55 protein-coding genes, 1 tRNA gene and 1 pseudogene (1 of these 57 only partly in view) are annotated in these 55,158 nt (G+C 69.4%); 29 read left to right on the forward strand and 28 right to left on the reverse strand.

Features of this window, described 5'->3' with window-relative positions; all coding sequences use genetic code 11:
- The 8 genes and pseudogenes from ACLBX9_RS08405 to ACLBX9_RS08440 all read right to left on the reverse strand — a co-directional run.
- A pseudogene (locus ACLBX9_RS08405) lies at nt 1–770 on the reverse strand (IS3 family transposase); the annotation flags it as partial.
- A 264-nt stretch (nt 771–1,034) separates the two neighbouring features.
- On the reverse strand, nt 1,035–2,417 hold the full coding sequence (locus ACLBX9_RS08410) for an FGGY-family carbohydrate kinase (protein ID WP_447718611.1): 1,383 nt from the start codon (nt 2,415–2,417) through the stop codon (nt 1,035–1,037).
- A 20-nt stretch (nt 2,418–2,437) separates the two neighbouring features.
- Nucleotides 2,438–2,779 (reverse strand): L-rhamnose mutarotase, encoded by a 342-nt coding sequence (locus ACLBX9_RS08415; RefSeq protein WP_447718612.1) that lies wholly within the window; start codon nt 2,777–2,779, stop codon nt 2,438–2,440.
- Nucleotides 2,776–3,783, reverse strand: coding sequence for an ABC transporter permease (locus tag ACLBX9_RS08420; RefSeq protein ID WP_447718613.1), 1,008 nt, complete (start codon nt 3,781–3,783; stop codon nt 2,776–2,778). Before ACLBX9_RS08420 ends, ACLBX9_RS08415 begins: the two co-directional genes overlap by 4 nt.
- A gap of 4 nt (nt 3,784–3,787) precedes the next feature.
- Nucleotides 3,788–4,771, reverse strand: a complete 984-nt coding sequence (locus ACLBX9_RS08425; RefSeq protein WP_447718659.1) for an ABC transporter permease — start codon at nt 4,769–4,771, stop codon at nt 3,788–3,790.
- Between the two features lie 140 nt (nt 4,772–4,911).
- Nucleotides 4,912–6,474: a sugar ABC transporter ATP-binding protein gene (locus ACLBX9_RS08430; RefSeq protein WP_447718614.1), complete on the reverse strand. Its 1,563-nt coding sequence runs from the start codon at nt 6,472–6,474 to the stop codon at nt 4,912–4,914.
- A 258-nt stretch (nt 6,475–6,732) separates the two neighbouring features.
- Nucleotides 6,733–7,725 (reverse strand): rhamnose ABC transporter substrate-binding protein, encoded by a 993-nt coding sequence (gene rhaS / locus ACLBX9_RS08435; protein ID WP_447718615.1) that lies wholly within the window; start codon nt 7,723–7,725, stop codon nt 6,733–6,735.
- 58 nt (nt 7,726–7,783) lie between these two features.
- Nucleotides 7,784–8,605, reverse strand: a complete 822-nt coding sequence (locus ACLBX9_RS08440) for a DeoR/GlpR family DNA-binding transcription regulator (protein ID WP_447718616.1) — start codon at nt 8,603–8,605, stop codon at nt 7,784–7,786.
- Nucleotides 8,606–8,814: 209 nt separating this feature from the next.
- Between ACLBX9_RS08440 and ACLBX9_RS08445 the strand changes: the two genes are divergently transcribed.
- Both ACLBX9_RS08445 and rhaI read left to right on the forward strand, forming a co-directional pair.
- Nucleotides 8,815–10,914: a bifunctional rhamnulose-1-phosphate aldolase/short-chain dehydrogenase gene (locus ACLBX9_RS08445; RefSeq protein ID WP_447718617.1), complete on the forward strand. Its 2,100-nt coding sequence runs from the start codon at nt 8,815–8,817 to the stop codon at nt 10,912–10,914.
- A gap of 19 nt (nt 10,915–10,933) precedes the next feature.
- On the forward strand, nt 10,934–12,226 hold the full coding sequence (gene rhaI / locus ACLBX9_RS08450; RefSeq protein ID WP_447718618.1) for an L-rhamnose catabolism isomerase: 1,293 nt from the start codon (nt 10,934–10,936) through the stop codon (nt 12,224–12,226).
- 748 nt (nt 12,227–12,974) lie between these two features.
- Here the strand turns inward: rhaI and ACLBX9_RS08455 are convergent.
- On the reverse strand, nt 12,975–13,232 hold the full coding sequence (locus ACLBX9_RS08455) for a hypothetical protein (RefSeq protein ID WP_447718619.1): 258 nt from the start codon (nt 13,230–13,232) through the stop codon (nt 12,975–12,977).
- A 95-nt stretch (nt 13,233–13,327) separates the two neighbouring features.
- Between ACLBX9_RS08455 and ACLBX9_RS08460 the strand changes: the two genes are divergently transcribed.
- Nucleotides 13,328–13,888: an AraC-like ligand-binding domain-containing protein gene (locus ACLBX9_RS08460; RefSeq protein ID WP_447718620.1), complete on the forward strand. Its 561-nt coding sequence runs from the start codon at nt 13,328–13,330 to the stop codon at nt 13,886–13,888.
- Nucleotides 13,889–13,914: 26 nt separating this feature from the next.
- On the opposite strand, the gene ACLBX9_RS08465 is transcribed toward ACLBX9_RS08460, so the two are convergent.
- Together ACLBX9_RS08465 and ACLBX9_RS08470 are read right to left on the reverse strand one after the other, a co-directional pair.
- A tRNA-Ser gene (locus ACLBX9_RS08465) sits at nt 13,915–14,004 on the reverse strand.
- A 70-nt stretch (nt 14,005–14,074) separates the two neighbouring features.
- Nucleotides 14,075–14,482, reverse strand: a complete 408-nt coding sequence (locus tag ACLBX9_RS08470) for a tyrosine-type recombinase/integrase (protein ID WP_447718621.1) — start codon at nt 14,480–14,482, stop codon at nt 14,075–14,077.
- A 99-nt stretch (nt 14,483–14,581) separates the two neighbouring features.
- On the opposite strand from ACLBX9_RS08470, the gene ACLBX9_RS08475 reads away from it, so the two are divergent.
- The 3 genes from ACLBX9_RS08475 to ACLBX9_RS08485 all read left to right on the forward strand — a co-directional run bounded on the left by ACLBX9_RS08475 (nt 14,582) and on the right by ACLBX9_RS08485 (nt 16,470).
- Nucleotides 14,582–15,166, forward strand: coding sequence for a hypothetical protein (locus tag ACLBX9_RS08475; protein WP_447718622.1), 585 nt, complete (start codon nt 14,582–14,584; stop codon nt 15,164–15,166).
- Nucleotides 15,167–15,349: 183 nt separating this feature from the next.
- On the forward strand, nt 15,350–15,844 hold the full coding sequence (locus ACLBX9_RS08480) for an AAA family ATPase (protein ID WP_051072191.1): 495 nt from the start codon (nt 15,350–15,352) through the stop codon (nt 15,842–15,844).
- Nucleotides 15,742–16,470, forward strand: coding sequence for an AAA family ATPase (locus ACLBX9_RS08485; protein WP_010684135.1), 729 nt, complete (start codon nt 15,742–15,744; stop codon nt 16,468–16,470). Before ACLBX9_RS08480 ends, ACLBX9_RS08485 begins: the two co-directional genes overlap by 103 nt.
- A gap of 445 nt (nt 16,471–16,915) precedes the next feature.
- Here ACLBX9_RS08485 and ACLBX9_RS08490 read toward each other — a convergent pair whose 3' ends face one another.
- From ACLBX9_RS08490 to ACLBX9_RS08500, 3 genes are all read right to left on the reverse strand, one after another.
- Complete coding sequence (locus ACLBX9_RS08490; RefSeq protein WP_447718623.1) at nt 16,916–17,158, reverse strand: hypothetical protein; 243 nt, start codon at nt 17,156–17,158, stop codon at nt 16,916–16,918.
- A 124-nt stretch (nt 17,159–17,282) separates the two neighbouring features.
- Nucleotides 17,283–17,528, reverse strand: coding sequence for a hypothetical protein (locus tag ACLBX9_RS08495; protein ID WP_010684133.1), 246 nt, complete (start codon nt 17,526–17,528; stop codon nt 17,283–17,285).
- 327 nt (nt 17,529–17,855) lie between these two features.
- Nucleotides 17,856–18,095, reverse strand: coding sequence for a hypothetical protein (locus tag ACLBX9_RS08500; RefSeq protein ID WP_447718624.1), 240 nt, complete (start codon nt 18,093–18,095; stop codon nt 17,856–17,858).
- Nucleotides 18,096–18,367: 272 nt separating this feature from the next.
- Between ACLBX9_RS08500 and ACLBX9_RS08505 the strand changes: the two genes are divergently transcribed.
- The 3 genes from ACLBX9_RS08505 to ACLBX9_RS08515 all read left to right on the forward strand — a co-directional run bounded on the left by ACLBX9_RS08505 (nt 18,368) and on the right by ACLBX9_RS08515 (nt 20,494).
- A complete protein-coding gene (locus ACLBX9_RS08505) occupies nt 18,368–18,586 on the forward strand; it encodes a ribbon-helix-helix protein, CopG family (RefSeq protein ID WP_447718625.1) in 219 nt (72 codons plus the stop codon).
- Between the two features lie 126 nt (nt 18,587–18,712).
- Nucleotides 18,713–19,483 carry a hypothetical protein gene (locus ACLBX9_RS08510; protein WP_447718626.1) on the forward strand — a complete coding sequence of 257 codons (771 nt, stop codon included), beginning with the start codon at nt 18,713–18,715 and terminating at the stop codon, nt 19,481–19,483.
- 207 nt (nt 19,484–19,690) lie between these two features.
- Complete coding sequence (locus ACLBX9_RS08515) at nt 19,691–20,494, forward strand: lytic transglycosylase domain-containing protein (RefSeq protein WP_447718627.1); 804 nt, start codon at nt 19,691–19,693, stop codon at nt 20,492–20,494.
- A 1,090-nt stretch (nt 20,495–21,584) separates the two neighbouring features.
- Here ACLBX9_RS08515 and ACLBX9_RS08520 read toward each other — a convergent pair.
- A complete protein-coding gene (locus tag ACLBX9_RS08520; RefSeq protein WP_447718628.1) occupies nt 21,585–22,034 on the reverse strand; it encodes a hypothetical protein in 450 nt (149 codons plus the stop codon).
- A gap of 577 nt (nt 22,035–22,611) precedes the next feature.
- Here ACLBX9_RS08520 and ACLBX9_RS08525 point away from each other — a divergent pair.
- On the forward strand, nt 22,612–22,833 hold the full coding sequence (locus ACLBX9_RS08525; RefSeq protein WP_447718629.1) for a hypothetical protein: 222 nt from the start codon (nt 22,612–22,614) through the stop codon (nt 22,831–22,833).
- A 1,085-nt stretch (nt 22,834–23,918) separates the two neighbouring features.
- Here ACLBX9_RS08525 and ACLBX9_RS08530 read toward each other — a convergent pair.
- The 3 genes from ACLBX9_RS08530 to ACLBX9_RS08540 form a co-directional block, all read right to left on the reverse strand.
- Nucleotides 23,919–25,037 (reverse strand): ATP-dependent DNA helicase, encoded by a 1,119-nt coding sequence (locus tag ACLBX9_RS08530; protein ID WP_447718630.1) that lies wholly within the window; start codon nt 25,035–25,037, stop codon nt 23,919–23,921.
- Nucleotides 25,034–25,966, reverse strand: coding sequence for an oxygen-dependent coproporphyrinogen oxidase (gene hemF / locus ACLBX9_RS08535; RefSeq protein WP_447718631.1), 933 nt, complete (start codon nt 25,964–25,966; stop codon nt 25,034–25,036). Before hemF ends, ACLBX9_RS08530 begins: the two co-directional genes overlap by 4 nt.
- An 80-nt stretch (nt 25,967–26,046) precedes the next feature.
- Nucleotides 26,047–26,460, reverse strand: a complete 414-nt coding sequence (locus ACLBX9_RS08540; protein WP_010681879.1) for a PaaI family thioesterase — start codon at nt 26,458–26,460, stop codon at nt 26,047–26,049.
- A gap of 468 nt (nt 26,461–26,928) precedes the next feature.
- On the opposite strand from ACLBX9_RS08540, the gene ACLBX9_RS08545 reads away from it, so the two are divergent.
- Nucleotides 26,929–27,444, forward strand: coding sequence for a MucR family transcriptional regulator (locus tag ACLBX9_RS08545; RefSeq protein WP_010681880.1), 516 nt, complete (start codon nt 26,929–26,931; stop codon nt 27,442–27,444).
- A 61-nt stretch (nt 27,445–27,505) separates the two neighbouring features.
- Here ACLBX9_RS08545 and ACLBX9_RS08550 read toward each other — a convergent pair whose 3' ends face one another.
- Nucleotides 27,506–27,703, reverse strand: a complete 198-nt coding sequence (locus ACLBX9_RS08550) for a hypothetical protein (protein ID WP_447718632.1) — start codon at nt 27,701–27,703, stop codon at nt 27,506–27,508.
- 225 nt (nt 27,704–27,928) lie between these two features.
- On the opposite strand from ACLBX9_RS08550, the gene ACLBX9_RS08555 reads away from it, so the two are divergent.
- From ACLBX9_RS08555 to ACLBX9_RS08570, 4 genes are all read left to right on the forward strand, one after another.
- Nucleotides 27,929–28,456 carry a hypothetical protein gene (locus tag ACLBX9_RS08555; RefSeq protein WP_447718633.1) on the forward strand — a complete coding sequence of 176 codons (528 nt, stop codon included), beginning with the start codon at nt 27,929–27,931 and terminating at the stop codon, nt 28,454–28,456.
- A gap of 58 nt (nt 28,457–28,514) precedes the next feature.
- Complete coding sequence (locus ACLBX9_RS08560) at nt 28,515–28,976, forward strand: GNAT family N-acetyltransferase (RefSeq protein WP_010681883.1); 462 nt, start codon at nt 28,515–28,517, stop codon at nt 28,974–28,976.
- A gap of 84 nt (nt 28,977–29,060) precedes the next feature.
- Entirely contained in the window at nt 29,061–29,417 is a 357-nt protein-coding gene (locus ACLBX9_RS08565; RefSeq protein WP_010681884.1) for a hypothetical protein, read from the forward strand.
- Between the two features lie 367 nt (nt 29,418–29,784).
- The gene (locus tag ACLBX9_RS08570; protein WP_447718634.1) at nt 29,785–30,915 is read left to right on the forward strand and encodes a DUF2336 domain-containing protein; all 1,131 of its coding nucleotides are present in this window, start codon (nt 29,785–29,787) and stop codon (nt 30,913–30,915) included.
- A 7-nt stretch (nt 30,916–30,922) separates the two neighbouring features.
- On the opposite strand, the gene ACLBX9_RS08575 is transcribed toward ACLBX9_RS08570, so the two are convergent.
- The gene (locus ACLBX9_RS08575) at nt 30,923–31,237 is read right to left on the reverse strand and encodes a hypothetical protein (protein WP_447718635.1); all 315 of its coding nucleotides are present in this window, start codon (nt 31,235–31,237) and stop codon (nt 30,923–30,925) included.
- Nucleotides 31,238–31,487: 250 nt separating this feature from the next.
- Between ACLBX9_RS08575 and ACLBX9_RS08580 the strand changes: the two genes are divergently transcribed.
- Together ACLBX9_RS08580 and ACLBX9_RS08585 are read left to right on the forward strand one after the other, a co-directional pair.
- Nucleotides 31,488–33,380: a PAS domain-containing sensor histidine kinase gene (locus ACLBX9_RS08580; RefSeq protein ID WP_447718636.1), complete on the forward strand. Its 1,893-nt coding sequence runs from the start codon at nt 31,488–31,490 to the stop codon at nt 33,378–33,380.
- 26 nt (nt 33,381–33,406) lie between these two features.
- Nucleotides 33,407–34,120 carry a peptidoglycan-binding protein gene (locus tag ACLBX9_RS08585; protein WP_447718637.1) on the forward strand — a complete coding sequence of 238 codons (714 nt, stop codon included), beginning with the start codon at nt 33,407–33,409 and terminating at the stop codon, nt 34,118–34,120.
- A gap of 381 nt (nt 34,121–34,501) precedes the next feature.
- Here ACLBX9_RS08585 and ACLBX9_RS08590 read toward each other — a convergent pair whose 3' ends face one another.
- Nucleotides 34,502–34,792: a hypothetical protein gene (locus ACLBX9_RS08590; protein ID WP_010681889.1), complete on the reverse strand. Its 291-nt coding sequence runs from the start codon at nt 34,790–34,792 to the stop codon at nt 34,502–34,504.
- Nucleotides 34,793–35,095: 303 nt separating this feature from the next.
- On the opposite strand from ACLBX9_RS08590, the gene ACLBX9_RS08595 reads away from it, so the two are divergent.
- On the forward strand, nt 35,096–35,434 hold the full coding sequence (locus tag ACLBX9_RS08595) for a DUF1491 family protein (RefSeq protein ID WP_010681890.1): 339 nt from the start codon (nt 35,096–35,098) through the stop codon (nt 35,432–35,434).
- A 348-nt stretch (nt 35,435–35,782) separates the two neighbouring features.
- Here the strand turns inward: ACLBX9_RS08595 and ACLBX9_RS08600 are convergent, their stop codons facing one another.
- The 5 genes from ACLBX9_RS08600 to ACLBX9_RS08620 all read right to left on the reverse strand — a co-directional run bounded on the left by ACLBX9_RS08600 (nt 35,783) and on the right by ACLBX9_RS08620 (nt 41,180).
- A complete protein-coding gene (locus ACLBX9_RS08600) occupies nt 35,783–36,832 on the reverse strand; it encodes a ketopantoate reductase family protein (protein ID WP_447718638.1) in 1,050 nt (349 codons plus the stop codon).
- Between the two features lie 182 nt (nt 36,833–37,014).
- On the reverse strand, nt 37,015–37,998 hold the full coding sequence (gene dgcA / locus ACLBX9_RS08605; RefSeq protein ID WP_447718639.1) for an N-acetyl-D-Glu racemase DgcA: 984 nt from the start codon (nt 37,996–37,998) through the stop codon (nt 37,015–37,017).
- 1 nt (nt 37,999) lies between these two features.
- Nucleotides 38,000–39,013: an N-acetyltransferase DgcN gene (gene dgcN, locus ACLBX9_RS08610; protein WP_447718640.1), complete on the reverse strand. Its 1,014-nt coding sequence runs from the start codon at nt 39,011–39,013 to the stop codon at nt 38,000–38,002.
- Nucleotides 39,014–39,210: 197 nt separating this feature from the next.
- Nucleotides 39,211–39,762, reverse strand: a complete 552-nt coding sequence (locus ACLBX9_RS08615; protein WP_447718641.1) for a GNAT family N-acetyltransferase — start codon at nt 39,760–39,762, stop codon at nt 39,211–39,213.
- Nucleotides 39,763–40,013: 251 nt separating this feature from the next.
- Nucleotides 40,014–41,180 (reverse strand): type III PLP-dependent enzyme, encoded by a 1,167-nt coding sequence (locus ACLBX9_RS08620; protein ID WP_447718642.1) that lies wholly within the window; start codon nt 41,178–41,180, stop codon nt 40,014–40,016.
- 717 nt (nt 41,181–41,897) lie between these two features.
- Between ACLBX9_RS08620 and ACLBX9_RS08625 the strand changes: the two genes are divergently transcribed.
- From ACLBX9_RS08625 to ACLBX9_RS08660, 8 genes are all read left to right on the forward strand, one after another.
- Nucleotides 41,898–42,413 (forward strand): GNAT family N-acetyltransferase, encoded by a 516-nt coding sequence (locus ACLBX9_RS08625; protein ID WP_010681896.1) that lies wholly within the window; start codon nt 41,898–41,900, stop codon nt 42,411–42,413.
- 100 nt (nt 42,414–42,513) lie between these two features.
- Nucleotides 42,514–43,956, forward strand: coding sequence for a lipopolysaccharide biosynthesis protein (locus ACLBX9_RS08630; RefSeq protein WP_447718643.1), 1,443 nt, complete (start codon nt 42,514–42,516; stop codon nt 43,954–43,956).
- A gap of 204 nt (nt 43,957–44,160) precedes the next feature.
- A complete protein-coding gene (gene hydA, locus ACLBX9_RS08635; protein ID WP_447718644.1) occupies nt 44,161–45,588 on the forward strand; it encodes a dihydropyrimidinase in 1,428 nt (475 codons plus the stop codon).
- Between the two features lie 49 nt (nt 45,589–45,637).
- Entirely contained in the window at nt 45,638–46,633 is a 996-nt protein-coding gene (locus ACLBX9_RS08640; protein WP_447718645.1) for an ABC transporter ATP-binding protein, read from the forward strand.
- 16 nt (nt 46,634–46,649) lie between these two features.
- Nucleotides 46,650–47,906: an ABC transporter substrate-binding protein gene (locus ACLBX9_RS08645; protein WP_010681900.1), complete on the forward strand. Its 1,257-nt coding sequence runs from the start codon at nt 46,650–46,652 to the stop codon at nt 47,904–47,906.
- A 73-nt stretch (nt 47,907–47,979) separates the two neighbouring features.
- The gene (locus tag ACLBX9_RS08650; RefSeq protein WP_010681901.1) at nt 47,980–48,912 is read left to right on the forward strand and encodes an ABC transporter permease; all 933 of its coding nucleotides are present in this window, start codon (nt 47,980–47,982) and stop codon (nt 48,910–48,912) included.
- A gap of 1 nt (nt 48,913) precedes the next feature.
- Complete coding sequence (locus ACLBX9_RS08655; protein ID WP_447718646.1) at nt 48,914–49,807, forward strand: ABC transporter permease; 894 nt, start codon at nt 48,914–48,916, stop codon at nt 49,805–49,807.
- A gap of 208 nt (nt 49,808–50,015) precedes the next feature.
- Entirely contained in the window at nt 50,016–50,708 is a 693-nt protein-coding gene (locus ACLBX9_RS08660; protein ID WP_010681903.1) for a 50S ribosomal protein L25/general stress protein Ctc, read from the forward strand.
- Nucleotides 50,709–50,926: 218 nt separating this feature from the next.
- Here ACLBX9_RS08660 and pdxH read toward each other — a convergent pair whose 3' ends face one another.
- On the reverse strand, nt 50,927–51,568 hold the full coding sequence (gene pdxH, locus ACLBX9_RS08665; RefSeq protein WP_447718647.1) for a pyridoxamine 5'-phosphate oxidase: 642 nt from the start codon (nt 51,566–51,568) through the stop codon (nt 50,927–50,929).
- Between the two features lie 92 nt (nt 51,569–51,660).
- Between pdxH and ACLBX9_RS08670 the strand changes: the two genes are divergently transcribed.
- On the forward strand, nt 51,661–52,152 hold the full coding sequence (locus ACLBX9_RS08670; RefSeq protein WP_447718648.1) for an RT0821/Lpp0805 family surface protein: 492 nt from the start codon (nt 51,661–51,663) through the stop codon (nt 52,150–52,152).
- Between the two features lie 92 nt (nt 52,153–52,244).
- On the opposite strand, the gene ACLBX9_RS08675 is transcribed toward ACLBX9_RS08670, so the two are convergent.
- Nucleotides 52,245–52,538: a hypothetical protein gene (locus ACLBX9_RS08675; RefSeq protein ID WP_010681906.1), complete on the reverse strand. Its 294-nt coding sequence runs from the start codon at nt 52,536–52,538 to the stop codon at nt 52,245–52,247.
- A gap of 339 nt (nt 52,539–52,877) precedes the next feature.
- Between ACLBX9_RS08675 and ACLBX9_RS08680 the strand changes: the two genes are divergently transcribed.
- Together ACLBX9_RS08680 and ACLBX9_RS08685 are read left to right on the forward strand one after the other, a co-directional pair.
- The gene (locus tag ACLBX9_RS08680) at nt 52,878–54,479 is read left to right on the forward strand and encodes a glucosamine inositolphosphorylceramide transferase family protein (RefSeq protein WP_010681907.1); all 1,602 of its coding nucleotides are present in this window, start codon (nt 52,878–52,880) and stop codon (nt 54,477–54,479) included.
- Nucleotides 54,480–54,728: 249 nt separating this feature from the next.
- Nucleotides 54,729–55,158, forward strand: the beginning of a protein-coding gene (locus tag ACLBX9_RS08685) for a monovalent cation:proton antiporter-2 (CPA2) family protein (protein WP_010681908.1). Its footprint extends 1,544 nt past the window's final position; 430 of the gene's 1,974 nt are visible here — the first part of the coding sequence; it begins with the start codon at nt 54,729–54,731; the stop codon falls past the right edge of the window.

Genomic DNA, 55,158 nt, shown 5'->3' on the forward strand with positions numbered 1-55,158 from the left:
GATGATCCGGTCGAGTTCGCGCGCGACCCGCTGTCCAGACAGCGACGTGTCGACCACCAGGGCCAGACACTCCCGCGTGCAGTCATCGACCACGACGAGGATGCGGAAGCGGCGCCCGTCGTCGAGCGTGTCGGAGACGAAGTCGAGGCTCCAGCGCTGGTTCGGCTCCTGCGGCACCGCGGCCGGCGCTCGCGTGCCCAGTGCTCGCTTGCGACCCCCGCGCTTGCGCACCGACAGCCGTTCCTCTCGGTAGAGCCGGAAGAGCTTCTTGTGGTTGAGCGTGAGGCCCTCCCGCCGCAGCAGAATGAGCAGGCGTCGGTAGCCGAACCGGCGGCGCTCGCCGGCCAGGCCGCGCAGGCGTACCCGCACGGCCGCGTCGTCGTCACGGGTCGAGGCGTAGCGGTACGTCTTCGGCTCCAGGCCGATCAGCCTGCAGGCGCGACGCTGCGAATAGCCCTTCTCCTCGATGGCCCAGCTCACGGCTATTCTCCGTGCGCCGGGCGTCAGAAGTTTTCTCCCAGCGCCTCACGCAGCGTCGCTACGTCGAGCATCGCCTCGGCCAGCAGCTTCTTGAGCTTGCGGTTCTCTTCGTCGAGCGCCTTGAGGCGGCGCGCGTCCGAGACCTCCATGCCGCCGAAGCGCGAACGCCACGTGTAGAACCTCGCATCGCTGATGCCGTGGCGGCGGCAGATCTCAGTGACCAGCAGCCCAGCCTGCTGCTCCTTCAGGATGCCGATGATCTGCTCATCGCTGAACCGGCTCTTCTTCATCGTCCGTCTCATTGACGGACCCTAGCTTCAGAACGAGGGCAGACCAGGGGGCAAGGTCACGTGCTGCACCAGTATGCTGCACAAATTCTGCTTGTCGACCTTGCGGTTGCTCTCCATATCAAATGGCAGTCTGACTTGACATGTATACAAGGGCGCGCTCCGGGCGGGGTGGCGGGCGATGTCGGCGCCGTCATTGCTGTCCTGAAAGCCGTGGCCAGCGAGGTCGGTGTCCGGTTCCGGGAGCGGCGGTCGTGGCGATCGGGCTCACCGCGAGCGGAGGGCTACCTCGTGCCGCCATCGCGCCGCATAGCTGTCGAAAACATCGCCTAGGGGCGGCCCGTACTCGGCCGACTCCGAGTGCTGCGCGGCGCCCGTGGCGGCCGTCGTAAATAGCCGTGCGGCACCGCCGCTCGTCCCGGTCCGGTGCGAGGATGGGTAGACCGCCCGGCCGGTGAGCCGCGCCAGCGCCGCGCCGTAGAGCCCGTTGCGGGCGAACGGACCCTCTACGAAGATCGGTCCGTCCGCGCCGAGGCAGTCGAGGCAGGTCGCGGTCATCAAGGCGGCGTAGAGGCTGGCGACGGCCGTGCGCTCGGCGGGCGTCAGGCCGTCCGGGTCATGCGACCACGCGCCGACCACCGCCGGAAATGGCCCGCTGCCGCCGGCGAAGCCTGGAAGCGCCTTGACCCTGCGCGCCAGGACCGAGGCAAGCGTGTCCGGATCCGGCTCGACCGCCGGGCCACCGGTCAGGTGGTCGAATTCCCGGCCGCCCATGAAGCGCGCCGCCGGCACGGGCCGGCCGTAGGCATCGACATTCGCCAGCATGTCGCGCCCGGCATCGAGCCGGTCGAGCGCGCCGCCGACCGCGAAGGCGATGATCCAAGTCCCAGTCGACAGGATCGTGCGCGGCTCCGCGCTCCCATGGATGTAGGGCAGCAGGGATGCGTTGGAATCGTGTAGACCGCAGGCGACTGGCACCGCGCGGCCGAGGCCGACCCGGTCGGCGATGTCGGGGTGCACGCTGCCGAGCACGTCGAAGGCGGAGCGCACCGGCGCCATCAGGCGGCCCCAGCCCATCCGGTCTACCAAGCTGGAGAAGCGCTGCTCTCCGGGCACCCAAAGGTCGGTGTGGCAGCCGAGCGAGGTGGGCTCGGTGGCGGCGACACCGGTGAGGCGCCACGCCCAGTATTGCGGATAGGTGACGAAGGCGGTCGCGCGGGCGAAGGCCTCGGAAAAACACCGCATCTGCCAGAACAGCTGCGCCCCCAGATTCAGCCCCCCAGGCAGCCGCGGCGAAGAGCTCTCCGCGAAATCCGGACGGACCCGGGCATACTCCGCGTCGAGGGCGTCGGGGCCGTCATACTCGTAGTCGAGCACCGGCAGGACGAGCCCGTCCGGCCCGATCAGCGCGCCGGTGGCGCCGTGCGTAGTGATCGAGACGGCGTCGATCCCGATCGAGGCCGTCGCGTCGGCGAGGGCATCGACCAGGAAGGCCTCGATCATCGCGACATCGGCGTGCGGATAGGGGCCGTCGCGCCGGATCGTGTTCGGCACCGTCCGGACCCAGATCTCGTCGCGCGTCGCGGCATCGACCAGAACCAGCTTGACGTTGGTCTTGCCGACATCGAGCACCGCGATCCTGCGCGGCACGGGCGTCGTCGGGGCGGATGTCATGGCAGGTGGAACAGCGTGCGCAGCGGCAGGACCACCGGCGCGTCCGATGGCTCGGTCTCCATGAGGTCCGCCATGTGGGCCCACCAGCGGCGCATCACCGGGTGGTCCGGCAGGGCATCCAGGCCGTGGTCGCGCCGCCGCCACAGGACGGCGAAGAGCAGGTTCGTTCCCGGCTCCAGATGGATCGAGTAATCGGCCACCCCGGCCCGGCGCAGCAGGTCCGCCAGCTCTGGCCAGAGCGCGTCGTGGCGTTCGCGATAGGCGGCCTCGCAGCCCGGCCGGAGCCGCATCGCGAAGGCGTGTTTTTCGTAAGCCTCTGGGTCGAACGGGCCGATCATGATTGCCTCCGCGCGGCGAGGACGCGGCCGGCCAGAATCGGCAGCGCGATGGTGCCGATCAGCATCGCGCCGATGACGATCGACATGATGATGCCCGGCACGTTGAGCAGCCCGAGTCCGTAGGTGACGAGGCCGAGTACGAGGGCCGCGAGCACCACGCCGGGGATCGTGCCCGACCCGCCCTCGATGCTGACCCCGCCCAGCACCACGATGGTCACCACGTCGAGCTCCCAGCCCAGCGCGATCGACGGCCGGGTCGAGCCGAGCCGGCTGGTCAGCATCACGGCGGCCAGCCCTGCCGCGAGCCCGGTGAGGAAAAACAGGATCAGCCGGATCCGCTCGACCGGAAGGCCCGAGAAGCGCGCCGCGAAGGCGTTGTTGCCGATCGCCCGCACCGCCCGTCCGAACACGGTCCGGTGCAGCACCAGCCCGGCCAAGGCTGCCAGCCCGAGGAAGCAGGCGAACTCGAAGGACAGGGCCTGCCAGACATAGCCCTGGCCGAACCAGCCGAAGGCGGCCGGGTAATCCTTCAGCACCCCGTCGCCCAGCGCGAGATAGCTCAGGCCCCGGTAGAGGCTCATCGTGCCGATCGTCGCCATGATCGAGGGCAGGCCGAGCCGGGCGATCAGCACCCCGTTGACCAGCCCGCAGGCCCCGCCGACGCCGAGCCCCACCGCCACCAGGGCCGGCGTGCCGAAGCCCATGGAAGCGGCTTCGCCCATGGCGGTGGAGGCGAGCGCGATTGTGCCGCCCACCGACAGGTCGATCTCCCCGGCCATCACCACGAAGGCGAGGGCGAGGGCGATGATCGCCTTCTCGGTGAAGTTGAACGTGGCGTCCGACAGGTTCCAGATGTCGAGGAAGTACGGCGAGGCCAGCGCGTTGGCGAAAAAAATCGCGGCGGCGAGCGCCAGGAGCAGCGTCTCCCAGCGGATGGCGGCGCGCCCGATCGGCCCCAGGCGGCGGTCCGGGATGACCCGGGCGGTGGTCTGTTGCAGCGCCATGGCCTCACTCCGCCGCTCGCGGGCCGACCGGCCGCAGGATGATGCGGCCGCGACGGCGCTCGGCGCGCGTGTTCAGGGCCGCCGCCGCGATGATGATCGTCCCGGAGATCGCCATCTGGGCGAAGGGCGAGACGTTCACCACCGGCAGCGCGTTCTTGATCGTGCCGAGGAACAGGCTGCCCAGGACGGCGCCCGCCACCGAGCCGATCCCGCCCGCGATCGACACCCCGCCGATGACGCAGGCCGCGATCACGTCGAGCTCGAAGCCCGAGGCCAGGTCGACATAGGCGACGGCATAGCGGGCGACCCACAGGTAGCCGCACAGCCCCGACAGGAGGCCGGAGAAGCAGAAGGCGAGGAAGCGCGAGCGGCCCGGGTCGATGCCGGCATAGGCTGCGGCGGTCGGGTTGCCGCCGACCGCGAACCAGCCCCGGCCCGCCGCCGTGCAGCCGAGGACGAGCGAGGCCGCCACGACGACGACGAGCGCCGTCCAGCTCAGCACCGGCACCCCGAGCCATTCGGTCCGGGGCAGCGCCAGGAAGGCCGGCGAGAACTGGAAGCTGTTGATCCAGGCGCCGCCCGACAGGACGAAGGCGAGGCCGCGATAGATGGTCAGCGTCCCGAGGGTCACCACGATCGGCGGCATCCCGAGCCGCCACACGAGCAGCCCGTTGAAGGCGCCGAGCAGCAGGCCCAGCACCGGGGCCGCCAGGATGGTCAGTCCGAGCGGCAGGCCGTGATGGGCGTCGATCAGCGCCACCGCCATGCCGGTGAGCGCCACGTTAGCGGCGACCGACAGGTCGACCGAGCGGGTCAGCAGCACGGCGGCTTGGCCGAGCGCCATGATGATCAGGATGGCGCTGTCGTTGAACACGCCGCCGAGGCTCGACACGGTGACGAAGGCCGGGAACCGGAGCGCGATCGCGGCCAGCAGCAGCGCGAGGGCGGCGGCGAGCAGCGTCTCGCGGCGCAGGACGAGGCCGCGCAGGTCGAAATCGTCGGCAAGACCGGGTTTCTTAGAGCCGGGCCCGATCGCGTTGCCATCAGGCCCAGCTCTAAGCTCTTGTTTTGATGCGTTCTCTTGAGCCGAACCGGTGTCCACTTCGTCGGAGAACGCTCTGGGCGCGCTCATGGCCGGTCGCTCCGGGCTTGCGTGTTGCCGGTGGCGGCCGCCACCAGGGTCTCGGCGGTGAGGTTTTCGCGCGCGAACAGGCCCGCCATCCGGCCCTCGCGCACGACCATCACGCGGTCGGCCATGCCGAGGATCTCCGGCAGCTCGGACGAGACCATCAGCACGGCGAGCCCCTGGCCGGCCAACTCGCTCATGAAGGCGTGGACCGCCGCCTTCGAGCCGATGTCGATGCCCTTGGTCGGCTCGTCGAGGATGACGACCTTCGGCCCGGCCGCGAGCCACTTGCCGATCACCACCTTCTGCTGGTTGCCGCCCGACAGGGTGCCGACAGGCTGCGCCAGCGAGGCGGCGCGCAGGTCCAGGCGCTCCGCATAATGACGGGCGAGTCGGAACTCCTCGGCCGACCGGATGAAGCCGTGCCGCGAGACGGCGCCGAGGCAGGCCAGGGTCACGTTCTCGAAGACCGGCATCGCCAGCACGGCGCCGTGGCGCCCGCGCTCCTCCGGGACATAGACGATGCCGGCGCGCACCGCGTCCGCCGGGGAGCGGATCGCCACCGTGCGGCCCTCGACCGCGATCGTGCCGGCCGAGGGCGCGGTGGCGCCGAACAGGGCCTGGCACAGCTCGGAGCGGCCGGCGCCGACGAGGCCGTAGAGCCCCAGGATCTCGCCGCGGCGCAGGGCGAAGCTGATGGCGTCGAACTCGGTCGGGTGGCACAGGCCCGACACTTCTAGGACCGGCTCGCCGAGGGCCGCGGGGACCTTGGGGAAGACCTGATCGACGCTGCGGCCGACCATCAGGCGTACGAGGTCGTCATGCGTGGCCTCGGCCATGCGGCCGGCCCCGACCGAGCGGCCGTCGCGGAACACCGTGTAGTCGTCGGCGATCCGATACAGCTCCTCGAACTTGTGGCTGATGAACAGGATCGCCTTGCCCTGGCCCTTCAGGCGCTCGATCACGCGGGCGAGGTCGTCCACCTCCTTGTGGGACAGAGCCGCGGTCGGCTCGTCCATGATGACGATCTCGCTGTCGATCGATAGGGCGCGGGCGATGGCCACGAGGTGCCGCTGGGCGATCGACAGGTCCCGCAGCCGGGTCCAGGGCCGGATCGGCGCGTCGAGCCCGTAGAGCAAAGCGGTCGCCCGGGCTCGCATGGCCGACCAGTCCACGAAGCCCAACCGGGTCTTCGGGGCGTGGCCGAGATAGATGTTCTCCGCCACCGTGAGTTCGTCGAACAGCACGGTCTCCTGGTGGATGGCGGTGATCCGGGCGGCCTGCGCGTCCTGGGGCGCGGCGAAGCTGACCGGCTGGCCGCCGACCCGGATCTCGCCCGCATCGGGGCGGTGGATGCCGGTGAGAATCTTGACCAGGGTCGACTTGCCGGCCCCGTTCTCGCCGATCAGCGCGGTGACGCGGCCGGGGCGCAGCACGAGGTCGACGCCGTCGAGGGCGCGCACGCCGGGGAAGTGCTTGACGATGCCGCGCAGTTCGAGGCGCGGCGGCGGGAGCGCGGCCGGTTCGGCGTCGGACGGATGGTGGATCTGCAGGGCGCCGGACATGGCGTGTCGCTTCCTTATCGTTGGTTTGGTGCCGCGGGGCGGCAGGATGTCAGAGCGAAGCGCGGGTCTCCCTCCCCCCTCTGCGGGGGAGGGTGGGCCGGCCGTCAGGCCGGGTCGGGAGAGGGGAGCGACGGCGCAGGAATGCGCGCTGACCCTCATGAAGGCCGCGTATTTTCCGGATGCCGGGTTCCCCTCTCCCGACCCGCTTCGCGGGCCTCCCTCCCCCGCAGAGGGGGGAGGGAGGTCCGTCGGCGCGGATCAGAACACGTCGGCGAAGCGGTCGATGTTCGTGCTGTCGAACACGGCCGGTTCCGCCATCGCGCCCGTGTTGCCGGCCTCGACCTTCAGCGTGCCGACGCGGCCCATCGGCAGCGTCGCGCCCGGCTCCGCCTTGGCACCCTTGACGACATCGTAGGCAAGGTAGGCGGCCGCGTAGCCGAGATCGATCGGGTTCCAGATCGCGAAGCTCTTGGTCACCCCGGCATGCACCGCCCCGGCCATCTCGGAGGGCAGGCCGAGCCCGGTCACGAACACCTGGCCGGTCTTGCCGGCGTCCTTGACCGCCTGCGCGGCCGCGGTGATCCCGACCGACGTCGGCGCGACGATCACCGTCACCTCTGGATGGACCCGGAGCAGGCCTTGCGTCTCGCGGTAGCTCTTGTCGCTGAGATCGTCGCCGTAGACCGTGGCGACGAGGTCGATGTCCGGATGGTCGCGGAGCGCCGTCTTCATCTCGGCGATCCAGGTGTTCTGGTTGGTCGAGGTCGGGGTCGCCGAGAGGATCGCGATCTTGCCCTTCCCGTCCGGCAGCGCCTGGGCGGCGAGCTTGACCAGCATGCTGCCGATCAGCGGATCGGACGAGGGGTTGAGGTGGAGCAGCCGGCCTTCCGCAGCCACCGCCGAATCCCAGGAGATCACCTTGATGCCGCGCTGCTGCGCGCGCTTCAGCACCGGGACCACGGCGTCCTTGTCGTTGGCCGAGATCGCGATGGCGTCGACCTTCTGCGAGATCAGGGCGTTGATCACCTCGATCTGCCCCTCCGCAGTGGTGGTGGTCGGGCCGGTATAGATGATCTTCACGTCGCCGAGCGTCTGGGCGGCCTCCTCGGCGCCCTTGGCGGCCGCCTCGAAGAACCGGTTGCCCAGCGACTTCGCCACCAGGGCGATCCGGGTCTCGGCCGCCTGCGCGGCGGTGGCGACCAGCCCGACGGCGAGCGCCGTGGACAGGACGAGTGTCTCCAGTACCCTCATAGTGGTCTTCCCCCCTGTTTTAGTCACATCCTGACGGCTGCTGAGCTATTCTGCTCGTTTACGCAGTCACGGATGTCTCTTTCCGACGCGCTGGCTGGCGCGGATCGACCACGATCAGGTCGACGCCCGCTTCCTCCACCATCCGGCGCTCCGCGTCGGTGATACGGTTGTCGGTGATGATCCGGGTCGCCCGGTTGAGCGGCGCCAGGATCATCGACGATTGGGTCCGGAACTTCGTGGCGTCCACGAGCAGGATCAGCTCGTCGGCCTGCCGCATCAGGCGCTGCTCCGACGAGATGATCAGCGCGTCCCGCTCCATGATCCCGAGGGCCGAGAGGCCCAGTGCGCCCATGAACATCCGGCGGGCCCGGAAATGCACCGTCCCGTCATCCTCGAACGGGCTCAGGATGATGTTCTGCTCCCGGTAGATCGTGCCCGAGGGCACCATCACGCCGCAGGCCGAGTGGCGCAGCAGATGGTCGGCCACCGAGAAGGAATTGGTCAGGACCTGAAGCTTCAGCCCATCCAGCGCGTGCACCATCTGGAAGGTCGTAGTGCCGCCGTTGATGATGATCGAATCGCCCTCGGCGCAGAGGTCCACGGCCGCCCGGGCGATGGCCCGCTTCTCCAGGACGTTCGGCCCGGTATTGGCGGCGGGCGTCGCCAGCGGCACGACGCTCAAGGTGGGATGGCCGGGCGCCTGGAGCGCCTCCGCGCCGCCGCGCAGCTTCTTCAGCTGACCCTGCGCGGCGAGCGCCGTCAGGTCGCGCCGCACGGTCGCCTCGGACCCGCCGGTCGCCGCCGCGATGGCCTGGACGGTCGCCACCCCGCGCTCCTTCAGCAGAGCCAGAATGATGCGGTGGCGTTCGCGCTCATGCATCGTTTCCTCCTGTCATGATCCAATCACCTCGTCAGTCGCACATCAACAGTTTCTTGCAAAATCGTTCATTTTGCGTCGCAAAAGGATGACGCTATGAAGTTTCTTGACAGATTATGATCGATGCCGCCAATGTTCCGACGGCAGCCGGCGGATGGGGGCTTCGCCGACGGTTGCTTCCGGACTCATCATAAAAAAATCGGGAGGGGACCATGTCGCATGCCGTTCAGGGCCTGCTGGAGAACCGTTGGGACGAGGCTGCGGTCGCAGGCTTCGACGAGCCGGCCCTGCTGCTCTACCGCTCGAACCTGCTCGGCGCCGACAAGCGAATCACCAATTACGGCGGCGGCAACACCTCCGCCAAGGTGATCGCGCAGGATCCTCTGACCGGCCGCGACACGCGGGTGCTCTGGGTCAAGGGCTCGGGCGGCGATGTCGGCACGATGAAGCGCGACGGCTTCGCGACGCTCTACCTCGACAAGCTGGAGCAGCTGCGAGTGATCTATCGCGGCCCCACGCACGAGGACGAAATGGTGCGCTGCCTGCCCCATTGCACCTTCGCGCTGAACCCGCGCGCGGCCTCGATCGACACGCCGCTGCACGCCTACCTGCCCTATCCCCATGTCGACCACATGCATCCCGACGCCGTGATTGCCATCGCGGCGACGCGCAACAGCCGGGACCTGACCCAAAAGATTTTCGGCGACGAGATCGGCTGGCTGCCCTGGCGCCGGCCCGGCTTCGAACTCGGGCTGATGCTGTCGCGCTTCGCGCACGACAACCCGCACGCCAAGGGCGTCGTGCTGGAGAGCCACGGGCTGTTCACCTGGGGGCCGGATGCCCGGTCCTGCTACGAAACCACGTTGCGGATCATCAACACGGCGATCGCGTGGTTCGACCGCGAGACGGAGGGCCGCGCCGTGTTCGGCGGCGCCGCCACCGAGAGCCTGCCGAGCCTCGAGCGGGGCGCCATCGCGGCGAAGCTGATGCCGGAAATCCGCGGCCGGATCGGCAGCGAGGAACGCAAGGTCGGCCATTTCGACGACAGCGCCGCGGTGCTCGACTTCGTGAATTCGAAGCGGCTGCGCGAGCTCGCGGCCCTCGGCACGAGCTGCCCGGACCATTTCCTGCGGACCAAGATCCGGCCTCTGGTGCTCGATTTCGATCCTGCGACCGGCACGGCCGAATCGGTCCTGGCGACCCTCGATGACGCGATCGCGGCCTACCGGGCGGATTACGCGGCGTATTACGGCCGCTACCGCCACCCCGACAGCCCGGCCATGCGGGACGCCAACGCGGTCGTGTACCTCGTGCCGGGCGTCGGCATGATCACCTTCGCGCGCGACAAGGCGACGGCGCGGATCGCCGGCGAGTTCTATGTCAACGCGATCAACGTGATGCGCGGCGCCTCGACGGTCGACGCCTATGTCGGCCTGCCCGAGCAGGAGGCGTTCGACATCGAGTACTGGCTGCTGGAGGAGGCCAAGCTCCAGCGCATGCCCAAGCCCAAGAGCCTCGCCGGCCGGGTCGCGCTGGTGACCGGGGGCGCCGGCGGGATCGGCCGCGCGGTGGCGGCGCAGCTGATCGACCAGGGGGCCTGCGTGCTGCTGGCCGATATCGACGCCGGGGCGCTGGCCGAGGCCGAAGCCGGCTTCGTGAAGGCGCATGGCCGCGACCCGATTCGGAGCGTGACGCTCGACGTGACCGACGAGGCCGCCGTCGCCGCCGGTTTCTCGGCCGCCGCGCTGGAATTCGGCGGCCTCGACATCCTGGTGTCGAACGCCGGCATCGCCTCCTCGGAGCCGGTCGAGACCACGAGCCTCGCCCTGTGGGACCGGAACATGGACATCCTGGCCAAGGGCTATTTCCTCGTGTCGCGGGAGGCCTTCCGGCTGCTGCGGCAGCAGAAGCTCGGGGGGGCCGTGGTGTTCGTCGCCTCCAAGAACGGGCTCGCCGCCTCGCCGAACGCCTCGGCCTACTGCACCGCCAAGGCGGCGGAGATCCACCTCGCCCGCTGCCTCGCCCTGGAGGGCGCGGAGGCCGGCATCCGGGTCAACGTCGTCAATCCGGACGCGGTGCTGCGCGGCTCCAAGATCTGGACCGGCGAATGGCGCGAGCAGCGCGCCGCCGCCTACCGCCTGGAGGGCGATGCCCTGGAGGAGCATTACCGCCAGCGCTCCCTGCTGAAGCGCTCGGTTTTGCCGGAGGACATCGCCGAGGCGGTGTATTTCCTGGCCTCCGACCTCTCGGCCAAGTCGACCGGCAACATCCTCAACGTCGACGCGGGCAACGCCCAGTCCTTCACGCGGTGACGGGACAGGAGCGCGCATCATGACGAGCCTGCCGGTCGACCCCGATCTGATCGCCGCCCACAACGCGGCCCGCACCCGGACGCTGGCCGAGGATTACGACGCCCTCGGCCAGCGCCTCGCCCGCCGGGGCGTCGACATCGCGGCCGTGACCGCGCAGGTCGCGGCCTTCACGGTGGCGATCCCGTCCTGGGGCGTCGGGACCGGCGGTACGCGCTTCGCGCGCTTCCCCGGCCCGGGCGAGCCCCGCGGCATCGCCGAGAAGCTCGACGATTGCGCGGTGATCCAGCAGCTCGGCCGCGCCACCCCGGCGGTCTCGCTGCACATCCCGTGGGACGCGGCGGCCCCCGGGGAATTGCTTGCCCAAGCGGAGGCCCTGGGCCTCCGCTTTGACGCGATGAACTCCAACACCTTCCAGGATCATCCGGGCGATCCGGACCATCCCCTATCCTACAAGTTCGGCTCGCTCAGCCACGTCGATCCGGCGGTGCGGGCGCAGGCGGTGGCGCACAACATCGCCTGCATCCGGCTCGGCGAGGCTTTGGGCTCGAAGGCGCTGACCGTCTGGATCGGCGACGGCGCGAATTTTCCGGGCCAGAGCCACATGGGCCGCGCCTTCGAGCGCTACCTCGCGTCCATGCAGGAGATCTACGCGGCGCTGCCCGAGGGGTGGCGGCTGTTCTCCGAGCACAAGATGTACGAGCCGGCCTTCTACGCCACCGTGGTGCAAGATTGGGGGACGAGCCTGCTCACCGCCCAGGCGCTCGGTCCGAAGGCGGCCTGCCTAGTCGATCTCGGGCATCACGCGCCGAACGTGAACATCGAGATGATCGTGTCGCGGCTGGCCCATGCGGGCAAGCTCGGCGGGTTCCACTTCAACGATTCGAAATACGGCGACGACGATCTCGATGCCGGCTCGATCGACCCGTTCCGCCTGTTCCTGATCTTCAACGAGCTGGTCGATCTCGGCGAAAGCGGCAACGCTCCGGCCTACATGATCGACCAGTCTCACAACGTGACCGACCCGATCGAGAGCCTGATCCGCTCGGCCGACGAGATCCGGCGCGCCTACGCCCAAGCCCTGCTGGTCGATCGGGCGGCGCTCGCCGGCTATCAAGAGGACAACGATGCCCTGATGGCCTCGGAGACCCTGAAGGCAGGCTTCCGGGCGGATGTCGAGCCGGTCCTGGCCCGGGCTCGCCTGGATGCCGGCGGAGCCATCGACCCCATCGCGGCCTACCGGGACGGCGGCTACCGCACCAAGGTCGCGGCCACGCGCCCGGCCGCCCGGGGAAGCGGCGGCGGTATCATCTGATAAAGCATTGATGCCTGAGATAGGGGGGGCGTGAGTCGTGATCCGCACCCACTCCGCTTGACTTCCACGGAATTGGAGTCTCGGCCGACACCGACGACATCATCGTCACGGTCGGCTGCGATATAGATTGCGGCAATTTCGGTATAATCGTAGTCATCGATCCGAGGATGCGATGAAGCGTTATCGTGTTCTAATTATTCGGCGGATGTACAAGGCTTCTATCATCCGCACGCTGCCGCGGGCAGTGCTGACCAGATCCTCATTCAGATCAATGACGGCATCGATGTTTTGAATTCAAGTCCGCGCCGAACCGCGCAGTGCTTCTGCCGCCCGCGCAGAGGCGAGGCCGGCACATCCGCGAATAGCAGACCCGCGAGCTGGATGTCTCAAGCGTCGAGAAGTGCCATTATCGAAGGCAATTCGGAGAAAGGCGTCGCGTGGGCGCAACGTGATCCGACCCCAACCCGGTTGTCCAGGTTCTTAGAGCCTGTTTGAGGCGGCTCATTTCAAGTCAGGTTATTTCAAGTTGGGTTGTTGAGGTCGTTGACAGCCCTGAGGCTGGCGATGGAGGCGAGGCGACCCTTTGCGAAGTCGAGGCGACCGGCGCGCTCGCGGTGCAGGCCGCACCAATGGCTGAGCCAACCGAATATCTTCTCGGAGCGCCAGCGCCGCTCCACCCCAGCAGGCGGGATTCTTGTTTGCACTTAAGCCAGATGAGGACAGCCGGCTCAGAGGCTCGAACAGGCCCTCAGGCATCGCGTTGCAGGTCAATGTTCTGATACCGGGCGGAGAAGCGGGCATATCCGACGAGCATGTCGGGATCGTCCCAGAGCAGCGTTTCCCCGGCAATGGAAAAGCCGACACGCTTTTCCGACGCAAAAGGCCCTGTTTCAGGCGGCTGAGCGGCCGCCCGTCCCCATCGTCGGGAAAACGTTCGTTTTTCGGACACAACATAAGGTGCGACAAATAACCGAAACGGGCACTCGATGTCGATCTGAACCTGCACAGGACCTTTCCGCAGCCTTGCGATCGTAGACAATATACAATAATTAGGACGCGATCATATCGGGGCCATAGCGCTGCCTACCAGCAAATGTTGATATGCAGACGATTTTTTCAAGCCAAGAACTGCGCCAGCAGATCAGATTTCAGCGCTGGCGTGAGGTCATGTGCGAGAACCTTGCAGACGTCAAACTTGAAAGGCTGAGCGATCGGCCGTTCGAGTCCCGGCTGGATTTTGTCCAGTATGGAAGCTTGAATATTGGACGGATCTTCCATGGCTCCATGCGTGCCGTCGCGGCAAGAGCATCGGCCCGGGGACGTAACGCGCGAGACGAACTTCAAGTGATCTTCAATCTCCAGGGTCGATCATGGTTGCAGCATGACGATCGGGAGGCAGTCTGCCACACCGGCGATTTCACCGTGACCGACCAACGTCCGGCTGCATACGTGACGGAGGAAAGCACCCATCTGCTCGTGAACTTGCCCCGCGATCGCATGGAGCGGATGCTCGGGCCGAGCCGGTTGTTCACCGCCACTCCGGTTGGCCAGGGTTCCAAGCAGAAGGAGCCTGCTATGAGTGAAGCGTCGATCACACGGCTTCCCCTGCGAACTGGGCTTTGCTGGTGGAGCAAATGGTGGGGCAAACGCCCCGCGATCTAAAAAAGTCGTTTGAAATCAAGAGTAACTGGCGGAGAGGGGGGGATTCGAACCCCCGATGCCCTTGCAGGCATGCCGCATTTCGAGTGCGGTGCATTCAACCGCTCTGCCACCTCTCCAAAGCACTAGGATCGTTGCAAAATCGGTGCTTTTGCAGGTCGGTTGTAAACCCTGCTTGCTACCGGATTGCTACCCAACACTCCGCGGACGCTTCTCTAGCGCCTGCGATAGGGCCTCGTCAACGCGAGCCACGACCACTTCCTGCATCCCCGGCAACACGTGGCTGTAGAGGTCCAGGGTTATGGACACCCGGGAGTGGCCGAGCCTTTCAGCGGCGACCTTCGGGTACACGCCCTTGGCCAGCATGTGGGTGGCATGGGCATGCCTGAGATCGTGCAGCCGGATCTTCGGCAGGTCTCTTGATGCCGCGATTTTGCGCCAGGCTTGGGTCAGCGTCCGAGGCTGGATCGGCTCGCCGTCCTCGCGCGTGTAGACGAACGTCCCCTCCCCTTGCCAGACGCCGGGCCTAGGCAGATCTTGAGCCTGCTCGACTCGGTGCAGCCGAAGGCTCTCAGCCAGCATCGCGGGCAGCGTCACCAGCCGCCCCTTGCCCGACTTCGGCGGCTTGTATCGGACGCCGGCCTTCGTTTGCTCCGCGCTCTCGGCGATCGTCAGCTGGCCTCACTCCAGATCGACGTGCCGCCAGCGAAGGGCAACAATCTCCCCGCGACGCAGGCCGCACAGGACACCGGCGGCCGCTACCTGACGGTCACCGGCCGGCATGTGCCCGGCACGCCGACCGAGATCCGAGAGGCACCACGCCTGATTGCCTACCTGCAGGAGCGGGCGGACCAGATCCGGGCGACTCAGAAGGCGGCTGCCGGCCTCGCCCGAGAGCAAGAGCGAAAGAAGGCGGAGAAGCGCGCGCAGGAGCCGCCCAGGCAATCCACGAGCGAACGCGCCTCAGCGAGCGCGCGCGAGCGTGGCCCGCGCGACGGCTCGGACTTCTGGCGCACCGTCAACGACCGGGCGCTGGCGAACCTGGACGCGTGGATGACGAGCGTGTTCCCGAGCGTCCGCTATCAATCAGGGACCGGCGCCTACAGGGTCGATCAGCGCGACTTGGGCGAGGGGTACGAAGAGGATCTGTCCCTGCACCCGGATGGGATCCAAGATTTCGGATGTGGGGACATGGGCGATGCTCGCGACGGTGCCCGTCCGCTCATAGACATCGTCCGAGACTACCTACCGGCCACGGACCTAGCGGCGGCGGCCATGTAGCTGTGCGAAGGCCTGGGCGTCCGGCCGGAGGACATCGGGTGGCGTGGCAGCGCGGACGCTTCGTCTGATGGCCCGCAGCAACAGGGTAAGGATGGAAGCGCCCAGCACCAGGAGGGGAAGGGGCCGAAGCCGATCGCGCTGCGATGGCACCGTGACGCCAGCACGGACCCGGATCGCCCATGGTTGGTTCACAACCTCATCGCCGAGGTCGGCAAGGGGCTGCTGTCCGGGCCGTGGGGCTCGGCGAAGACCTTCATAGCTCTGGACCTGTCAGGCTGCGTTATGACCGGCGAGCCATTCGCAGGGCGCAAGGTGATGCGCCGCGGCGGCGTTCTTTTCATCGCGCACGAAGGAGCCTTCGAGATCCCGATCCGGCTCAAGGGCCTCGTCGAGGGGAAGGCGGCCGGTACGGCCATAATGCAGGCAGCCGCCGGCGAGCGCCCCGTCGATCCTAATGACATGCCGTTCGCATGGATCGAGGAGTGCCCGCGCCTCGTCGACCGCGATGCCGCCGACACGCTTGTCCTGACGGCCGATGGGGCGGGCGCGAACTGCGCGAGCGCTACGACCTGCCGTTGGCGCTCATCATCGTCGACACGGTGGCGGCTGGGGCCGGGTTCGACGACGAGAATAGCGCTGCAGAGACGCAGAAGGTCATGGGTGCGCTGGCGCGGTTGAGCCACCACACCGGCGCCTTCGTGCTCGGTGTCGACCACTTTGGGAAGGCGGTCGAGACAGGGACGCGCGGATCAAGCGCGAAAGAGGCGGCGGCGGATACGGTGCTGGCCGCCCTGGCGACCCGGGACGAAGCCGGGAACATCAGCAACATGCGGATGGCCGTGCGGAAGGTGCGCGGGGCCAGGACGGGCGTGGAGACGCCCTACAGCCTGGACGTCATCGAGATCGGCGAGGATCGGTTCGGCGATCCTGTCACGACCTGCGTCGTAACCTGGCAGACCGACCGCAAGCCCATGGTGACCGCGGTGACGGGCAAAGATCCCTGGACCAAGTCGCTGAAGACGCTACGCGACGCCATCAACAACGCATTGGCGGGTTCCGGGAAGCGTGTCAGGCCGTTCGGCGGCGCCGGACCTGAGGTCATGGCGGCTCGGCAGGATGACGTGCGGCAGGAATTCTACGCCGCCTATCCGGCCGATGGGGAGACCGACACTCAGCGTGCGGAGGCCAAGAAGAAGGCTTTCAAACGCGCCCTGCTGCAGGGCGTCGAGAATGGCCTCATCGCGACGCGCGACATCGAAGCGGCGCCCCACGTCTGGCTAGTTGTGGAGGGCGGACATGACTGAGAGCTTGCCACGGGGGACACCGGGGACGTGGGGGGACATTGTCCCCTTTGTCCCCCGTGTCCCTCCACCATCTCAGCCAAGGTGATGCGATGACGCCTATGTGGTCGCGTCGGCGTCACCGGCACCGCATGGCTGCGTTCCAACCTATGTTGTAAACCGAGTGTCACCTCATTCTGGCAGGCGTAGTTTGCCGCCGGCTGTTTGAGGGGGAGCCATGACGAGAGAGTTCGTCGCGGCACGTGTGGCGCAGTTTTCGTTCGTGATCTACGAACCGCCGAGGGCCGGACTGCCGCGGCTAGCCGTCTGCTTAGGCCCAGATCAATCGGTTCGTGGAGGGAAGGCGTTCGATAGCAAAGAGGCTGCGGAGACCCGCACAGAGCGTTGCGTGCGGGACTTCAGACGAGCCTTGGGAGAGTTGCGCGCTGATCACCTCTGAGACCGTCTTCTACCAAACGTGCTCGGTCACGAGCTGCCCGCTCTGATCGAACGTGCCCTGCCACCCGCCATCGTAGTGATGAACTGTGACGCGCGCGCTGCCCGCATCCACCCAGCTTCCGGGGACGATAAGAACCCTGGCGTTTCCCTCAATCACAGAGCGCTTCAGCGTCGTCGCACTCACGCCGATGCGCTGTGCCACATCCTCTGGGTCAACGATCCAGACACTGGGGAGATCAAGATCGAGCCTCATCGGAAAGCGCCTCTGCCGGGACACCTGAGCGCCTTCTATTGCTAAGGGCTGTGGGTTTCTTCCTCCAAATTAGGGAGAGGGCAAAAGGCTTATCCTGAACTGACATGCCCGCACGACAGACCGGTCAGGTGGCTGGATCCTCGACAACCGGCACGGCGAAGAACTTGAACGGATCTTCGACCACCCCGCTCTGCGCATCCATCGCATCCGCGCAGTGCTGACTTTCAACCGGCGTCGAAGGCCGCGATGTGAAGGTCGCGGTAGGCGCTTCCAGGCTCGCGGCTCGGATCTGCTTCTCCACTTCGCCCTCATGGGTCGAGTGGCAGAACATCCAGGGCTCGCCGTCCTTCTCGATCGTCACGTAGGCCATGTGGCTCCTCCTGCGGTTCGGGAGAGACAACGCAGCAGGAGGCAATCGGGCAGCGGGTGATCGTCGCGGTGACGCGTCACCTGTTCGCGCCTAGCCTCTCTCGAAGTTCATGGCTCGCACATTGATGGGTGCCGATGTTCGTCCCACCCGATCAGCGATCCGTTCCGCCGCCGTGGGAGCCGTCGCGGCGACCGTCGCGAGACTCGAAGCGGGGCGAGGACGCCGCCGTGATCCTCATCATCCTCGTATCGATCTTGGCGCTGTTCGCACCAATCGCGGGCGGAACGCTCGTTGGGGTGGCCGTGGCATTGTTCGGAAGATAAGCGTTCAGCCCTGCCGCCCCGGCATCCAGCGCGACATGAACCCCGGCGACCGGACGACATTGGTGCCATCCTGCCCCGCCTGCTCATCGTCTGGCAGCAGCGACCCGATCAGCTGCAGCAGGTCGTCCCGTTCTTGGCCTTGGAACAGCACGAGGAACGATCCGAGGTCGAGCTGAACCTCCGGATCACTCTCGCACGGCCGATGCAGCACGTAGGGCTGACCGGTTTTCAGATCCCGGGTCAAAGCATAGCGGTCACCGCGCGGACCGACGTGAAATTCTCTCGCTACTCGCGGCGTCTGCTCAATCGTGGTTGCCCCCTACGCAAAACTCGACAATCAAGCTGCGGCATATTGGCATAAAAGGCTGGGAGCAAATATAACATAGTACAACAGTACACAACTGTGGGCAACGGCGGTCACTTACAGGATCCTTAATAGCCGTCGCGCAGCGCTTGTCGATCTAGCCTTGGCGAATCAAAGTTCTGCCTACGCAGCAAGCGAGGCGTAGCGACATCATGACCAACCCTCTTCGAAGAGATGCTTTGCTTCGGCTGAAGGTCGAGACCGACCTCGCCCGAGCCGTCGAGGCCACTGCTCGCCAGCGCGGCCAGACCATGAGTGAGTTCACGCGCCAGAGCCTGCGTGCGCATCTCGCCCGCCATGGTGCTCGTCTCAGCCCAGACGACGGCCCCTGTCCTGCCGGCCCGGCGGCCGCCCTCGCTCGTGCGGCTTGAGGGAGATCGGCATGAACACGATCTCCCGTTTCAACCTTCGCGACGAACGCAACCTTGCTACGGTCGTCGGCCCCCATCCCCGAGGCTCAGCGCAACGCCGCCCGCGCGTCGTTCCGGAAATACTTGATGCAGCGCGTGCCGGGCTACACGGGCGGCGACACCGTCCCGATGCTTCCGGACGGGACGATCCCTGGCCTCGGCTACAAGCCCGGCTCGGGCGGTACTCCTCGGCTGCCTGGGCAGGGGGGCGGCCGCGGCTCTATCCCTGGGATCCCGGACTCGGTGCCGATGACGGCGGATGAGCGCAACCAGCTCGGGCTCATCATGAAGTACGAGAGCCACGGCCAGAACACAATGAACTACGTGGGCCGGCAGCAGGGACTCAGCCCGTTGGCGACCAAGGACTACACCGCCCAGGGCTACTACCAGATGCTGAACTCGAACTGGCGCCGGATCGCGCCAGGCCTCGGGATCACGGCGCCCAACGCCATGGCCGGCAGTTTGGAGGAGCAGACCCGCGTGGCGCTCCACCCCCTGCGGAACGGCGGCATCCGCAACTGGTCGATCTACAACCCGGCGCTGCGAGGCGCCCTGGCGCGCGGTGAGCGGGCTCCGATCGGCGACGTCCCCGAACTCGCAGCAGGCCGCCCGGCCGGCATGCCGCGCCCAGACGTAGCGCAGGCTGATGGAGACGGCTGGGCATCCCGGGAGAAGGCGAGGAAGGCGGTCGAGACGATGCAGCAGGGTGAGGGTCGCCTCGATGCTCCGCCGCCCGTGCCGGTGTCGTTGCCGGACCCAAGATCGAGAACAACGGCAGCATCAGCGTCGTCGTGCAGCGGCCGGGGCCCGACACGAACGTTCGGACCTCGACTGCTGGCAACCTGTTTAAGGACGTAATGCTGAGCCGCGGGCGGACGATGGCTCCGGCGGGTGGAAACTGAGGCTGCCCCCTCAGGCTTCACCACAATCAACAGGGCTAGCCCTTGGTTTGGGGCCGGTCACCGATCAAGACCAGGCCCGTTGTGGTAGATCTGTTCCTAAATCGGCCAAGTTTCAGATCGACCAATCCCCAGGACCGACCGGGACAGCGCTCACAAGGCAGGGATGCAGGATCTATCACCGATCGGCCAACGTGAGTTCTGGGCGCGGGCCGACCGCAGCGCGGTCCGTAGTCGCGTGTATTGGGTCGTCTTGAAAGGCAGAAGATACGCTGTCCTCATGGGTGCAGCGAGCCTGGGAGTCGCGCTGACGGTTCTCCCTTCGCAGCCGGAACGTGACGTAGTTGCTCCGGTTGCCGCCGTTCCAGCCCTCACCCCGCAGCCGCCCAGCCTGATTGCAATCATGTCGGCTGATGGTGCCATAGCCAATTTCGTCCGGACGAACCTGACGACTGTGAACGCGGCGGCCGCGATCCCCCAATTTGCCGGGACCCTTCAGGACACGTGGCTCAACGCCTTCTACGGCGACAAGCAGCGCTTGCGGCAGTTCATTGAGCACACAGCGGAGGCCAGCGGCTTGCCGGTCGACTTCTTCCTGCGTCTCCTCCAGCAGGAGAGCGGGCTTGATCACCGTGCCGTCAGCCGTGCCGGCGCTCAGGGCGTCGCGCAGTTCATGCCGGCAACCGCAGCCGAGCGGGGCTTGGTCGATCCCTTTGACCCGTTCGAGGCCATACCAAAAGCGGCGGAATTCCCGCGCGAGCAGCGCGCGGCATTCGGCAGCCTAGGCCTGGCAGCGGCGGCCTACAACGCGGGCCCGCAGCGCGTGAGAAACTGGCTCGCTGGGCGCTCATCGTTGCCGCAGGAAACCAGAGCCTATGTCGCCAAAATCACGGGTCGTTCCGCCGATGATTGGCGGCAAGGTGGTGACATGATCGCCATCGCTGAGCCCGTCGCCCGGAACGGTTGGTGATCACAGCGGCAGGCACGCGACCTCCGCTTCCGGCACCCTCTCCCGCGACATCGTCCAGAACTAGAGGCGCCAGATGGCCAAGGCGGAGTGAGGGCTGAGCCCCCAGCCCCTCAGCGACCTAACCTAGCGGGGATCACCGACGGTGCGGTGCTCGACGCATTGGACGCGGCGAATGAGGCTACGAAGCCGGCCAGAGAGCGGATATCATCCGGCTGACGCGGATCCCGAGCGACTGCCTCCGCCTCTCGCTCCAGCCGAAGGTTACAGGCCTTTGAGGGTAGGCCGACGTCCGGCGTGCAGGCGTCGTGCCGAGCGCAGGCGGCATCGAGGGCGTCGATCGGTGGTAGCGGCGCGTTGTTGCCCGGGCCGCAGTAGTTTCCGTGGATGAGAAGCTTTGGGGCACCATTGGCGCCGGGCTGAGCCAGAGATGGAGCGGCCCACGAGGCGATGAGGAATATTGGGGCGGCGACGCTGATGACGGTGCGAGTCAACATGGTGGAGACCCTCCAGCACCTACGCCTCAAAGTCTCAACGGCGACGACGGTGCGAGATATAGTTAATCCCCAGACACCATCTCGCGGTGTGCTCCGGAGCACTACCCCTATTCGGATGACGCCCCAGCCGCGCGGTTGACGTCGCGACTACCCGACAACCTCTTCCGCAACATCGTACAGAGCCCCGGGCAGCGATAGCGAAGGCGGAATAGCTCAGCCTCCGCCACTGCTTCCGCCCGCTCCTGGACCGCCGAGATTGCCGCTCTTATTCGGCGTGTTCCAGTGAATGATGCCGTCGTCCTGAGGGCGCAGCCTCGTGTTTGGCAGTTGCAGGAGACCGGGCCGCGGTGCTTCGATTGTTGCACGAGGAGCCGCCCTGTGGATCCGCCTCCGTTGCGCGACAGCTGCGGTGCTCACACTGACGGTGATCGCCACAGTGAGCCATCCGATCAGCGTGGTTCTCATGGTGGCCCCACGTCAGACAGTGTGCGCTTCTCGGCGGCGAGGGCTGTGCGCATGGCGACAGGATAGCCGCCGGGATAGCGGTGTCGAGGCACAGGCCTTCGCGATGGCGAGCAACAGTGGGCAAGCTTGAGCTAGTGGGCGGGGCTGAACTTCGCTCCGTTCCAGTAGAGCGTGGCGCCACAGGCTTCAGCGCCCACTTTGCCGCACGAGCTGCCGTGGAGGCCGAGCAGCATCGCGGGACGGCCTTTGACGCGGCGGAAGCGGACCTCCTGCACGTTCTCGTCCAGCACCTTGACGTAACCTGAGGGCGTCGAGGCGAAGACCTGCGTGAGGCACCCGGCGGAGCCGCAGTTCAGTCGGCCACCGTCAGCACATGCCACAGCTTCGTAGCTCAGCACGAAGTCGGGCACACCGTCGCCGTTGATGTCCTGACGCTGGACGAAGCCGGGCCCGACCTTGGTGCGATCAGGCTGACAGGAGGATTTGGCCTCGGCCATTGCGGCCTGCACCGGCGGAGGCAGCGCCTGTGCGTTCGCTGCGGTGGCGACGGCGAGGATCACGGCGGCGATGGCGTAGCGCATCGCGGCAGGATAGCTATCGTAGCGCGTCCAACCAAGCAGGGAGCGTGTCACAGCTTAAGCAGCACCCTTTTTGGTGTTGTCGATCGCCATGTGCGGGAATGTTCTATCGCCGCCAATGATCTGATTGAGCATCTTCGCTTTCGCGCGGCGTTTCCCAATGAGCACGTATATAATGAACACCGCGCAAGCTAAGAACCCGCCCACGGGCAACACGTACAAAACGTAAATTTCAAGAGGCGCCATAATCGAACCTGAAATCAATAATGACACGACCGACGATGTCTAGCGCTGCTCCTAAAAACAGATAAGCAACACTCGACAAGATCAAAGCCCAACCGGATTCGGCACAGGCACCTGCATCGGCGAGTCTGGAGAACGGCGTAAAAAATCCGACTGCGATTGCTCCAGCCCCAAGAGTGTTAAGCCACGAAGCGGTGAGTTTTGTAAGCTCCGATTGCCCCGTCGAGGCCGGCGCTCTGTACGTCGTCGGCGTCGCCCTCGTTGATGCCGCCATGAAGGTCAAAGGCGACTGGGAGCGCTGCTTCGAGCTGTCCCGGCCGCTGCGGGAGGGCACACGATGAGTGTCGCCCCCATCGAATGGGGCCAGATCCTCGCCCTGGAGGAAGACATCATGCACCCGGATCGTCTGGCCAACGTGCTGACGACCCTGAGCACACACGACGACATCGTGCACCGCGACTGCATCTACGTGATCGGCTGCATGCTCAGCCAGATCGGCAAGCGGCTGGAGGCGAACTTCGAGGCCATCACGCCGATCAAGGATGGGGGCCCGCGATGATGCTCGGCATCGGTGCTCTCGCTGGCCACGTCGTAGGCTTCGCTGGGCTCGGGCGCAGGCTGCTCCTGGCTTGGCTCGCCCACCGCGACTGCGGAGGGCCACGGCGCTGCTGCGGCGCTCTGACCAGCGGTTTGCGGCCTCCGGGCTGTTCCGCCTACCGGTCACGGCGAGCGGCGTACCTCGTGTGAGTCGGCCGTGAAGGCACTCGACCCTAAAGCTAGTTAAATCAGCGGCTTAGACCCTGATTTGCGCCTGGAGGGCCTCACCATCCCGAAGCATCCACGCCCGCCCTCATGGACCTGGGGACGGTATTCGAGGGCGAGCGTGGCGGCCGAGAGGAGGCTCGACGCCGACAGCGGAGCAAGAATTGTGCTCCACGCCCGCCCAGATGGGTTTTGAGGGGACACACATTGGGGCGAGCGTGGAGGTCGGACCGATTTGCCGACGACGACGCCGTATCACAACCCAATGCGGCAAGTCACTAACGTATACGGCAGGTCAGCCAATACATCCACGCCCGCCGTCAGATGGCTGGAGGGGCACATCAGGTAGCGGGCGTGGAGGTCGACCTGAGCCGACGCACACGCAATTCAGTATTCAAAGAAGGGTTCAATTCAGCCTTGGTGCATCCACACCCGCCCTCGGCCCGTCAGGTCGGAGAGAAAGGCCGGGGGCAGGCATGAAAGGTCAGCGGGGCGGCAGCCGACGCCGACCGGACCAACCTAAGTAAAGTACGTAGAGGTGTCGCCGCGGCGGATTAGCCGCCCTTCTGAACGCCCCTCACGCATCCGGTGCGGGAGCTTCCACACCGGAACAGAAAGCGTCCACCGGCTGCCGCTTTTGCTACCAAATTCGGTAGCACCGGCCAGGATGGGATGTGATGAGAACGAGGAGAGGACCCGAAAATGCCTAGGCGAGGCAGTACGTTATCGGATCGGACGGGAGGTGGCAGGATGGCCGAAATCGCATTTCGAGTGCGGTGCATTCAACCGCTCTGCCACCTCTCCGCGAGGTGCCTCGATGAGACCGGCGGTGCCTGGCATGCGGGGTCGAGCTTCACAAGCGATGTCGCGCGCCCCGATGGGTCAGACCACAACGGTGATCGCCTGGGCGGCGCGCGTCAGGCCCGTGTAGAGCCAGCGGGCACGGTGCTCGCGGAACGCGTAGGACTCGTCGAAGAGCGTCACACGGTCCCATTGCGAGCCCTGCGCCTTGTGCACCGTCAGCGCGTAGCCGTAGGTGAACTCGTCGGTCTCCCGGCGCAGGATCAACGGGATCTCCTCGTCCGTGCCGATGATCATGGCGCGCAGCACCTTGATGTCGGTGGGCTTCCGGCGCAGGGCCGGATCGTCCTCCGGCACCACGTCGAGGCGGATCAGGTCCGGCCGCGGCGGCGCCCGCAGGGCGTGGACCGTCCACGTGGAGCCGTTGAGCAGGCCCTTAACCCGGTCGTTCCGGAGGCAGACCAGCTTCTCGCCCACCGCCGGCATCGGATCGGTGTGGCCGGCGAGTTCCCGCAGCCGGGCGTTGTAGAGGCGACGCGTCTTGTTGAGGCCGACGAGCACTTGGTCGCATTCGAGCACCTCGGCCGGGTCCAGCGCCCGGCGCGAGACCACCCGGCTCTGGCCGTAGACGCCGAGATCCAGCCGGCCGCCCTCGCGGATCGTCATCGCCATGCGGACGATCGGGTCGTCCTTGGCCTGCCGGTGCACCTCGGTGAGCATCACGTCGGGCTCGGCCTCGGTGAAGAAGCCCCCGCCGCGCACCGGCGGCAACTGCGCCGGGTCGCCCAGGACCAGCACCGGCCGCTCGAACGACAGGAGGTCGTTGCCGAGGTCGGAATCGACCATCGAGCACTCGTCGATGATGATCAGATCCGCCTTGGCGGCCGGGCCGGAGCGGTTCAGCGTGAAGGTCGGGCCGCCCTCGTCGGCCTCCTTGGTGCGGTAGATCAGCGAGTGGATCGTCGCGGCGTCGTGGCAGCCCTTCTGGCGCATCACCGAGGCCGCCTTGCCGGTGAACGCCCCGTACACCACCGTGCCGTCGACGTCCTCGGCGATCCGGCGGGCGAGCGTGGTCTTGCCGGTGCCGGCATAGCCGAACAGCCGGAACACCTGCGACCCGCCCTCCTGCCGCCACGCGGCGATCGCCTTCAGCGCCGCGTCCTGTTGGGGGGCGTAGGCTGCCGGCAGCCCGGCGCTCACGGCCAGCGCACGATGGGCGGCAACGACGACAGGATCGACGCCACGTTGCCGCCGGTCCTGAGCCCGAAGATCGTACCCCGGTCGTAGAGCAGGTTGAACTCGACGTAGCGCCCGCGCCGCACCTGCTGCTCGGTGCGGTCGGACTCGGTCCAGGCCGTGCCGAGATTGTCGCGGACGATCTTCGGATAGGCCTCCAGGAATGCCCGGCCCACGTCACGGGTGAAGGCGAGGTCGGCCTGCGGGTCACCGCTCCAGAGGTAATCGTAAAAGATCCCGCCGATCCCGCGGGGCTCGTTCCGGTGCTTGAGATGGAAATACTCGTCGCACCACGCCTTGTAGCGGGCATGGTCGATGCCGTGCTCCGTGCAGGCGCGCTCCAGGCAGGCGTGGAAGTGGCGGCTGTCCGGATCGTCCTGCGTGCGGCGCCGCTCCAGGACCGGCGTGAGATCGGCGCCGCCGCCGAACCACGCCCGGGTCGTCACCACGAACCGCGTGTTCATGTGCACGGTCGGCACGTGCGGATTCCAGGGATGGGCGATCAGCGAGATGCCGGTGGCGAAGAAGCGTGGATCGTCGGCCGCACCGGGCATCTGCGCGCGGAACTCCGGGGCGAACTCGCCGTGCACCGTCGAGATGTGGACGCCGGCCTTCTCGAAGACCCGGCCCTTCAGCATCGCCATGACGCCGCCGCCGCCCGGGCGGCCGGTGTGGTCGGTGCGGTTCCACGGGGTCTTCTCGAAGGTTCCGGCGGCCGCCGGCGCATCCGGGTGGAACGGGCCCTCGGCCTCCGCCTCGATAGCCTCCAGCGCCGCGACGATGCGGTCGCGCAGCGTCTCGAACCACGCCGCAGCCTCGGATTTCAGGGCCGTGACATCGGGCTCTGAGGGGGGCGCAGACAGGGCTGCGCGCGCGTCATCCGGCATCGTCATGGCAGAGGCTTTCCCACCGCGCCGGGCCCACGTCAATTCGGTCTGCCCGGACGCGAGCGCACACCCTGTCGAGCCGCTGTTCAGGCTGCCGTGGGCCGTTCGGCCACCGGCTTGAGCAGGCCGGTGGCGCTCGCCACCAGCGCGCCGGCCGCATCGCGGATCTCGGCCTCGCAGAAGATCACCGAGCGCCCGGCCCGAGTGACGCGGCCCTCCGCCAGCAGGACACCGCGGCCGGGGCTGAGGAACCGGGTCTGCATGTCGAGGGTCACCACGGGCCGGCCGGCGTTGAGGCGGGCGGCCGTGCCCAGGGCAACGTCGAGCAGGGTGCAGATCACCCCGCCATGGGCGATGCCGAGGTTGTTGGCGTGTTCCGGCCGCAGGGCGAGGCGCAGGTGCGTGCGGCCCGCGCGCACGTCGATCGCCTCGATCCCGCAGAAGGTCACGAAGGGAATATGAGCCCCGAAGATGGTGCCCGGCTCGGTCTGATGGTCCACGCCGCTCGTCCCGCTTCACGCCCCGCCGGGACAGTTATGACCCGGCCGGCCGGGTCTTCCCAAGACCCTTTCTCTCTAAGACCCTATTCTTCCCAATACCCGTTCGCGCACCGCCGCGACACGCCTCGCGCAGGTCGGAAGCGGGAACGGCACCTCGCAAGATCGGCGGGCAAGCTCCGGCACGAGACTTTGCGCGTCTTGTCAGATGGGAAACGGATCTTTGCAGACGAAGCGGCCGGCTTGTCGCCCCCGGAAGCCGTACGCGCGAGGCGGCTTCAGACGCGAGCTCGTGCAAGTGCCCGTCGCGGCAACCCGGTTTCTCAGCCAACGATTTCAGCTCCACCGGCCGCTTGAATAATATGCGTGTTCACGACGGCGACATTGTGCAGGGAAATCCTCGACGACGACTTGATTTTGCTGCAAAGACGATAGAACCGTGTCACCACCGCCGGATAGAGGGAATCATCGATGGACGACAACACTCCTGAACAGCAGCAGACCTTTATCGAGCAGGCGTCGGACATCGTCTCGGCGTATGTCTCAAACAATTCCGTGCCGATCAGCGAGCTGCCCGGCCTGCTCGCCGGCGTCCATGCGGCCCTGGCGAAGCTCTCGGCGCCCGCCGCCACCGTGACCGAGGCCGCCGACAAGCCGACGCCGGCTCAGATCCGCAAGTCGGTGACTCCGGACGCGCTGATCTCCTTCATCGACGGCAAGCCCTACAAGACGCTGAAGCGCCATCTCTCGCGCAACGGCCTGACGATCGAGCAGTATCGCGAGCGCTTCGGATTGCCGCGTGACTATCCGTCGACGGCCGCGAGCTACTCCGCGCAGCGCTCGGAGCTGGCCCGCAGCCTCGGCCTCGGCCAGCAGCGCCGGAAGTCGGCCAGTGCGGCCGCGCCGGCCCCGGAGCCCGTCGAGGAGGTGCCCGCCGAGAAGCCGAAGCGCGCGAGCCGTCCCCGCAAGGCGAAAGAGACCGCCTGATCGGACGCGCCCCGATCCGGCGCGTTGAACCGGGGTGGCGCACAACGCGTGCGCCCACCCCTCAGGCGAAGTCCGCGAGGTCGTCGGCGATGTCCCCGGCGGCGATCTCCGTCTCGGCCCGCTCGCGTTCGGCCGTCGCGGCGTCCTCGCGAGGCGCTCGACCGTCGGCCGTCCCGCCCGACGTGTCGGGCAGCGCGGCCTCCGACGGCCCGTCGCCGTCGTGCCCGCCTGGGTTCTGATCCGGCGCCCTGCCCACCATGCTGCCCCTCCTGGATGCTGCCTCGCTTGGCCGACCGCGCGGCTGGGCGACCAAAGCGCGGCGCGCCGGCCCGTTCCCGGCGGTGGAGGCCAGTCCCAGACACACCCGTGACACACGCTTCCGGCCGGCAAGGCCCCGGCCTTCAGCCCGGGACCGAAGAGTGGGACGACGGGATGGCCGGCCCGGGAACGCTCGACCGCCGGCCCACGGGACGGAACGCACACGATGTCGGACACGGAACCCAGCGCGGCCGCGAGCCGCCGCGACCTGCTCGCGGCCTCGCTCCTCGGAACTCTCCCGCTCCTCTGGGCGGAGGCATCCCGGGCCAGTCCCCTCAACCCGGAGCAGACCATCATCCGCGCCCCCGAGGACCTGCCCTGGGTGGCGTCCAGGGGCTATCCCGAGCGCAGCGTCGACCGCTGCGCGCTCACCGGCGATATCAACGGCACCGGCCTCTACTACACCCTCATCCGCTGGTGGCCGGGCTACATGAGCGCGCCTCACACCTACACCACCGACCGATTCTGCATGGTCCTGACCGGCACGTGGTGGTGCAACAGCGGCGCGGATTTCGACCCTGCGGCCTGCGTTCCGGTGAAGGCCGGCAGCTTCGTGCGCCGAGTCGCCGGGACGCCGCACTATGACGGGGTGGTCCGCGATGGGGCCGAGCCGGCCGTGATCGCGATCTGCGGGATGGCCCCGGTCAACTACCGGCTGGTCGATCCCGCGCAGCCGGGCTGGCGCCGGGTCTGAGCGCGACCGACCGTCGCGAGCCGCGTTGACCGGCCGAGACCGTCATCGGGAGTGAGCGTTGGGCAATCGCTACGGGCTGGAGATCCGCGCCGCCGCGGGACCGGACGCTGCGGGACTCGCGGGCCTTCTGGGCGAGGCGGGCGCCGCGGTCGGCGCGTCGGAGCTCGCGGCCCGGATCGAGGCGCTTCAGCGCCACGGCGGGACCGCCCTCGTCGCCGTCGAATGGGGACCGCCGAGCGGCCTCGTGGCGCTCGCGCCCGTCGTCACCCTCGGCGCGGCGCGGGCTTTCGGACTGATCACGACCCTCGTGGTCGCGGGCGAGTCCCGGCGGCGGGGCATCGGCCGGGTGCTGCTGAAGGCGGCCGGACGGGCGGCGCGGCAGGCCGGCTGCGACCGGCTGCTCCTCAGCGTCGAACCGGATCAGGCGGACCTGCGCGCTTTCTGCGCCGCCGCGGGCTTCCTCGAGGAGGGCCGGATGCAGGCGCGTCCGCTGCTGAAGCGCGGATCCGGCGAGAGCTGAGATCCGCGACATCCGTCCGCGACAACCCGGACGCAGCCGACAGCGCCCGTCCGACGTTGAATGGGTGACGCCGGAGCCCTGCCGATGACACTGCGATCCGAGACACCGCCGCCGCCCGCGAACCTGCAGGTCGATCCACCGCCGGATTCCGAGGCGCCGACTTCGGCCCAGCTCAAGGCCGACATCGACAGCGGCCGCACCGCCGACAAGACCCCGCACTTGGATATCGGGGCCGCGCCGCTCGGCACCTGCGAGGAGGCCGGGGGAACGCCGCCGACCCCGCAGGAGGTTCGGCTCGCGCGTCAGAACGAGCGGGCGCCCTCCGAGAAGGCCGCGGCCGGCTACGTGCACCAGCGGCAGCCCTGGGTGCTGCCGCTCTATGCCGGCTTCATCATCCTGGCGGCCGTCGGCCTCGGCCTCGCGCTGTGGCTGACGCGGTGAGGCTGAGGTTCACGCAGACGGCATCCCCGAAACAGCACAGACCATCGGCGCATCGCCGGTGCCGACGGGCTTACGGCGACAAGCGGAAGGGCCGGTCGCCGACGCCGGCTGCTTGAGCGCGTCCGGCGGTCGAGGCCGCGCCTCGTCCCTGCGAGCGAAGCGAAGCAGTCCAGCCGCGTCTCAACGCCGATGTCGCGCGGTCCCTGGTTGCTTCGCTCCACACGCAAAGCGAGGGCTGGCCCCCGGGTGATGCGCGCCGCCGAACAGTGATGCAGGACGGCACGCCGCCGCGGAGGGCGGTTTAAAGGTCGATTCACGTCGATGCGGTTAGCGTAGGCTTACTGCAGTCCGCGTACCCCGATCCCCCATGCCCCCATCCGTCGATGCTCCGCCGGACCTGTCCGGGCTCCTCGAACTGTCCCGCATCGAGAATCTCGATCTGAAGCCCGTGATCCTCCGGGTGCAGACCGACCTGTTCGTGCGGGCGCCGAACCGGGACCGGACCGCGGTCGAGATCTTCGAGTCCCTCGCCTGCGGGCTGATCCCCACGGTGGACGAGGAGACCGCCCGCGTGGTCGCCGGGAAGCTCGCGGCCTTCCCCGAGACGCCGCCGGCAGTCCTTGAGGCGCTCGCTCTCCGGGGCGGGGCCGCCCGCGACGCAATCGTGGAACGTGCTCCCGCCCTGAGCCAGCGCCTCATCGAAGCCGCGCTGGCCGACGGCTCCGACATCGCCGGCCGCATCGCCGCCCGGGCCGGGCTGAGCCGCGAATCCGTGGACGAACTCTCCCGCGAGGGGCGCCCCGAGATCGATGAGGCCCTGGCCGCCAATCTCGGCATCACCCTGCGGGGCGCGGCGCTCGCCCGCCTGATCGGCCGCGGCCGCGGCGCGGCCGGCCTCGCCCGGCTGCTGCTGGTCCGCCCCGACGTCTCGGCCGCCGACCTCGCGCCCCTCTACCTGCACGCCGATCCAATGCGCCGGACGGTGATCGGCCGGACCGTCGAGGCGACGGCCGCCCTGCGCCCCTGCCCGCCCCCGCCCCGCGGCCTCGGCGAGACCCTCACGGCCCTGTCCGCCGCCCGCGACGTTCCCGCCTTCGTGGCCGCCCTGGCGGACGGGCTCGGCGTGCCGCGCGACTTCCTCACCGTGGTCGCCGACGCGGGGGCCCGCTACGACCTTCTGACCCTCGGCCTGCGCGCGGCCGGCCTGCACGAGGAGGAGGCGGTCTACATCTTCCTCACCCTCAACCAGGGCGTGGCGCGCTCGGCCGAGCGCGTGGCCGACCTCGTCCGCCTGTTCCGCACGGTGAGCCGGCCGGCCGCCCGCGACCTGATCGGCGCGATCCTCGACCGCCCCCTCCCCGAGCGCGGGCGGAGCGAGGCGCATCAGCCGCTGCACGGTCCGGAGGCCAAGCTGCGCCAGGGCGGCGAGCGCATGGCCGCGCAGCGCCCGCCCCTGCCGCTGCGCGCGCGCGTGGCCGTCGGCGGCGAGACGGCCTGAGGGACGGTCAGCGCGGCTCGACGCCGCGCCACGCGGGCTGCCGGTCGGCCTCTTCGAGGGTGTCGGTCGACTGCGGCTCGGCGGCGCGGCGGCTCAGCTCCGCCATCAGGCCTCGGGCCAGCACGGCGCGCACTGCGCGGTCGCGGGTCTCGGCGGGAACCGCATCGAGGGCCGCCGGCAGCGCCGCCTGAAGCGTACCTTGGGCGCCCGGCAGGGATCCGGCGAGCCTGCGGGCCTCGGCGGACGGATCCGCCCCGGTGCGCATCAGCGCGAAGTACGAGAGCACGCCGATCACCAGCGCGGCGCGCAGCAGGACGGTCATCGGACGGTTCCTCCGCTCAGGTCGGGCACGAGCATTCGACGGGTTTCGTGAACCGGGCCTCAACCAGCCGGGGCTTTCGCGCGCCATGGTGAACGAAGCTCGGCCGGACGCTCTGGTTACCTCTCCGAAAGCATCCCGATCATTCGGACAAGTCCCGCAACACTCGTTTAAGCCGGCTCTGCGACCGTCCGGAAGTCGTTCGAAGTCGAACCGGAGGCGCGACGGATGCGGAAACGCATACTCGCGGCGCGTGCCAACCTTGACCATTAAAAAAGTCCTGACTTCCCTGATCGACGACCGTCTCGCGGGGCTGGTCCACGAGTCCGTGGCCGACGATGCCGCCGCCCGCGCGCGCCACCAGCGCTTCCTGGTCTCGCGCCTGGCCACGGGCGCGGTGATGATGGTCGGGCTGCCGCCCTACCTGCTCTGGCGCGGGGTGCCGTCCGGCATCGAGGTTCTGGCGATCGCGAGCCTGCTGCTCCCGGTCCTCGCCGCCGTCCTGCTCGCCCGCACTGGATCCCTCTGGCTCGCCCATGCGGTTTCCTCGGCGGGGCTGACCGGGATCGTCGTGGCGCTGGCGGGCGTCACCGGCGGCGCCGCCTCCCCGGCCGCCGTCTGGCTGGTGGCGATCCCCCTGGAGGCGCTGGTCTCCGGCTCGCTGCGCGCCACCATCGCGGCCTCCGTGATGGCGGTCCTCGGCGTGCTGGCCGTGATGGGCCTCGGCGCCTGGGCCGGCGCCCTGCCGGTGATGGATATCTCGGCCGCCTTCGCGCTGCCGGCCTTCGCGATCACCGCCATCGGCCACGTCGCCGCCCAGGCGCTGGAGCACAGGCGCAACGAAGGCGCGTGGCGCGAGCGGCTGCGCGACAACGAGGCCCGCGACCGGCTGCTGCTCTCGGCGATCGACGACCTCGTGACCTGGCACGACCGGAACGGGCGCGTGCTGGAGGCCTCGGTCTCGGCGGTGCGCCTCGTCGGCAGCGACCCGGCGCGGCTGCGCGGCCACGGGCTCCTGGAGCGGGTCCACGTCGCCGACCGGCCGGCCTTCCTCAAGGCGGTGAGCGACGTCGCGGCCAGCGGACGTCCCGCCACCCTGCCCCTGCGCCTGCATGTCGAGCCCGAGGCCGGCCGGGCCGACGGCGCACGCCTGATCCACGCGGAGATGCGCGCCCACCGGATCGACCACGGCCCGCACGACGCCCGGGCGGTCGTGGCGGTGACCCGCGACATGACCGAGCACCACCGCCACGCCGAGGAACTGGAGCGCGCCCGCGCCGAGGCGGAGCGGGCCGACGCCATCAAGGGCCGGTTCCTGGCCAACGTCACCCACGAGTTGCGCACGCCGCTCAACGCGATCATCGGCTTCTCCGAGGTGCTGGCGGGCGAAGGCTCGGTCAGCCTCGGCCCCGACCAGGCGCGGGACTATGCCGGGATCATCGGCGCCTCCGGCCACCACCTGCTCGGCGTCGTCAACACGCTGCTCGACATGAGCCGGATCCAGAGCGGCACCTTCGACTGCGCCCCCGAGGCCTTCGACATCGCGGATCTCGTCCGGTCCTGCTGCGACCTGATGCGCCTGAAGGCGGAGGCCGCCGGCGTCGTCCTCAGCGCCGTTGCGTCGGGCCCGGTCGAGATCACCGCCGATCCGAGTGCCTGCCGGCAGGTGCTGATCAACCTCATCTCGAACGCGGTGAAGTTCACCCCGCGGGGCGGCCGGGTCGACCTGTCCCTGCGCCGCGGCGCCGACAGCCTCGACATCGTCGTCGCCGATACCGGCCTCGGCATCGGCGCGGAGGACCTGCCCAAGCTCGGCACGCCGTTCTTCCAGGCAGGCGGCGGCGGCTACAAGCGCCCGCACGAGGGGACCGGCCTCGGCCTCTCGGTGGTGCAGGGCCTCGTCGGCCTGCACGGCGGCGCCCTGCTGATTGAGAGCGCCCCGCAGGGCGGCACCGTGGTGACCGTCACCCTGCCCCTCGTCTGCCAGCCCCCGGCCGCCACCGTGCCGGGCCCCGCCCCGATCCGCACGGCCGTGCGGGGTGCCGCGGCGCCGCGCCGGGTGGTGCGCTTGCCGCTCGGCCTGTTCGACGCGGAGCCCGGCCTCGCCGCGCCCCCCGCCGGCCCGAGCCTGCGCCGCACCGGCTGAGCCCCAGATCCCCGGAAGGAGATAGGATGTCAGGCTACCGCGAGATCACCGTACCGGGCGAAGCCGCCCGGACGCGCCGCCCGGCGCCCCGCCGGGCCGCCGTCTCGGGCGACTGGCGCGCCGTCCTGATCGGCGCGCTGAAGGCGACGGGCACCACCTGCCGGACCAGCCCGGGCCTGGTGCTCGGCAGCCTCGTGGGCCTCGGCGCGGCCGGCTTCATCTGCGTCAACGCCCTCGGCTACCAGGCTGGACGCCACCCGGCGCCGATCCTGCCCAAGCTCGCCCAGAAGGTCCCCGGGGCGCGGGATGCGGCGCCCCCGGTGCGCGAACCTGTCCGGGATGTGACCAGGGAGTCGTCGAAGGAGACGCCTCGGGAGACGGCACGCCCGGAGCCCGAACGGACGGCGGCGGCCAAGCCGGTGCCCCGGGACGCGATCGGCGATCTGATCCGCTCCGAGGAGACCACCGCGTCGGTGACCCCGAAGGCCTCCCAGGCCCGGGCGGCCAAGCCAGCCGCGAAGGAGGTCGCCCCGGCCAAGGCCGAGACGAACGGGGATGCGGTCCTGCGGGCGCAGAAGGCCCTGGCGAAGCTCGGCTATGCGATCAAGCCCGACGGCGCGATGGGCCCGGGCACCCGCGCGGCGATCGAGAAGTTCGAGCGCAGCGCCAAGATGCCGGTCACCGGAGAGGCCACGGGCCGGACCCTGCGCGCTCTGGCGGCCAAGGCCGGTCAGGGCTAGGCGGGATTCGCAGAGGTGGCCGGCGGTCTGGCGACGGAAAGCTGCGGCCGACTGAGGGCTTGAGCGAACGAAGCGTTGGTCTGCCCAAGGCCCGCGACAGCGCCGCCACCTTCACGGGACCAGACGTGCGTACCGTTTGCTGGAGTGAGCCGCCCGCGCCCGCTCAGTCATTTCGGGGCGCCGCAGGCGAGTCCGGAATCCAGAACCGCTGTCGGTGCAAGGCTTGGCGCATCGGCGGCTCTGGATCCCGGGCTCCGCTGCGCGGCCCCGGGATGACGGTGCGCGGGTTGAAGGACCAGCGCATCGTCGGCTCAGAGGCAAGACAGACCAACCTGAGCACTCGGATGTCGTGCACCATGTGGCCTGCCAACGCACGTCGGCTCAGTATTGCGTGCCGGTGAAGCGGCAGATCGTCTTGCAGCGCGGGCCGCCATTGGCCTGAAAGGACTTCGCGTGGCCGATCGAGCCGGTCATGTCCTGCGTGGGATTACCGCCCGGCCGATGCACCACGATGTTGCACGGATCGCGCGGCGTCTGCTGGTAGCGCGGACAGTAGGCGGAGTCGCGGTGGCCCAGCAAATCCATCAGTGTTTCCGAACGGGCGTGGGCCGCCGGCGCAACACCGCACAGGCCGGCGACGATCAGCGTGGCAAGCGAGATCATTCTCCGCATCGGAATGCTCCATAAATCATCGTGACATGCGAATTCAGGCGCCCGTTGCTCAGTTAATCATCAAATAATACTGTAGATGTGCGTCATCACACATCGATAAGATCTTTTTTCAATCCCGAAAAATACTGGATTTTTTGAAGGAATATTCTGTGCGCCGAACCGTTGCGGCGCCCGGTCACGCGGCGGCTGTTGCTCGAGCCGGCGCTTTCGCGCATGGCGGAGGGTGCGCCGTTCAGGAACCGTCGACCGCCGCATCGGACGGCGCGGACGGCGCCGAAGAGAGGCTCACAGGACTACAGACGCATGCGCCTGCGCTCCGATTTCTGGGTTTCGGCCCATCTCCGGCGCCTCGATGTCGCCGGCATCCCGGCCGTGCTGCGCCGGCGCGGCGCCGCGGAGGCGGGCGCGATCTTCGTGAAGGTCGATCGCCTCGACGGCAGCGCCGACCTCTACGGGCCGGCGCCGCAGGCCCTGTTCGAGGCCGAGGAGAGCGGCGACCGCCGCTTCGCGGCGATCCTCATCGGCGGCAGCCCCCTCGACGTGGAGGAGCGCCTGACTAAGGAGATCCGGTTCGATTCCGATCTCTGGATCGTCGAGATCGACGACCGCCAGGGGCGACATTGTTTGGATCTGGCGGAGTGATCGAGCGCCGCGCCCCGTCGGGAAATGAATTGGACGCCCCCTCAGGGAACGGCCGACCAATTCAACCCCCTCATCCAGAGGTGCCCGCGCAGCGGGCCTTGAAGGAGCCCTCCAGCCAGCCGCGCGATCCCTGGAGGGCTCCTTCGAGGCCTGCGCTGACGCTCCGGCACCTCAGGATGAAGGAGATGGGTGGGATCGGCGGGTAACCCAACGCGGTCGGGAGCGGCTCCGGCGCGCGCCGACCGTCCTTGCGAGCGCGGCGAAGCAATTCAGCCGCGTCCGCAGATGTCGCGCCGCCCTGGCTCACCGCGCTCGTGCTGACGACGCAGATGAAGGCGACGGAGCCCGTCAGCCCTCGATGATGCGCTCGTCGAGCTTCCGGTCGACGGTCTCGACCGTGCGGTCGATCTCGGGGTTCGGCTCGCCGAGCTGGTGGGAGATCAGCTTCACCAGCAGGTCCACGCGCTCGATGTAGGGGGCGCCGTTCGCCACGGCGCGCGCCGCCGAGGACGGCTTGAGCAGGCTCTCGGCGGCCTTGGCGTATTTCTCGAACGGCACCTGGTCGGCGGGATCGGCGCCGAGCTTCCGGGCGATCCCGTCGACGTGGTCGTAGATCGCCCGCGAGCGCGTCAGGTCGCCGTGCACGGCGTCGTGGATCGATTGGGGCTCGCCCGGGGTGATGCAGCGGTAGTTGCCGGTCAGCAGCATCGACCACTTGGCCAGCGGCACGAACAGCGAGTCGAACACCTTCAGCTTCACCGGCACGTCGTGCCCGTCGAGGCGCACGGCGTCGATGTCGGCCTCCAGCTCCCGGAGCAGCCGGTTATGGGCCTCGTCCGCGAAGGTCGCGGCCTTGAAGTTCGTCGGCAGGCCGACATGGAGGACGTTCGCCTCCTCCTCCGGCGGCCGGAACGCCTGCGGGTCGGGGGAGCAGAGCGACACCAGCCCCGGCTCGAACCGGTCCCAGACGCCGGCATTGGTGTAGGCGTCCTCGAGGTCCATGGCGGCCAGCGCCGGGATCCGCTTGAGGTAGGGCAGCGGCGGCATGTTCATGATCGACAGGCAGGGCAGCTTGGCCGCCGCGATCTTGATCATCAGGACGCGGATCGTGTGGTTGTTGTACTGCGGCTCCTGCATGGCGAGGCCGACGAGGTCGTAGCGCGACACGTCGACGTCCTCCGGCGGCATGGCGTCCACCTTGCCGGGCAGGTCGCGCGAGTGGATCGCCCGGTGCTCCTTCTCGTCGCGGAGCTTGATGCGGACCTCGGTGCCCTCGCGGTTGATCAGGTCGGCGGTCTTCCGGCGGCAGACCAGGGTCACGTTGTGACCGGCCATCAGGAGCTTGGTGCCCAGGAGCGAGCCGTAGGAGGCTCCCAGGATCAGGATATTCTTGGCCACGTCGGTCCTCCCCAGCATTGAAGACTGCTGTTGTGTTGTCTGGCTGCTGGGTACAGCGCGTCTACGCGAGGCCCCAATCGCACTGCCGATGGATGGCAGCCGGGCGGGCGGAACGCAAGCCTTCTGGTATACCTAATCCCAAATGGGTTGTGAGGCCCCGCCAGTGACAGGCGGGGCGTTTCCTAACCCCACAGTTCCGGCGCGGGCGGGTACATCAGGCTCCCCTCGTAGCGGAGCGGCGGATCGCGGTCGCGGGCGAGCAGCAGCGGCCCGTCGAGATCGACGAACTCCGCGTCGTTCGCCAGCAACGCCGCCGGCGCCATGCCGAGCGAGGTGCCGAGCATGCAGCCGACCATGATCGACAGCCCCCGCGCCCGCGCCTCGCGGGCGAGGAGCACCGCCTCGGTCAGGCCACCGGTCTTGTCGAGCTTGATGTTGATCGCGTCGTAGCGCCCGGCGAGCGCGTCGAGGCCGGCGCGGTCGTGCAGGCTCTCATCGGCGCAGACCGGCACGGGGTGGGAGATCTCGGCCAGCAGGGCGTCGGCATCGGCCGGCAGGGGCTGCTCGATCAGCGCGACGCCGGCCTTCAGGCAGGCTTCGAGATTGGCCTCCACGTTCTCCGGACGCCACGCCTCGTTGGCGTCGACGATCAGCTGGGACTCGGGCGCGCCGGCTCGCACGGCGGCGATCCGCTCCGGATCCCCGTCCCCGCCGAGCTTGACCTTGAGCAGCGGCCGGTGGGCGGCCTTGCGGGCGGCCTCCGCCATGCTCTCCGGCGTGCCGAGGCTCAGCGTGTAGGCGGTGATCGCCGGACGCGGCGCCGGCAGGCCGGCGATCTCCCAGGCGGGGCGGCTTTGAAGCTTCGCCTCGAGGTCGAACAGCGCGCAGTCCAGGGCGTTGCGCGCCGCCCCGGCCTTCATGCCGGTCATCAGCGCGTCGCGCCCGATCCCGGCCGCGACCGCCTCCGCCTGGCCCTCGATCAGGGCGCTGACGCTCTCGACGCTCTCGCCGTAGCGCGGATAGGGCACGCACTCGCCGCGCCCGACCGTGTCGCCGTCCGCGATCGTCGCCACCACGACGGCGATCTCGGTCCGGCTGCCGCGGGAGATCGTGAAGGCGCCCGCGATCGGGAAGCGCTCGACGGCGAGGGTCAGGCGACGGGCCATGTCAGGCCTCCGGGAAGTCGGCGACGATCCGGTCGACCAGCCCGTCGACGCCGAAGCGCACCGGGTCGGTGGCGGGCAGGCCGTGCTCGGCCGTCAGCGTATCGAGGAGCGCCCGGGCTTCGCCCTCGGCGAGCGCCTGGGTGTTCACCGCGATGCCCACCGGCTTAATCCCCGGATTGGTCAGGCTGCCGAGCTGCACGGTGAGGTCGATGACCTGCTGGATGGTCGGCAGCGGGTGCTTCACGCCGCGCATGGTGGTGCGGGTCGGCTCGTGGCAGACCACGAAGGCGTCGGCCTGGGCGCCGTGCAGCAGGCCGAGGCTCACGCCCGCGAAGGACGGGTGGTAGAGCGAGCCCTGGCCCTCGATCAGGTCCCAGTGGTTCGGGGCGGCCTCGGGCGAGATCGTCTCGACGGCGCCGGAGATGAAGTCGGCCACCACGGCGTCGATGGCGACGCCCCGGCCGGAGATGAACACGCCGGTCTGACCGGTGGCGCAGAAATCGGCGTCGAGGCCGCGCTCGCGCATGCCGCGCTCCAGGGCCAGCACGGTGTACTTCTTGCCCACCGAGCAGTCGGTGCCGACGGTGAGCAGGCGCCGCCCCGCCCGCTTGGTGCCCTTGCCGGTGGGAAAGCGCTCGTCGGTGTGGCGGACGTCGTGGAGCTGGCGGCCGCGCCGTTCGGCGGCCTCCGCGATGGCGGGGACCGCGCCGAGCTTCACGTGCAGGCCGCTCGCCACGTCGAGCCCCGCCTCGATCGCCGCGACGATCTCCGTGATCCAATGGTCCGGCAGGATGCCGCCGGCATTGACGACGCCGATCACAAGGGTCCGGCAGCCCTTCGCGAGGGCCTCGGGAAGGGTCATGTCGGGGATGCCGAGATCGGCCGCGCAGCCCGGCAGGCGCATCTGGCCGACGCACCATTCGGGGCGCCAGTCCTTGATCCCGTAGGCGGTCTTGGCCGCCAGCGTGTCGGGCACGTCGCCCAGGAACATCAGGTAGGGCGTGGCGATCTGCATCGGTCGAGCAACCTTCTCCGGGAGGCCGGCGGACCGTCTATGCGGGATCGCGGGCGGCGGACGCAATGCACGACGCCGGCCAGGAGGGCGGATGCCGGTCGCTGCGCCCAGCCGGCGGACTTCCAACCCTCCCCCCCTCATCCTGAGGTGGCGGTGGGGAAAACCGCTCTCACCCCTGCGGCGCGTGCCGTCCCCGCTCAGGCGGCGCGTCGTCGCGCGACCTGCGCCTCGTTGGCCACCGCCTCGATCGGCGACAGCACGCCGGTCGCCCGGACCAGCCCGTCGGCGCCCGCGAGCGCGCCCGCCCGCAGCTCCAGACCGAGGAAGCGCGCGCGCTCGAACGGACCCGGCAGGGTCAGACCCTCGGCGAGCGCCCGGTCGAAGCCGAAGCGGGCGTAGTAGGACGCGTCGCCGACCAGCAGCACGGCGCCGTGGCCGAGCGATTCGGCCCGGCCGAGGGCCGCCTGCATCATCACCGAGCCGAGCCCCTGCCGCTGGATCGCCGGGTCGACCGCGAGCGGGCCGAGCAGCAGCGCCGGGCAGGCGTCGCCGGTCTCGACATGCCACAGCCGCAGAGTGCCGACGAGACGCCCGGCCCGGGTCGCCGCGAAGGCGAGGCCGCGGGCCGGCAGACGGCCCTCGCGCAGGCGCTCCGAGGTCTTGGCGCGCCGGTTGCCGGGGAAGCACGCGTCGAGCAGGCGCTCGCGCGACGGGACGTCGTGCAGGTACTCCGCGCGGATCTCGATCATGGCTGTGCCCTCCCCGGGCCGGCAAGCGGGAGAAGCGATGTCTCGTGACCGAGAGCCGGGGGCCCTCGGTCGACGCGGTGGTGGAAGTCAGCGTCCGGCTGGGTCGCCCTCCCTGTCATCACGAGGGAAGCGAAGTGACCCAGGGCGGCGCGAACTCAATCGGCGTGGTGCCACTGGATTGCTTCGCTCCGCTCGCAAGGACGGAGGAGGCTCCGTCCCTCAACCGGAACCCGTCTTGATCCTAGAAGGAATCAGATGACGATCTGCTGAAGAGGCGGGAAGCCGTTGAAGGCCACCGCCGCGTAGGTGGTGGTGTAGGCGCCCGCGCCCTCGATCAGCACCTTGTCGCCGATCGAGAGCGAGACCGGCAGCGGGTAGAGCTGCCGCTCGTAGAGCACGTCCACCGAGTCGCAGGTCGGGCCGGCGATGACGCAGGGCTCGGTCGCCTCCCCGTCCCGCGCGGTGCGGATCGGGTAGCGGATCGCCTCGTCCATGGTCTCGGCCAGGCCGCCGAACTTGCCGATGTCGAGGTAGACCCATCGGACCTCGTCGGCCTCGGCGGACTTCTTCGACACGAGCACGACCTCGGCCTCGATCAGGCCGGCGTTGCCGACCATGCCGCGGCCCGGCTCGATGATCGTCTCGGGGATCTGGTTGCCGAAATGCTTGGTCAGGCCCCGGAAGATCGCCTCGCCGTAGCTCTCCACGCCCGGCACCGCCTTGAGGTACTTGGTCGGGAAGCCGCCGCCGAGATTGACCATCGACAGGCCGATGCCGCGCTCCGCGCACTCGCGGAAGATCGCCGCCGCGGAGCCGAGCGCTCCGTCCCAGGCCTCGGTGTTGCCCTGCTGCGAGCCGACATGGAACGAGATGCCATAGGCCTCCAGCCCCTGGCGGTGGGCGTGCTCCAGCACGTCCGCGGCCATCTCGGGCACGCAGCCGAACTTGCGGGACAGCGGCCAGTCGGCGCCCGCGCCGTCGCACAGGATGCGGCAGAACACCCGCACCTCGCCGGCCGGCACGGCGAGCGCCTCGGCGGCGCGGGCGATCTTCTCGACCTCGGCCTGGCAGTCGACCGCGAACAGGCGGATGCCGAGCTTCAGGGCGCGGCCGATGCAGCGCTCCTTCTTGATGGTGTTGCCGAAGGAGATCCGGTCGGCGGTGGCGCCGGCGGCCAGCACCATCTCCATCTCGGCCACCGAGGCGGTGTCGAAGCAGGAGCCCATCTCGGCGAGCAGCCGCAGCACCTCGGGGGCCGGGTTCGCCTTCACGGCGTAGAACACCCTTGTGTCCGGCAGGGAGCGCGCGAAGGCGGTGTAGTTGTCGCGCACGACGTCGAGGTCGAGGACCATCACGGGTCCCTCGTCCTGGCCGAGGTCGCGGCGCACGCGCAGGAAGTCACGGATGCGGTCGGTCATGGTCGTCTCCCGGCACGGGTTCGCGTGCGCCCTGCGTGGGGCGCGCTGTCGAAGATGACGACCCAACGGGCCGTCGGCGTCAGGGGGCGATGCGTCGCGTGGACCCACGCGCTTTGGAGACGCGTGAAGCCAAGCGGGCGCAGAGCACCCGGAAGCTGCCGTGGATTGGAAGGGAGGACCCCCACCGCACGCCGGGCAAAGAGAAACAAGCCTCTTCGGTGCCGGCCTGTGGAGGGCCGACGAGACCAAAAAAGCCCGTTCGTCGTTGCTTTAAGCTGCGTCCCCCGTGGAGAGCGGGGTTCGCCGGTTTCGCCTCCGGCTGCCGGTTGTTGTCGGGGTCCGGTGTCGCCACCTGGATGCCGGCCGTAGGGATCCACCCTTGCGACCATCGATCCTTTAAGACCCCTGGCGGCTGTCCGGCAGTTGACCGGATGCCCACCAACCGACACGCGGCCACAGGCACGTGCGAAATTGGGCACGCGGCATATACGGAGGCGGGGCCCGCGCGGCAAGGGGAAGACCCGCCGGAACACCCGCTTTTTCGCCCGAAATCCACACCGTATCGGGCCCGTTGCAAAAACGACGCAACCGGGCCGCGCCCGGGCCCCTGCGTGGGCTTCCCAAGCGCGGCGGAAGCGGGCATCTGACCGGAGGGGCGGAGTACGCAGGCGAGCGAGCGATGGGCGGGCCGATCAGATCCACCGCGACGGCACGGGCGTGAGCGCCCCCCTGCGCAATCCGGTCGGCGCCGACCTCCCCGAGCCGGCCATCCGCGCCGCCACGCTCGCCGATCTCGACGCCTTGGTCGCCCTGGAGCACGCCGCCTTCGCCACCGACCGGGCCGAGCGCCGGGCGATCCGCCACGCGATCCTGTCCCCCACCATGGACGTGCTTGCGGCCCTGATCGATCCGCCGGACGTGGATCCGACGCCGATCCTCGTCGGCGCGGCCGTGCTGGAGCGGCGGCGCAAGAGCCGGATCGCCCGCCTTGCCTCGATCGCGGTGGCGCCGAATCGCGGCGGCCTGGGGCTCGGCGGCAAGCTCCTCGACGCGTCCGAGGCGCAGGCCCGCGCCCATGGTTGCGAGCGCCTGAGGCTGGAGGTCCGCGCCGATAACGGCGCCGGCATCCGCCTCTACGAGCGAAGGGGCTATACCCGTTTCGCCGTGTGGCCTGATTACTACGAGGACGGGATGGAGGCCTGGCGCTACGAGCGCGGGTTGCGCGGGTTGTAGGAGTCCGCCCCGATCTCGCCCGGTTAGGGGAGTCTTACCGCTCCCGCGCTACCGCGCGTGGAAACGGTGGGCCGTCCCCGCCGCTCGTGAGACGCCGTCCATGGCCGTGATCGCCGCCTTCGTCCTCAATGCGGGGCTCAACTTCGTCCTCGGCCTGCTGATCGCCAAGCTGCTGGGCCCGGCGGATTTCGGCCGCTTCGCCCTGGCGACGACCGGCGCCATCGTGCTGAACACGGTGCTGTTCGAGTGGCTGCGCCTCTCGGCGACGCGGTTCTACTCCGGCCGCGTCCGCGTCGACGAGCCGTGGATCCGCCACGGGCTCGACCGGGCCTACCTGCGCATCGGCCTTCTCCTGCTCGGCGCCGCCGCCCTGTGCGGGGCCTTCGGCTTCGCGGGCGGCGCGGACGGGCGCGAGGCGGTTCTGTGCGGCACCGGCCTCGCGGCGCTCGGCATCGGCGTGTTCGACTACCACGCGGCGCTCGCCCGGGCGCGGTTCGACGGCAAGCTCTATCTCGGCCTCGTGGCGGTGAAGAACGTCCTGTCCTTCGCCCTGATGGCGGCGGCCGCGTGGTGGCTGCCCCAGCCGGCCTGGGTGCTGGCGGCGGCGGGCGTGAGCCAGCTCCTGGCGGTGGTCCTGCTGCGCCACCCCCTGCGCGATCCCCGCACGGCGTTCGAGCGGCCGCGCCTGACGGCGACCTGGGGGGTCTTCGCCCGCTACGGCCTGCCGCTCATCGCCGCCAACACCGCCTACCAGTGTCTCGCCTTCGTGAACCGGGGTGCCATCGCGGGCCAGGCCGGCTTCGCGGAGGCCGGCTACTTCGCGCTGGCCGCCGACGTCACCGCGCGGTCCTTCATGACGCTCGGCACCGCCCTCGACCTGCTGCTGTTCCAGCTCGCCGTCCAGGCCGAGGAGCAGCACGGCCGGGTGGCGGCCGAGGCGCAGGTTGCGGAGAATGCCGGCACGGTCTTCGCCCTGCTGGCGCCCTGCGCGGTGGGGTTCTGGGCCGTACTGCCGGCACTCCAGGGGTTGGTGGTTCCCGAAGCCTATCGCGGGCCGTTCGAGACCTACAGCGTCGCGCTGATGCCCGGCCTGTTCTGCCTGTCGATGATGTTCTACGCCCTCAACCCGGTCTTCCAGATCCGCCGCCGGACCTTTCCGGTCGTCGCGGCTGCCCTGGTCGGGCTCACGGTCAACGGCGCGGGCCTCCTGGTCCTGCCCGATCAGGCGGGCGGGATCGGGGTCGCGCTGGCGCAGACCGTCGGGCTCGCCGCCGCCGCCCTCTGGCTCGGCTGGCGCGCGCTGACGGGCGCGGAGCGGCTCCAGCTCCCCTGGACCGAGATCGGCGTCGCGGCGCTGGCCTGCGCGGCGATGGGTCTGGTGCTCGCGCCCTTCCGCCACCTGCCGCCCGTGACGGCCCTGGCGGTGCTGGTCCCGGCCGGGATGGCGCTCTACGGGGCGTTGGTCTGGCTCTTCGACATTGCGGGCCTGCGCCGGCAGGTGCTGGCGCGCCTGCGCCCGGGGCGAGCCGTGGTGGCGGAGTAGGCCGCGACGACAGGCCCGCGCGGTTCAGGGCCGCATTCACCGGCGCCCCGAATCCGGGACGGGATTGGGCTCTGCACGCCCGTGGCCGGAACCGGCTGGACCGCGGCGACGGGCTATGACCTTCTTCCTACCATCCGCGCCGTCCGAATCGGCGCGGACGATGCATGGGCCCGGCGCGCCCGACGGCGCGGAGGAATGGACGGCATGCCCGATTTCGACTTGGCCATCCGCGGCGGCACGGTGGTCACGGCCGGCGACACGGTGCGGGCCGATATCGGCGTGCGCGGCGGGCGGATCGTGGCGGTGGCCGAGGGCATCGCCGACGCCGCCCGGGTGATCGACGCCTCCGGCCTGCTGGTCCTGCCGGGCGGCATCGACAGCCACGTCCACATCGCCCAGGAATCCGGTCCCGGCATCGTCATGGCCGACGACTTCGCCAGCGCCACCCGGGCGGCAGCGGCGGGGGGCAACACCTGCGTGATGCCCTTCGCGGTCCAGCCCCGGGGCGCCTCGCTGCGCGGGGCCGTCGAGGCCTACCGGGCCAGGGCCGAGGGCCAGTGCCACGTGGACGTGGCGATCCACATGATCATCTCGGACCCGAGCGAGGCGGTGCTCGGCCAGGAGCTGCCGGCCCTGGTGGCCGACGGCTACACCTCGTTCAAGGTCTTCATGACCTATGACGACCTCGTGCTGAACGACCGCCAGCTCCTCGACGTGTTCCACGTCGCCCGGCGGCAGGGCGCCCGGGTCATGGTCCATGCCGAGGGCTACGACGCGATCCGCTACCTCAGCGACCGGCTGGAGCGGGCCGGCGAGACGGCGCCCTACGGCCACGCTCTGTCGCGGCCCGAGGTGGTCGAGCGGGAGGCGGCCCACCGGGCGATCAGCCACGCCGAGCTGATCGACCTGCCGATCGTGATTGTCCACGTCTCGGGCCGCGAGGCGACCGAGCAGATCGCCTGGGCGCAAGCGCGGGGCCTGAAGATCCGGGCCGAGACCTGCCCGCAATACCTGACCCTGACGGCCGAGGACATGAAGGGGCTCGGCCAAGATGATCGCATGGCGGGGGCCAAGTACGTCTGCTCGCCGCCGACGCGGGACGTCGAGAGCCAGGAGGCGGTGTGGTCGGGGATCCGGCGCGGGATCTTCGACGTGGTCTCCTCCGACCATTGCCCGTTCCGCTACGACGACCCGCAGGGCAAGCTGAACCCGCGCGGCAGAACCTCCTTCCGCTGGATCCCGAACGGCATCCCCGGCATCGAGACACGGCTGCCGGTGTTTTTTTCCGAAGGGGTCTCGAAGGGGCGGATCAGCCTCAACCAGTTCGCCGCGCTCACCGCCACGAACCACGCCAAGCTCTACGGGCTCTATCCGCGGAAAGGCTCGATCGCCCCGGGCTTCGACGCGGACCTGACCCTCTGGGATCCGAACCGGCGCGAGACCATACGCCAGGCGAACCTGCACCACGGCTCCGACTACACGCCCTGGGAGGGGTTTTCGGTGACCGGCTGGCCGGTGGTGACCATCGCGGGCGGGCAGGTGATCGCCGAGGACGGCCGGGTGCTCTCCGAGCCGGGCCGCGGGCGGGTTCTCGACCGGGCGGTCGATCCGGCCGAGCGGCGGGACGCCTGACGGTCGCGCTGGCCCGCCGCTTGCCTGCAATCTCCGGGGGGAGCACCGCATGGACGTCGAGCTGATCGGCCTGACCAAGCGCTACGGCGCGGCCACCGCGGTCGACGGCATCGACCTGAAGGTGCCGTCCGGGGCCTATTGCTGCCTGCTCGGCCCCTCCGGCTGCGGCAAGACCACGACGCTGCGGATGATCGGCGGCCACGAGCGCGCGACCGCCGGCGACGTGGTGATCGGCCCGAAGGCGGTGGGCGACGCGGCCCCGGCCGCGCGCGGCACCGCCATGATGTTCCAGAGCTACGCGCTGTTCCCGCACCTCGACGCGCGCGACAACGTCGCCTTCAGCCTCAAGATGCGCGGGATCGGCACCGCGGAGCGCCGGGCGAAGGCGATGGCCATGCTCGACCTCGTGCAGATGGGCCACCTCGCCAACCGTCTGCCGGCCCAGCTCTCGGGCGGCCAGCAGCAGCGCGTGGCGCTCGCCCGCGCCCTCGTCACCGGCCCGAAGGTGCTGCTGCTCGACGAGCCGCTCTCCGCCCTCGACCCGTTCCTGCGGGTGCGGATGCGGGTGGAGCTGAAGCGGATCCAGACCGAGCTGGGACTCACCTTCATCCACGTCACCCACAGCCAGGAGGAGGCGATGGCGCTCTCCGACCTCGTGGTGGTGATGAATGCCGGCCGGATCGAGCAGGCCGCCGACCCGCGCACCGTGTTCGAGCGGCCCGCCACCGCCTTCGTGGCGCGGTTCATCGGCGGCCACAACGTGATCCGGCTTCCCGACGGGCTCGTCGCGGTGCGCGCCGACCGGATGCGGCTCGGCGCCGAGGCCGGCCCGGCCGCGCTGCCGGCCCGAGTGGTGGCGGTGGAGTACCAGGGCACGAACGTCCATGTCGGCCTCGACGCCGACGGGCTGGAGCGCCCGCCCGAGAGCCCCGCCGCCCTCACGGTGATCCTCAGCGATGCGGACTTCGCCGCAAGCCCGCTCCGGCCGGGCGACACGATTCCGGTCGGCTGGGACGCGGCCGCCGCCCACCGCCTCGACGCGTAACCGTACGGAGACGACGATGGACCTTTCCCCGAGCCGGCGCACGCTCCTGAAGGGCGTCGCGGCCTTGGCCGCCACGCCGGTGACCGGCTTCCCGGCGGTGCACGCCGCCGAGCCCGTGACCCTGCGCTATCTCGGCACCGCGGTGAGCCAGTCGTCCGACATCGCCAGGAAGGTGAAGGAGGATCTCGGCATCACTCTCGAATACATGCCGGTGGTGACCGACGAGGTGACCAAGCGCGCGGTCACGCAGCCGAACTCCTTCGACCTCATCGACACCGAGTATTTCAGCCTGAAGAAGATCATCCCGTCGGGCAACCTCGCGGGCCTCGACGCTAGGCGGATCAAGCTCGCCGACAGGATCACCGGCGTGTTCACCAAGGGTGAGGTGGCCGGGAGGAAGATCGGCGACCAGGGCACCGCGCCCCGCAAGGTGTTCTACCTCGAAGGCCAGAACGCCAGGACCTTCGCGTCCGCACCGACCGAGTGGCTGACGCTGATCCCCACCACCTACAACGCCGACACGCTCGGCATCCGGCCCGACCTGATCAAGCGGCCGGTGGAGAGCTGGAAGGATCTTCTCGATCCCGCCTTCAAGGGCAAGGCCTCGATCCTCAACATCCCGTCGATCGGCATCATGGACGCAGCGATGGTGGTGGAGGCGACCGGCGACTACACCTACGGCGACAAGGGCAACATGACCAAGCCCGAGATCGACCGCACCATCAAGGTGCTGATCGAGGCCAAGCGCGCCGGCCAGTTCCGGGCCTTCTGGCAGGACTTCAACGAATCCGTGAACCTGATGGCCTCGGGCGAGACGGTGATCCAGTCGATGTGGTCGCCCGCCGTCACCAAGGTCCGGGCGCAGGGGGTGCCGTGCGTGTACCAGCCGCTGAAGGAGGGCTACCGCGCCTGGGCCCAGGGCTTCGGCGTCCCGAAGACCCTGAGCGGCCGGAAGCTCGACGCGGCCTACGACTTCGTCAACTGGTTCCTGTCCGGCTGGGCCGGCGCCTACCTCAACCGGCAGGGCTACTACTCGGCGGTGCTGGAGACCGCCAAGGAGAACATGCAGCCCTACGAGTGGGCCTTCTGGATGGAGGGCAAGCCGGCCGAGAAGGACATCCTGGGTCCCGACGGCACGCTGATCGAGAAGGCCGGCGCCACCCGCGACGGCGGCTCCTTCGAGAAGCGCATGGGCGCGGTCGCCTGCTGGAACGCCGTGATGGACGAGAACACCTACATGGTGCGCAAGTGGAACGAGTTCATCGCCGCGTGAGCGGGCTGCGCGCCGCCCCCCCTCCCTCCCGCTGCGGGGGGAGGGATGCGTCGGCACGCGTCGGGCGAATCCGATGACCGACCTCGCCTTGCCTGTCACGCCCGCCACGGAAACAGCCGCTCCGGCCGCATCACCCCGTCGCCCCCGCCGCGCTCTCGCCTATCTCCAGGCCGCGCCGCTCACCCTCGTCTTCCTCGTCTTCCTGGTGGTGCCGCTGGTGCTCACCGGGATCGTCTCGCTCTGGGAGTACAACGAGTACGAGATCATCCCGGCGCTGACCCTGCAGAACTACGCCGACCTGTTCGACGGCTGCCTGTCGGCCGACCTCTGCACGACGGTCCGCACCTATCTCTCGACGGTGAAGTTCGTCGCCCTGACGCTGGCGATCACCCTGCCGCTCGGTTTCGCCATCGCGTATTTCCTGGCCTTCCACGTCCGCTCGGGCACGGTGCGGATGGGGCTGTTCCTGCTCTGCACGATCCCGTTCTGGACCTCGAACGTGATCCGCATGATCTCGTGGATCCCGCTGCTCGGCCGCAACGGCCTCGTCAACGATACGCTCCGCGGACTCGGGCTGATCCGCGAACCGATCGAGGGCCTGCTCTACTCCGACTTCGCGGTGGTACTGGCCTTCGTGCATCTCGACACGGTGTTCATGATCGTACCGATCTTCAACAGCCTAGCGCGCATCGACCGCCGCCTGATCGAGGCGGCGCGGGATTGCGGCGCGTCCGGCGCGCAGATCCTCTGGAACGTGGTGCTTCCGCTGGCCAAGCCCGGCATCGCCATCGGATCGATCTTCGTGGTCACGCTCGTGATGGGCGACTTCGTCACGGTCGGCGTCATGGGCGGCCAGCAGATCGCCAGCGTCGGCAAGGTGATCCAGGTGCAGATGGCCTACCTGCAGTTCCCCGCCGCCGCCGCCAACGCCATGGTGCTGCTGGCCGCCGTGCTGCTGATGATCCTGGGGCTGACCCGCATGATCGACCTCCGGCGGGAGTTGTAGGATGGACCGGCCCCGCGGCCTCACCTTCTATCTGCTGGCCGGCGTCTTCATCCTCTACGTCCTGTTCCTCTACGGGCCGACGCTGACGATCCTGGCGCTCAGCTTCCAGGGGCCCTCCGGCGGCCTGACCTTCCCGATGAACGGGATCTCGACCCACTGGTTCGCCAAGCTGTGGGAGGGGGTTGGCGTGGTCGACATCTGGGCGGCGTTCCGGCGTTCCCTGGCGCTCGGACTCGTCGTCATGGCGCTCACCGTCGGGATCGCGTTCTTCGCCGGCCTCGCCTTCCGGAAAGGGTTCTGGGGATCCGGCCTCGTCTTCGCCCTGGTGGTGTCGAGCCTGATCGTCCCCTCGATCGTGGTCTCGCTCGGCATCGGGCTGGAATTCCGGCTCCTCGACGACGCGCTCAAGGCGCTCGCCGCCGCCACCGGCTGGGGCTTCCTGCAGGACCACGGCACCCTGATGGGCCTCTACAGCTCGGCGCTCGGGGCGCATCTCACGTGGACGCTGCCCTTCGGCCTGCTGATCCTGTTCGCGGTGTTCAACCGGTTCGACCCGGCCTACGAGGAGGCCGCCCGCGACCTCGGCGCCACCGGCGCGCAGACGCTGCGCCACGTGGTGGTGCCGATCCTCGCCCCGGCGCTCGTGGGCGTGGCGCTGTTCGGCTTCACCCTGTCGTTCGACGAACTGGCCCGCACCAGCCAGGCGATCGGCGGCCGCAACACCCTGCCGCTGGAGTTGCAGGGCCTGACGACCACGGTGACGACGCCGGCGATCTACGCCCTCGGCACGGTGACCACGGCGGTCTCGGCGCTGGTGATCGGGACGGCGCTGGGCCTGACCCTGTGGCTGCAGAAGCGACGGGCGCGGCGGGCGCTGGCGACGTTGCGACCGTAGCACGCCCACGCGTCGACGGGCCGGACGCGGAGTGAGCCCGCTGCGAGGCTCCCGGGTGACGCCGCATTGCCAACCCGCCCCCGTCCGTGTATGCGCACGGCGCGCCCCCGAGACACCCTTGGAGGCAGGGGCGCGCCGGGAAGGATGCGGCCGTCCGCCAGGGGCGGCCTTTTCGTTTTCCGGCTCCAGCAACCTTAAGGATCACGCCATGAGCGCTGTGAAGACGCTTGAGGCCGTGGCACGCGACCGGGTCGGCAAGGGGGCCGCCCGGGCCGTTCGTCGCCAGGGCCAGATTCCCGCCGTCATCTACGGGGGCGGCCAGCCGCCGCAATCCATCGCGGTCGACCTCATCCGCACCCGCACGCTGATCTATGCCGGCGGCTTCAAGACCACGCTGTTCGAGATCAACGCCGGCGGCAAGAAGGTCCGCGCGATCCCGCGCGACTTCCAGCTCGACCCGGTGACCGGCGTGCCGCTGCACGTCGACTTCCTGCGCGTCGTCTCGGGCCAGACCGTCACGGTCGAGGTGCCGGTGCACTTCGTCAACGAGGACGCGGCCCCCGGCATCAAGAAGCTCGGCGGCACCCTCAACATCGTGGCCCACACGCTGGCCCTCGAGGTCGCCCCGGACCAGATCCCGGACGCCATCGAGGTCGACCTGACCGGCCGTGCCATCGGCGACGTCATCCACGTCTCCGACATCAAGATCCCGGCCGGCACCTATACCGGCGAGCAGACCGACCCGGTAGCCAACATCGTGCCGCCGACCGTGCTGGGCGCCGAGGTGGAGGCCGAGGAGGCCGCGATCGCCGAGGCGCAGTCGGCCGAGGCCGCCGACGAGAAGGCCGAGGCCGAGGCAGAGGCCGCCGAGGACGAGAAGAAGGACGACGCGGAGGCCTGAGCCTTCGCGCATGGCCGTCCGCCGCGAGAGCCCCGGCCCTGCCGGGGCTCTTTTGCGTTTCGGGGTGATGGCTTCTCAGCACCGTCGTCGTTGCGAGCGGAGCGAAGCAATCCAGGGCTGCACCACGCCTGCCGGGGTCGCGCGACCCTGGGCCGCTTCGCTGCGCTCGTGATGATGGTGGGAGATACGCCGACCAAAGCGGCTCGGCGGAAGCGCGATCAGGGATAGAGCCGCGCCCGGCTCCAGCCCTCGCCCGTCCGGGTGAAGCGCACCCGGTCGTGCAGGCGGAAATCGCCGTTCTGCCAGAATTCCAGGGTCACCGGGGTGATGCGGAAGCCGGTCCAGTGCGCGGGCCTCGGGATCGGACCGTCCCCGTAGCGCTCGGACAGCGCGGCCACGGCGCCCATCAGGGTGGCGCGGTCGGCGAGCGGGCGCGATTGCTGGCTGGCGATGGCGCCGAGCCGGCTCTCCCGGCGGCGGCTCTGGAAATACGCGTCCGCCTCCTCCGCCGTCACCGGCGTGATCGGCCCCCGAGCCCGCACCTGCCGGCGCAGGCTCTTCCAGTGCAGCACCAGCGCGGCCTGCGGATTCTCCGCCAGTTCCTCGCCCTTGGTGGACTGCGTGTTGGTGTAGAACACGAAGCCGCGCCCGTCGAAGCCCTTCAGCAGCACCATCCGCACGTCCGGCAGCCCGTCGGCCCCGGCGGTGGCCAGCGCCATCGCGTTGGGATCCTCGGGCTCGGCCGCCTCCGCCTCCTTCATCCAGGCGGCGAACAGCGCGACGGGGTCGTCGCTGCGGGTGAAGTCCGCAACGTCCGCAGAGTCCGCAACCTGCGGGTCATCGGTCCTTAACTGATCCACGCCAAGACTCCTGCCTGCCGCGTCCAGGGCCTGAGGGGGCACCGACATCGGCATGTTCGGTCGAGCGGAAAGCCCGTCGTGAGTCAGGTGTAATGCGGCGATGCGTGTGTAAAGAGCCAAGCCGGCGGTCGCGCATCCTCGCGTCCGTCTCGGCCCTGTCGGTGACCCTGGCCCTGTGCGGCTGCAGCCAGCCTCTCCTCGTGTTTCGGGGCGAGGCCGAGGCGCCGCCGCGCGTGGCCGAGGAGCCGGTCGTGACCGGCAGCATCGAGAAGCGGCCGGCGAGCTTCGGGGATGACCTCGCCGAGGAGGATTGGCGGCGGGCGCGCGCCGCCCTGTCGGTCGCGCTCGATCCGCAGGGCAACGGCCGACCGGTGAAATGGGACAACCCCGAGACGGGATTGCACGGCAGCGTCAACCCGACCGGCCTGCCCTACGTCGCCGAGGATCTGATCTGCCGGAACTTCCTGGCCTCGGTGATCGGGCCGGACAACAGCCGCTTCGTCCGCGGCACCGGCTGCAAGCCCTCGGGCGGCCAGTGGACCCTCAGGCGCGTGCACACCGCGAAGGGGACCGAGCGCTCCTGATCGCCGCCGCGACGATCAGGCGCCTCCCGCATGGCGACGTTCTGCCCCCATCCCTCCCGCCGCCGCCGTGGCGCAGCGGGAGGGGGGCGCCGTCAGTAGGGATGGCCGTAATAGGGCCGCACGCGCAGGCGCGGCTGAGCCGCCGGCGGGGCGACGTAGCGGGCCGCGGCCTCCGGATCGTAGGTCCGGATATAGGGGTCGAGGGCGGGGTCGCGGTAATTCCCGTTGTTGACCCCGGCCGACCGGTCATTTCCGTTGAGGGCGGCGTAGGGCGAGAGGCCGCTCCCGCTATCGCCGCCGCCACCGCCGCCGCCACCCCAGGCGAAGGCTGTCCCGGGCAGGGCGGCGAGGAGCATCGCCGCGAGCGTCAGCGTCTTGCGCGTCATATCGTGTCTCCACACCACGTTATCGTGAGCGAACGGCCGAGCTGAAGTGCGGGTTCCGGCCGGACCCGTCCAGACTCGCGCGACACCGTAACACGGGCCGCTTACAGGGGCTTACAGCACCGGGTGAAACCCTGCGTCTTAATCAGTTTGCCAGAAATCATCCTGCATCCTGGGTGTATCCAGGTGGACAGCGGCCTGGTCTTGCTTGATCGTCTCGTCGAGCAACAGCTTTCAGCCCGCGGCGGCCAGCATCTTCGGCCATCGTCCGGCCCATGAGGGATCCTGGCCGCCGTGGGCGCCGCTTCGACGATCGACACGCGGTGGGAGGCTCTTCGGCGGATGGAGCGGACGATCGGCGGCATGGACCGGCCTCCGGCCGGCGGCGGCCGGGCCCCGGCTTGGTCGGAGACGCGGGCCGCCGGACCGGTGGCGCGCACCGTGACGGTGCGCCTCGGCCGCCGGACCCTGCGCGGCTGGCACATCCGCCTCCTCGACCAGCTCGGGCAGCGACCCGACCGCCGGGTCCAGATCGCCTGGGCGGAGGAGGCGGGCGGCCTGCCGCCGAATGCGGAGCTGCTGTTCCGGCTCGAAGCCGCGATCCACGGATTGCCCCGGCCGGGCCTCGCCACCGCGGCCGAGCCGGTCGCCCTCGCGCCCTACGTGGCGGGCCGGACCGACTCCGCCGATCCGGCCGACATCATCCTCGATCTCTCGGGGGCGCCCGCCGAGGCGGCATCCGCACCGACGTGGCGGCTGGATTTCGACGGGCTGCCCGGCGAGGCCGGCCTCCTCACCGCCCTGTTCGCCCGGCGGGCGCCGGTGGCGGCCCTGCGCGGCGCCGACGGCCTCCCGATCGCCGTGGGACGCCTCGGCGCCGAGTCGCACACGGTGATGCTCGCCGCCTTCGAGGATTACCTCGCGCGGACGATCACGCTGATCGCCGCCGCCCTCGACGGCGCCGCCTCGCCGGTGCTGCCGGACGGGACCGAGGCGCCCCTGCAGCCGGGAGCCCCCTTCGATCTCGGCGGCCTCGGCGCCGGGCGGCGCGCCGCCGGGGGACTGGCCCGGCTGATCGCCCGCCGGCTCTACGCCCTCTGCTTCCACAGGCCCGAATGGCGGGTCGGCTGGCGGCGGATCGAGGGTCCCGACCTGATCGACCTGCGCCGCCACCCGGAGGGCGGCTGGATCGACCTGCCCGACGACGGGCGCCGCTTCTACGCCGACCCCTTCGCCATCGCGCGGGGCGGCGCGGTGACCCTGTTCGTGGAGGAATTCGACTACCGGCGCGGCAAGGGCGTGATCTCGGCGGTGGGCTTCGACGCCGCCGGGCCCCGCGGCCGGCCGGAGCCGGTCCTGGAACTGGAGACCCACCTCTCCTACCCGTTCGTGTTCGAGGCGGACGGGGAGGTCTGGATGATCCCGGAATCCCACGCCTCCGGGACGATCGACCTCTACCGGGCCACCGCCTTCCCGCGGGGCTGGGTCCACGAGGCGGTGCTGGTGGACGGGGTCGTGGCGGGCGACGCGACGCTGCTGCACCATGACGGCCGCTGGTGGCTGTTCGCCACGGTCCGGGCGGGTGGGGGCAGCTACTCCGACACCCTGCACCTCTGGCACGCGCCGCATTTCCGCGGCCCCTGGACGCCGCACCGGCTGAACCCGGTGCTGATCGACGTCGGCTCGGCCCGGGCCGCAGGACCGATCGTCGCGCGGGACGGCGCCCTGATCCGCCCGGTCCAGGATTGCCGCCAGGGCTACGGCGCGGCGCTCGGCCTCGCCCGGATCCTGCGGCTCGACGAGGGCGGCTACGCCCAGCGGGTCGAGACGCGCCTTGGGCCCGGGGCGGCCTGGCCCGGCTCGCGCCTGCACATGCTGAGCGCGGCCGGCGGATTTGAGTTCATCGACGGGTCGCGCCGGGCGCGGATGCGGGGACTGGCGTGAATCTGCCCCCTCCCCGTCATCGCGAGCGCAGCGAAGCGACCCAGGGATGCGCGACGTTCGGAAACGTGGCGCTCGGGATTGCTTCGCTGCGCTCGCAAAGACGGAGGCGATAGGTTCGACCGCGCTCGGCGGACACGGCAGTGCCCCCCCTTGTGCCGAACGGCACGTCCTTCCGGCTCGCATCCCGGCGCCGCCCGCGCTAAGCGGGTGCTTCGCACGCACCCCAGAAGAACCGCCGGGACGATCTTCATGGCGAGCCCCGTCGAACATGCGAGCTTCCTGCCGCCGGTCCTGACCTTCCTGACGGCGGCGGTGATCGGCGTCCCGGTGTTCCGGCTGATCGGCCAGAGCGCCGTGCTCGGCTACCTCGTGGCCGGCGTGCTGATCGGCCCCTCCGGCCTGTCGCTGATCGCCGAGCCCGACACGGCGGCCAGCGTCGCCGAGATCGGCGTGGTGCTGCTGCTGTTCATCGTCGGGCTGGAATTGCACCTGTCGCAGCTCGTCTCGATGCGCCGCGACATCTTCGGCCTCGGCACCGCGCAGCTCGTCGCCTGCGCCCTCGTGCTCGGCGGCGCCGGCGTGCTGGCGGGCCTGAGCTTCGGCGCGGCCGCGGTGATCGGCCTCGCGCTGGCCCTCTCGGCCACCGCGGTGGCGCTCCAGCTTCTGGAGGAGCGGGGCG

This window comes from Methylobacterium sp. A49B (assembly GCF_053346215.1).

Bases quoted from the DNA above. Each gene is read 5' to 3' on its own strand.
- ACLBX9_RS08415 (WP_447718612.1), bottom strand. From the start codon at position 2,779: ATGATCGGCCCGTTCGACCCAGAGGCTTACGAAAAACACGCCTTCGCG.
- ACLBX9_RS08420 (WP_447718613.1), bottom strand. From the start codon at position 3,783: ATGGCGCTGCAACAGACCACCGCCCGGGTCATCCCGGACCGCCGCCTG.
- ACLBX9_RS08430 (WP_447718614.1), bottom strand. From the start codon at position 6,474: ATGTCCGGCGCCCTGCAGATCCACCATCCGTCCGACGCCGAACCGGCC.
- rhaS (WP_447718615.1), bottom strand. From the start codon at position 7,725: ATGAGGGTACTGGAGACACTCGTCCTGTCCACGGCGCTCGCCGTCGGG.
- ACLBX9_RS08440 (WP_447718616.1), bottom strand. From the start codon at position 8,605: ATGCATGAGCGCGAACGCCACCGCATCATTCTGGCTCTGCTGAAGGAG.
- ACLBX9_RS08445 (WP_447718617.1), top strand. From the start codon at position 8,815: ATGTCGCATGCCGTTCAGGGCCTGCTGGAGAACCGTTGGGACGAGGCT.
- rhaI (WP_447718618.1), top strand. From the start codon at position 10,934: ATGACGAGCCTGCCGGTCGACCCCGATCTGATCGCCGCCCACAACGCG.
- ACLBX9_RS08460 (WP_447718620.1), top strand. From the start codon at position 13,328: ATGCAGACGATTTTTTCAAGCCAAGAACTGCGCCAGCAGATCAGATTT.
- ACLBX9_RS08490 (WP_447718623.1), bottom strand. From the start codon at position 17,158: ATGAGGCTCGATCTTGATCTCCCCAGTGTCTGGATCGTTGACCCAGAG.
- ACLBX9_RS08495 (WP_010684133.1), bottom strand. From the start codon at position 17,528: ATGGCCTACGTGACGATCGAGAAGGACGGCGAGCCCTGGATGTTCTGC.
- ACLBX9_RS08505 (WP_447718625.1), top strand. From the start codon at position 18,368: ATGACCAACCCTCTTCGAAGAGATGCTTTGCTTCGGCTGAAGGTCGAG.
- ACLBX9_RS08510 (WP_447718626.1), top strand. From the start codon at position 18,713: ATGCAGCGCGTGCCGGGCTACACGGGCGGCGACACCGTCCCGATGCTT.
- ACLBX9_RS08515 (WP_447718627.1), top strand. From the start codon at position 19,691: ATGCAGGATCTATCACCGATCGGCCAACGTGAGTTCTGGGCGCGGGCC.
- ACLBX9_RS08520 (WP_447718628.1), bottom strand. From the start codon at position 22,034: ATGCGCTACGCCATCGCCGCCGTGATCCTCGCCGTCGCCACCGCAGCG.
- ACLBX9_RS08525 (WP_447718629.1), top strand. From the start codon at position 22,612: ATGAGTGTCGCCCCCATCGAATGGGGCCAGATCCTCGCCCTGGAGGAA.
- hemF (WP_447718631.1), bottom strand. From the start codon at position 25,966: ATGACGATGCCGGATGACGCGCGCGCAGCCCTGTCTGCGCCCCCCTCA.
- ACLBX9_RS08545 (WP_010681880.1), top strand. From the start codon at position 26,929: ATGGACGACAACACTCCTGAACAGCAGCAGACCTTTATCGAGCAGGCG.
- ACLBX9_RS08550 (WP_447718632.1), bottom strand. From the start codon at position 27,703: ATGGTGGGCAGGGCGCCGGATCAGAACCCAGGCGGGCACGACGGCGAC.
- ACLBX9_RS08555 (WP_447718633.1), top strand. From the start codon at position 27,929: ATGTCGGACACGGAACCCAGCGCGGCCGCGAGCCGCCGCGACCTGCTC.
- ACLBX9_RS08565 (WP_010681884.1), top strand. From the start codon at position 29,061: ATGACACTGCGATCCGAGACACCGCCGCCGCCCGCGAACCTGCAGGTC.
- ACLBX9_RS08570 (WP_447718634.1), top strand. From the start codon at position 29,785: ATGCCCCCATCCGTCGATGCTCCGCCGGACCTGTCCGGGCTCCTCGAA.
- ACLBX9_RS08575 (WP_447718635.1), bottom strand. From the start codon at position 31,237: ATGACCGTCCTGCTGCGCGCCGCGCTGGTGATCGGCGTGCTCTCGTAC.
- ACLBX9_RS08585 (WP_447718637.1), top strand. From the start codon at position 33,407: ATGTCAGGCTACCGCGAGATCACCGTACCGGGCGAAGCCGCCCGGACG.
- ACLBX9_RS08590 (WP_010681889.1), bottom strand. From the start codon at position 34,792: ATGCGGAGAATGATCTCGCTTGCCACGCTGATCGTCGCCGGCCTGTGC.
- ACLBX9_RS08595 (WP_010681890.1), top strand. From the start codon at position 35,096: ATGCGCCTGCGCTCCGATTTCTGGGTTTCGGCCCATCTCCGGCGCCTC.
- dgcA (WP_447718639.1), bottom strand. From the start codon at position 37,998: ATGGCCCGTCGCCTGACCCTCGCCGTCGAGCGCTTCCCGATCGCGGGC.
- dgcN (WP_447718640.1), bottom strand. From the start codon at position 39,013: ATGCAGATCGCCACGCCCTACCTGATGTTCCTGGGCGACGTGCCCGAC.
- ACLBX9_RS08615 (WP_447718641.1), bottom strand. From the start codon at position 39,762: ATGATCGAGATCCGCGCGGAGTACCTGCACGACGTCCCGTCGCGCGAG.
- ACLBX9_RS08620 (WP_447718642.1), bottom strand. From the start codon at position 41,180: ATGACCGACCGCATCCGTGACTTCCTGCGCGTGCGCCGCGACCTCGGC.
- ACLBX9_RS08630 (WP_447718643.1), top strand. From the start codon at position 42,514: ATGGCCGTGATCGCCGCCTTCGTCCTCAATGCGGGGCTCAACTTCGTC.
- hydA (WP_447718644.1), top strand. From the start codon at position 44,161: ATGCCCGATTTCGACTTGGCCATCCGCGGCGGCACGGTGGTCACGGCC.
- ACLBX9_RS08640 (WP_447718645.1), top strand. From the start codon at position 45,638: ATGGACGTCGAGCTGATCGGCCTGACCAAGCGCTACGGCGCGGCCACC.
- ACLBX9_RS08645 (WP_010681900.1), top strand. From the start codon at position 46,650: ATGGACCTTTCCCCGAGCCGGCGCACGCTCCTGAAGGGCGTCGCGGCC.
- ACLBX9_RS08650 (WP_010681901.1), top strand. From the start codon at position 47,980: ATGACCGACCTCGCCTTGCCTGTCACGCCCGCCACGGAAACAGCCGCT.
- ACLBX9_RS08655 (WP_447718646.1), top strand. From the start codon at position 48,914: ATGGACCGGCCCCGCGGCCTCACCTTCTATCTGCTGGCCGGCGTCTTC.
- ACLBX9_RS08660 (WP_010681903.1), top strand. From the start codon at position 50,016: ATGAGCGCTGTGAAGACGCTTGAGGCCGTGGCACGCGACCGGGTCGGC.
- ACLBX9_RS08670 (WP_447718648.1), top strand. From the start codon at position 51,661: ATGCGGCGATGCGTGTGTAAAGAGCCAAGCCGGCGGTCGCGCATCCTC.
- ACLBX9_RS08675 (WP_010681906.1), bottom strand. From the start codon at position 52,538: ATGACGCGCAAGACGCTGACGCTCGCGGCGATGCTCCTCGCCGCCCTG.
- ACLBX9_RS08680 (WP_010681907.1), top strand. From the start codon at position 52,878: ATGGAGCGGACGATCGGCGGCATGGACCGGCCTCCGGCCGGCGGCGGC.